Annotated in this window: 49 protein-coding genes and 2 tRNA genes (2 of these 51 running past the window's edge); 18 read left to right on the forward strand and 33 right to left on the reverse strand. The window is 65.5% G+C overall.

Features of this window, described 5'->3' with window-relative positions:
• On the forward strand, window positions 1-675 hold the 3' portion of the coding sequence (locus FMM79_RS15270) for a bifunctional (p)ppGpp synthetase/guanosine-3',5'-bis(diphosphate) 3'-pyrophosphohydrolase (RefSeq protein WP_148628315.1). It extends 1,419 nt beyond the left edge of the window; only the last 675 of its 2,094 coding nucleotides appear in the window; the start codon falls outside the window, past its left edge; the stop codon is at window positions 673-675.
• Between the two features lie 7 nt (window positions 676-682).
• On the opposite strand, the gene FMM79_RS15275 is transcribed toward FMM79_RS15270, so the two are convergent.
• Window positions 683-1,000 carry a DUF1905 domain-containing protein gene (locus FMM79_RS15275; RefSeq protein ID WP_148628316.1) on the reverse strand — a complete coding sequence of 106 codons (318 nt, stop codon included), beginning with the start codon at window positions 998-1,000 and terminating at the stop codon, window positions 683-685.
• Complete coding sequence (locus FMM79_RS15280) at window positions 997-2,076, reverse strand: peptidylprolyl isomerase (protein WP_148628317.1); 1,080 nt, start codon at window positions 2,074-2,076, stop codon at window positions 997-999. Before FMM79_RS15280 ends, FMM79_RS15275 begins: the two co-directional genes overlap by 4 nt.
• Before the next feature lie 74 nt (window positions 2,077-2,150).
• Here FMM79_RS15280 and FMM79_RS15285 point away from each other — a divergent pair.
• A tRNA-Ser gene (locus tag FMM79_RS15285) sits at window positions 2,151-2,241 on the forward strand.
• A 118-nt stretch (window positions 2,242-2,359) separates the two neighbouring features.
• Here the strand turns inward: FMM79_RS15285 and FMM79_RS15290 are convergent.
• From FMM79_RS15290 to FMM79_RS15310, 5 genes are all read right to left on the reverse strand, one after another.
• Window positions 2,360-3,358 (reverse strand): copper resistance protein B, encoded by a 999-nt coding sequence (locus FMM79_RS15290; RefSeq protein ID WP_148628318.1) that lies wholly within the window; start codon window positions 3,356-3,358, stop codon window positions 2,360-2,362.
• On the reverse strand, window positions 3,355-5,142 hold the full coding sequence (locus FMM79_RS15295) for a copper resistance system multicopper oxidase (protein WP_148628319.1): 1,788 nt from the start codon (window positions 5,140-5,142) through the stop codon (window positions 3,355-3,357). The genes FMM79_RS15290 and FMM79_RS15295 overlap by 4 nt, the downstream gene beginning before the upstream one ends.
• Window positions 5,143-5,225: 83 nt before the next feature.
• Window positions 5,226-5,618: a hypothetical protein gene (locus FMM79_RS15300; protein ID WP_148628320.1), complete on the reverse strand. Its 393-nt coding sequence runs from the start codon at window positions 5,616-5,618 to the stop codon at window positions 5,226-5,228.
• A gap of 184 nt (window positions 5,619-5,802) precedes the next feature.
• A complete protein-coding gene (locus FMM79_RS15305) occupies window positions 5,803-7,116 on the reverse strand; it encodes an amidohydrolase family protein (RefSeq protein WP_148628321.1) in 1,314 nt (437 codons plus the stop codon).
• Window positions 7,117-7,201: 85 nt separating this feature from the next.
• Entirely contained in the window at window positions 7,202-9,508 is a 2,307-nt protein-coding gene (locus FMM79_RS15310) for a TonB-dependent receptor (RefSeq protein ID WP_240339236.1), read from the reverse strand.
• 545 nt (window positions 9,509-10,053) lie between these two features.
• On the opposite strand from FMM79_RS15310, the gene FMM79_RS15315 reads away from it, so the two are divergent.
• A complete protein-coding gene (locus tag FMM79_RS15315) occupies window positions 10,054-12,885 on the forward strand; it encodes a M14 family zinc carboxypeptidase (RefSeq protein ID WP_148628323.1) in 2,832 nt (943 codons plus the stop codon).
• A gap of 69 nt (window positions 12,886-12,954) precedes the next feature.
• Here FMM79_RS15315 and FMM79_RS15320 read toward each other — a convergent pair whose 3' ends face one another.
• Both FMM79_RS15320 and FMM79_RS15325 read right to left on the reverse strand, forming a co-directional pair.
• Window positions 12,955-13,938, reverse strand: a complete 984-nt coding sequence (locus FMM79_RS15320; RefSeq protein ID WP_148628324.1) for a ketopantoate reductase family protein — start codon at window positions 13,936-13,938, stop codon at window positions 12,955-12,957.
• On the reverse strand, window positions 13,935-15,152 hold the full coding sequence (locus FMM79_RS15325) for an aromatic amino acid transaminase (protein WP_148628325.1): 1,218 nt from the start codon (window positions 15,150-15,152) through the stop codon (window positions 13,935-13,937). The genes FMM79_RS15320 and FMM79_RS15325 overlap by 4 nt, the downstream gene beginning before the upstream one ends.
• Window positions 15,153-15,359: 207 nt before the next feature.
• Between FMM79_RS15325 and FMM79_RS15330 the strand changes: the two genes are divergently transcribed.
• Complete coding sequence (locus FMM79_RS15330) at window positions 15,360-15,836, forward strand: Lrp/AsnC family transcriptional regulator (protein WP_148628326.1); 477 nt, start codon at window positions 15,360-15,362, stop codon at window positions 15,834-15,836.
• 18 nt (window positions 15,837-15,854) lie between these two features.
• On the opposite strand, the gene FMM79_RS21415 is transcribed toward FMM79_RS15330, so the two are convergent.
• From FMM79_RS21415 to FMM79_RS15385, 12 genes are all read right to left on the reverse strand, one after another.
• Window positions 15,855-16,586, reverse strand: coding sequence for an ROK family protein (locus FMM79_RS21415; RefSeq protein WP_256376810.1), 732 nt, complete (start codon window positions 16,584-16,586; stop codon window positions 15,855-15,857).
• A complete protein-coding gene (locus tag FMM79_RS15340) occupies window positions 16,508-17,713 on the reverse strand; it encodes a serine hydrolase (RefSeq protein WP_148628328.1) in 1,206 nt (401 codons plus the stop codon). Before FMM79_RS15340 ends, FMM79_RS21415 begins: the two co-directional genes overlap by 79 nt.
• A 161-nt stretch (window positions 17,714-17,874) precedes the next feature.
• Complete coding sequence (locus FMM79_RS15345; protein ID WP_240339237.1) at window positions 17,875-18,831, reverse strand: amidohydrolase family protein; 957 nt, start codon at window positions 18,829-18,831, stop codon at window positions 17,875-17,877.
• Window positions 18,832-18,858: 27 nt separating this feature from the next.
• Window positions 18,859-19,047, reverse strand: coding sequence for a hypothetical protein (locus FMM79_RS21940; protein ID WP_240339238.1), 189 nt, complete (start codon window positions 19,045-19,047; stop codon window positions 18,859-18,861).
• A 222-nt stretch (window positions 19,048-19,269) separates the two neighbouring features.
• Window positions 19,270-19,500 (reverse strand): hypothetical protein, encoded by a 231-nt coding sequence (locus FMM79_RS15350; RefSeq protein WP_148628329.1) that lies wholly within the window; start codon window positions 19,498-19,500, stop codon window positions 19,270-19,272.
• Window positions 19,501-19,624: 124 nt separating this feature from the next.
• Entirely contained in the window at window positions 19,625-19,888 is a 264-nt protein-coding gene (locus FMM79_RS15355) for a DksA/TraR family C4-type zinc finger protein (protein ID WP_148628371.1), read from the reverse strand.
• A 108-nt stretch (window positions 19,889-19,996) separates the two neighbouring features.
• The gene (locus tag FMM79_RS15360) at window positions 19,997-22,324 is read right to left on the reverse strand and encodes a TonB-dependent receptor (RefSeq protein WP_148628330.1); all 2,328 of its coding nucleotides are present in this window, start codon (window positions 22,322-22,324) and stop codon (window positions 19,997-19,999) included.
• Between the two features lie 146 nt (window positions 22,325-22,470).
• Window positions 22,471-23,340 (reverse strand): acyl-CoA thioesterase II, encoded by an 870-nt coding sequence (locus tag FMM79_RS15365; RefSeq protein ID WP_148628331.1) that lies wholly within the window; start codon window positions 23,338-23,340, stop codon window positions 22,471-22,473.
• Window positions 23,330-23,725 carry a MerR family DNA-binding transcriptional regulator gene (locus FMM79_RS15370; protein ID WP_148628372.1) on the reverse strand — a complete coding sequence of 132 codons (396 nt, stop codon included), beginning with the start codon at window positions 23,723-23,725 and terminating at the stop codon, window positions 23,330-23,332. Before FMM79_RS15370 ends, FMM79_RS15365 begins: the two co-directional genes overlap by 11 nt.
• A 41-nt stretch (window positions 23,726-23,766) precedes the next feature.
• Window positions 23,767-25,476, reverse strand: a complete 1,710-nt coding sequence (locus FMM79_RS15375; RefSeq protein ID WP_148628332.1) for a long-chain fatty acid--CoA ligase — start codon at window positions 25,474-25,476, stop codon at window positions 23,767-23,769.
• Window positions 25,476-26,774, reverse strand: coding sequence for an OmpP1/FadL family transporter (locus FMM79_RS15380; protein WP_148628333.1), 1,299 nt, complete (start codon window positions 26,772-26,774; stop codon window positions 25,476-25,478). The genes FMM79_RS15375 and FMM79_RS15380 overlap by 1 nt, the downstream gene beginning before the upstream one ends.
• A gap of 59 nt (window positions 26,775-26,833) precedes the next feature.
• A complete protein-coding gene (locus FMM79_RS15385; RefSeq protein ID WP_148628334.1) occupies window positions 26,834-27,268 on the reverse strand; it encodes a DUF2147 domain-containing protein in 435 nt (144 codons plus the stop codon).
• A 224-nt stretch (window positions 27,269-27,492) separates the two neighbouring features.
• Here FMM79_RS15385 and FMM79_RS15390 point away from each other — a divergent pair, with 224 nt between their 5' ends.
• Genes FMM79_RS15390 through FMM79_RS15400 form a run of 3 tightly spaced genes read left to right on the forward strand, consistent with a single transcriptional unit; the run spans window position 27,493 to window position 32,793 of the window.
• Window positions 27,493-28,629, forward strand: a complete 1,137-nt coding sequence (locus tag FMM79_RS15390) for a thiolase family protein (RefSeq protein WP_148628335.1) — start codon at window positions 27,493-27,495, stop codon at window positions 28,627-28,629.
• Window positions 28,626-30,950, forward strand: coding sequence for a 3-hydroxyacyl-CoA dehydrogenase/enoyl-CoA hydratase family protein (locus tag FMM79_RS15395; RefSeq protein ID WP_148628336.1), 2,325 nt, complete (start codon window positions 28,626-28,628; stop codon window positions 30,948-30,950). Before FMM79_RS15390 ends, FMM79_RS15395 begins: the two co-directional genes overlap by 4 nt.
• A 52-nt stretch (window positions 30,951-31,002) precedes the next feature.
• A complete protein-coding gene (locus FMM79_RS15400) occupies window positions 31,003-32,793 on the forward strand; it encodes an acyl-CoA dehydrogenase C-terminal domain-containing protein (RefSeq protein WP_148628337.1) in 1,791 nt (596 codons plus the stop codon).
• A gap of 121 nt (window positions 32,794-32,914) precedes the next feature.
• Here FMM79_RS15400 and mdoH read toward each other — a convergent pair whose 3' ends face one another.
• The 4 genes from mdoH to FMM79_RS15420 are packed head-to-tail and all read right to left on the reverse strand — an operon-like array spanning window position 32,915 to window position 38,987.
• Complete coding sequence (gene mdoH, locus FMM79_RS15405; RefSeq protein ID WP_148628338.1) at window positions 32,915-34,759, reverse strand: glucans biosynthesis glucosyltransferase MdoH; 1,845 nt, start codon at window positions 34,757-34,759, stop codon at window positions 32,915-32,917.
• A complete protein-coding gene (locus tag FMM79_RS15410) occupies window positions 34,756-36,330 on the reverse strand; it encodes a glucan biosynthesis protein (protein ID WP_148628339.1) in 1,575 nt (524 codons plus the stop codon). Before FMM79_RS15410 ends, mdoH begins: the two co-directional genes overlap by 4 nt.
• 46 nt (window positions 36,331-36,376) lie before the next feature.
• Window positions 36,377-37,585 (reverse strand): efflux RND transporter periplasmic adaptor subunit, encoded by a 1,209-nt coding sequence (locus FMM79_RS15415; RefSeq protein ID WP_148628340.1) that lies wholly within the window; start codon window positions 37,583-37,585, stop codon window positions 36,377-36,379.
• Entirely contained in the window at window positions 37,578-38,987 is a 1,410-nt protein-coding gene (locus FMM79_RS15420; protein WP_162528526.1) for a TolC family protein, read from the reverse strand. The genes FMM79_RS15415 and FMM79_RS15420 overlap by 8 nt, the downstream gene beginning before the upstream one ends.
• Window positions 38,988-39,106: 119 nt before the next feature.
• Here FMM79_RS15420 and FMM79_RS15425 point away from each other — a divergent pair, with 119 nt between their 5' ends.
• From FMM79_RS15425 to FMM79_RS15440, 4 genes are all read left to right on the forward strand, one after another.
• A complete protein-coding gene (locus FMM79_RS15425; RefSeq protein ID WP_148628342.1) occupies window positions 39,107-39,523 on the forward strand; it encodes a secondary thiamine-phosphate synthase enzyme YjbQ in 417 nt (138 codons plus the stop codon).
• 21 nt (window positions 39,524-39,544) lie between these two features.
• Entirely contained in the window at window positions 39,545-40,393 is an 849-nt protein-coding gene (locus FMM79_RS15430; RefSeq protein WP_148628343.1) for a cytochrome b/b6 domain-containing protein, read from the forward strand.
• The gene (locus FMM79_RS15435) at window positions 40,390-41,175 is read left to right on the forward strand and encodes a molybdopterin-dependent oxidoreductase (RefSeq protein WP_240339239.1); all 786 of its coding nucleotides are present in this window, start codon (window positions 40,390-40,392) and stop codon (window positions 41,173-41,175) included. The genes FMM79_RS15430 and FMM79_RS15435 overlap by 4 nt, the downstream gene beginning before the upstream one ends.
• Window positions 41,176-41,435: 260 nt before the next feature.
• The gene (locus tag FMM79_RS15440; RefSeq protein WP_148628344.1) at window positions 41,436-42,950 is read left to right on the forward strand and encodes a sodium:alanine symporter family protein; all 1,515 of its coding nucleotides are present in this window, start codon (window positions 41,436-41,438) and stop codon (window positions 42,948-42,950) included.
• A 113-nt stretch (window positions 42,951-43,063) separates the two neighbouring features.
• Here the strand turns inward: FMM79_RS15440 and FMM79_RS15445 are convergent, their stop codons facing one another.
• From FMM79_RS15445 to FMM79_RS15460, 4 genes are all read right to left on the reverse strand, one after another.
• On the reverse strand, window positions 43,064-43,264 hold the full coding sequence (locus tag FMM79_RS15445; RefSeq protein WP_148628345.1) for a hypothetical protein: 201 nt from the start codon (window positions 43,262-43,264) through the stop codon (window positions 43,064-43,066).
• Window positions 43,265-43,399: 135 nt separating this feature from the next.
• Complete coding sequence (gene wecC / locus FMM79_RS15450) at window positions 43,400-44,719, reverse strand: UDP-N-acetyl-D-mannosamine dehydrogenase (protein ID WP_148628346.1); 1,320 nt, start codon at window positions 44,717-44,719, stop codon at window positions 43,400-43,402.
• Window positions 44,703-45,836 (reverse strand): non-hydrolyzing UDP-N-acetylglucosamine 2-epimerase, encoded by a 1,134-nt coding sequence (wecB, locus tag FMM79_RS15455; RefSeq protein WP_148628347.1) that lies wholly within the window; start codon window positions 45,834-45,836, stop codon window positions 44,703-44,705. The genes wecC and wecB overlap by 17 nt, the downstream gene beginning before the upstream one ends.
• Window positions 45,837-46,085: 249 nt before the next feature.
• A complete protein-coding gene (locus FMM79_RS15460) occupies window positions 46,086-46,712 on the reverse strand; it encodes a spermidine synthase (protein WP_148628374.1) in 627 nt (208 codons plus the stop codon).
• Window positions 46,713-47,028: 316 nt separating this feature from the next.
• Here FMM79_RS15460 and dcd point away from each other — a divergent pair, with 316 nt between their 5' ends.
• Complete coding sequence (gene dcd / locus FMM79_RS15465) at window positions 47,029-47,583, forward strand: dCTP deaminase (RefSeq protein ID WP_148628348.1); 555 nt, start codon at window positions 47,029-47,031, stop codon at window positions 47,581-47,583.
• Here the strand turns inward: dcd and FMM79_RS15470 are convergent.
• From FMM79_RS15470 to hisC, 3 genes are all read right to left on the reverse strand, one after another.
• On the reverse strand, window positions 47,564-48,355 hold the full coding sequence (locus tag FMM79_RS15470) for a transglutaminase family protein (protein ID WP_148628349.1): 792 nt from the start codon (window positions 48,353-48,355) through the stop codon (window positions 47,564-47,566). The two genes, dcd and FMM79_RS15470, sit on opposite strands and share 20 nt — an antisense overlap.
• A gap of 69 nt (window positions 48,356-48,424) precedes the next feature.
• Entirely contained in the window at window positions 48,425-49,351 is a 927-nt protein-coding gene (locus FMM79_RS15475) for a prephenate/arogenate dehydrogenase family protein (protein ID WP_148628350.1), read from the reverse strand.
• Window positions 49,348-50,466 carry a histidinol-phosphate transaminase gene (gene hisC / locus FMM79_RS15480; RefSeq protein WP_148628351.1) on the reverse strand — a complete coding sequence of 373 codons (1,119 nt, stop codon included), beginning with the start codon at window positions 50,464-50,466 and terminating at the stop codon, window positions 49,348-49,350. The genes FMM79_RS15475 and hisC overlap by 4 nt, the downstream gene beginning before the upstream one ends.
• A 255-nt stretch (window positions 50,467-50,721) precedes the next feature.
• On the opposite strand from hisC, the gene FMM79_RS15485 reads away from it, so the two are divergent.
• From FMM79_RS15485 to FMM79_RS15500, 4 genes are all read left to right on the forward strand, one after another.
• Window positions 50,722-51,828, forward strand: coding sequence for a homoserine O-acetyltransferase (locus FMM79_RS15485; protein ID WP_148628352.1), 1,107 nt, complete (start codon window positions 50,722-50,724; stop codon window positions 51,826-51,828).
• Complete coding sequence (locus FMM79_RS15490) at window positions 51,825-52,262, forward strand: GNAT family N-acetyltransferase (protein ID WP_148628353.1); 438 nt, start codon at window positions 51,825-51,827, stop codon at window positions 52,260-52,262. The genes FMM79_RS15485 and FMM79_RS15490 overlap by 4 nt, the downstream gene beginning before the upstream one ends.
• Window positions 52,259-52,855 (forward strand): methionine biosynthesis protein MetW, encoded by a 597-nt coding sequence (metW, locus tag FMM79_RS15495; protein ID WP_148628354.1) that lies wholly within the window; start codon window positions 52,259-52,261, stop codon window positions 52,853-52,855. The genes FMM79_RS15490 and metW overlap by 4 nt, the downstream gene beginning before the upstream one ends.
• An 80-nt stretch (window positions 52,856-52,935) precedes the next feature.
• Window positions 52,936-53,607: a glutathione S-transferase family protein gene (locus FMM79_RS15500; RefSeq protein WP_148628355.1), complete on the forward strand. Its 672-nt coding sequence runs from the start codon at window positions 52,936-52,938 to the stop codon at window positions 53,605-53,607.
• A 186-nt stretch (window positions 53,608-53,793) separates the two neighbouring features.
• Here FMM79_RS15500 and FMM79_RS15505 read toward each other — a convergent pair whose 3' ends face one another.
• Entirely contained in the window at window positions 53,794-54,750 is a 957-nt protein-coding gene (locus tag FMM79_RS15505) for a complex I NDUFA9 subunit family protein (RefSeq protein ID WP_148628356.1), read from the reverse strand.
• Window positions 54,751-55,047: 297 nt separating this feature from the next.
• Here FMM79_RS15505 and FMM79_RS15510 point away from each other — a divergent pair.
• Both FMM79_RS15510 and FMM79_RS15515 read left to right on the forward strand, forming a co-directional pair.
• A tRNA-Leu gene (locus tag FMM79_RS15510) sits at window positions 55,048-55,134 on the forward strand.
• 162 nt (window positions 55,135-55,296) lie between these two features.
• Window positions 55,297-56,283 carry the 5' portion of an integrase arm-type DNA-binding domain-containing protein gene (locus FMM79_RS15515; protein WP_148628357.1) on the forward strand. Its footprint extends 237 nt past the window's final position, so 987 of the gene's 1,224 nt are visible here — the first part of the coding sequence; it begins with the start codon at window positions 55,297-55,299; its stop codon lies beyond the right edge, outside the window.

Genomic DNA, 56,283 nt, shown 5'->3' on the forward strand with positions numbered 1-56,283 from the left:
AAGGAACGCGCCGAGGTCGCCGAGATCGGCTCCAAGCTCTACGACGAGATCGTCACCCGCCTGCCGCAGCGCATCGGCAAGAAGGCGCTTCACGCGGCGATGGAACGCCTGGGAATGCGCGACGAGGAAGACCTCATGTTCGCGATCGGCTCGGCCCACGTGACCGACCGCGAGGTGATGGAGGCGCTGGTCCCGGGCAGCACCGAGACCATGCCCGACGATCCGGAATGGACCCGGAGCGAGAAGGCTATCTCGATCAAGGGGTTGACCGCAGGGATGGGCTTCGAGCTCGCCAAGTGCTGCCACCCGGTGCCGGGCGACCGCATTGTCGGCCTGCGCCGGCCCGATCACAAGGTCGAGGTTCATACGATCGACTGCCTGACGCTGGCGAACGGCGTCGATGCGGACTGGCTCGACCTGTCCTGGGGCTCGCGCACGACCGGCGCGACCGGACGCCTGCGCCTCGTGCTCTACAACCGGCCTGGCACGCTCGCCGAAGTCACGCAGATCTTCGCCAACGCGCACGCCAACGTCGCCAGCCTCAACATGGTCCAGCGCGACGATCCTTTCGGCACCTACGAGGCGGATCTCGAAGTTGCGGACCTCGCCCACCTCACGCGCATCATCGCGGCGCTACGGGCAAGTGCGGCGGTGACCGACGCAGAACGTATCTAGGCGCGCGCTAGAAGGTCAGCTCGACCTCGACCGGCCCATCTTCGGCAAGGTCCTCCGCCTTGCGCACGGCAGCCTTGACGGGGAGCAGCCAGGCGCCGTCGCCCTTGCTGGGAAAGGCCGAGGTTGCAAAGCGCGTCGCTCCGATGCGCGCCTGGACCTTGATGGAGCCGAAGCCGCGTCCCAGACCCTCCAACTTGCGCATCAGCGCGGTTGCGCTCAGCGTCTCGGCATTAGCGCCGGTGATGCTGAGGAAGTACCAGGTCCCCCCGTTGGCGCCGCCTGTCCAGCGCCAGAGCGGGGCGGTGTGGGTCAGGGTCTGGGTCATTTGGCGGCCTGGCGGATGGGCACGGGGATATTGCAGATATCGATGCCGGCTGCAGGCTGGACGTAGAAGGTGTCCTTGCGGTTCGCGCGCGAGGCCACGTACACCTCGAAGCTCCTGCTGTCGGTGGCAAGGTATTCAAAGCCGGGAAGGTCCGCGACCTCGTCGCCCAACCGCACCGAAATGATCGGTGTACGCTCCTGCGGCGTCTTGTAGAAGCTGAGTTCGCCCGTGCCGCGCGGCAGGGAGGAGAGGTATTCCATCCCCTCGATCACCCGGCCGACGACGGCGATGTTGCGATCAAGCTGGCGGGGGGCCTGTCCGATCACCGCATAGAGCTCCGCGCCGGTGCCGGTGTCGGGCGAATAATTGCGGCCCACGCCCACCGTGCCGTAGCAGTGGAGGGGCCAGTACTGCGGGTTGGTCTCGTCGGGATCTTCCGGCGCATCCCTGGCGACCGGCCAGCCTTGGTAGAACTCCACCCAGGGCGCGTAGCTGTCGCGCATGTGCCATCCCATGTCGGCGTGCGTGGTGGTCGTGGCGGAGATCGATGCGGAAGGTGCTTGCTCCTCGATCAACAACGATTGCGGATCGAGGTCGGCCATGTGCACCGAGCCAGGCCTTTCAGCTGCGCACTCGACGTCGGCGTCCTCGGCGAACGAGGCGGTGTAGTCCTCCTCGCCAGGTCTGCAAAGGCCGTCCGGCAGGGGCTTCGCCTGTGCCGGGTTTTCACCGTCCGGATCTCCCCATTGCACCACGTAGTTGTCCTGGACCCGGACAATGGCGATGCCGTCGTACCAGCGCGCGGCGACGAGCGCGCGCATGTTGTGCGTCCAGGGCACAGAGAAGGGTGGCGGCATGAGCTGTATCACTACCCGGCGCGGCGTGCCATCTGTGGCAGGGGCGAGGTCCATGACCATGAGGTCGGACGGCGCGATCTTGCGCCATTCCCTGGCCATGGACGCCTTGACGATGCTGTCGGGTGTGACGCCTGGCGCGGCCTCCAGCGCCGCAATGGGAGCTGCAAGAGCGGACGTGGCGGCGAGCAAGGGCAGGAGATGCCGAAGGAAAATGCGCATGAAATGACGATGCCACGCGCTCTGTACTTGCGAAAGCCAAAAAGTGGCGCTAGTGGCACGCCCTCCAGCGATGCGGAGCGGTGGCCGAGTGGTCGAAGGCGCACGCCTGGAAAGTGTGTATACGGTAACCCCGTATCGAGGGTTCGAATCCCTCCCGCTCCGCCATTTACCCTGTTTTACAGGGTTCCAATTTTCCCAAAATTTCCCCGATTTCTGCTGCTTTCGACGGATTTCGTGATGCCAGCAAGGGGCCGATGTGCTTGGACCGGCCCCTCGGGTCGCCTCAGAACCAGGCCCTGAGGCCCGCGACCGCAACCACCCGGTCGGGATCATCTCCCACAACTCGGGCATAGTCGGCGGTGGAGCCGAACTTCTTCTGCCATTCGATGCCCACGTAAGGGGCGAACTGGCGCGCGAACTCGTAGCGCAGGCGGACCCCCGCCTCGAGCGAGGTAAGCCCGCGTCCGGTGCCGCGCTCGGCGATCCGCTGGGCTGAGAACAGCGCTTCGGCGCGCGGTTGCAGGATCAGCCGCTGGGTCAGGCGCTGGTCGGTCTCGGCCTCGAGGCGCGCGGTCAGTTCCCCCTTGGTCGACAGGAAGGCCTGCGCGGAAATGTCGAACATGTATGGCGCGAGCCCCTCCACGCCCAGGCTTACCTGCGTGCGGTCAGGATCCGGGCCCAGTTCCTGTCGCACGCCGGCCTGAAGGTCGAACCAGGCGCCGATGGCGTGGCCCCACAGGACTTCGACTTCGGCGTCTTCGATGCCCTCACCAAAGGCCGCTTGGCCCTCGCTCTTGATCCAGATGCGGTCAATATCGCCGCCGGTGCGCAGGGCGCCTTCCCATGAGAGGCCGTCACTGCCCTTGCCGAGTTTCGCCTCAAGCCGGTCGAGCATGACGATGGTGGTGCCCATGCCGCCCATTTCGTGCCGCACCATGTGGCGGGCGTGAGCCATGTCCTTGTCGGGGAAGAATAGGTCGGCGGCGTGGTCCGGGCCGGAGAACGCATCGGGCGGGGGCGGCCCCTGGGGGATGTCCTGCGCCATCGACGGCGCGCCCGGGGCCATGGGCATGGCGTGCCCACCCTGGTGCGGGTCGTGCGCGTCACGCGCGTCATGCGCCTCGTGGGAAGGCATCGCCATGCCCTCGTCGTGCTGCGCATGGTTCATGGCGCGTCTTGTGTGACCGGACATGTCATGACCGGAATGGTCCTGGGCAAGCAAAGGAGCCGGGATCAGCAGAGCGCCGGTGAGGACGCCGGTCAGGAAACGGGACTTTCTCATGCCGCACCTCCTTCCAGCGGGCGCACGGTGACGACGTTGAACATGCCGGACATCATGTGCAGCAGGAGGTGACAATGAAACGCCCAGTCGCCAGGCGCATCGGCGGTCACGTCGAAGGAGACCTTGCCCGCGGGCAGTACGTTTACCGTGTGCTTGCGCGGGCGGCGCTGGCCCTTGCCGTTGACGAGGTCGAAGAAGAAACCGTGCAGGTGGATCGGGTGCGTCATCATCGTCTCGTTGACGAGGGTGAAGCGCACGCGCTCGTTGTGGGCAAGACGGATCGGCTCGACCATCTCGGAAAAACGCCGACCATCGAAGGACCACATGTACCTTTCCATGTTGCCGGTGAGGTGGACGACGATCTCGCGCGTGGGCGGGGCCAGATCGTCACGGTCCTCGGGCGTTTGCAGGTCCGTGTAAACCAGCACGCGGTGGTCCACGTCATCGAGGCCCAGGCCGCGCTCGCCGGTGCGGTCGGTAGGCATGGGGGCAAGCATGTCGACGCCGGGGGTCAACTCCACGCCGGGCGCGGTTGCGGGATCACGCATCGAATGGTTCATTTCCATGCCGCTGTCGGCGTGGTCCATGCCTTCCATGCTGCCCATGTCGTGGCCGGAATGGTCCATCGGTGCCCCGCCGCTACCCATGCTCATCCCCATGTCCTTCATGGTGAGACGTGGCGGTTTACGTAAGGGCGGGACGGGGGCGACCATTCCGGCGCGCGGCGCCAGCGTGGCGCGGGCAAAGCCCGAACGGTCGCTGGACTCCGCGATCACGGAATAGGCGCGCTCGCTCGGCGTCACGACGAGGTCGTAGGTTTCGGCCACGCCGATCTGGATCTCGTCGGTCTCGACCGGTGCGACGTCGCAGCCATCCGCCGCGATCACGGTGAAGGGGAGGCCGGGGATGCGCAGGTTGAAGATGGTCATGGCCGAGGCGTTGATGACGCGCAGGCGCACGCGTTCGCCGGGGCGGAAGAGGCCGGTCCAGTTTGCCTCGGGGCCCTGTCCGTTGATGAGGTAGGTGTAGGTCGCGCCGGTCACGTCGGCGATGTCCATGGGCGACATGCGCATGCGGCCCCAGGCCAGCTTCTGCTCCTGCGTCCATGGCTTGCCCGACGGGTTCTCGAACAGGGCTTGCTGCTGGAAGTTGTAATAATCCGGTCGGGCCTTGAGCTTGCGCCAGATCTCCATGGGGGGCGTGAAGCTCCAGTCCGAGAGCATCAGGATCATCTCGCGCTCGGTGTCCACGCGCTCGCCGTGGGCGGGATCGATCACGAGCGGGCCGAACAGGCCGGAGCCCTCCTGTCCGCTCGAATGGCTGTGGTACCAGTAGGTGCCCGCCTGGCGCACGGGAAAGCGGTAGGTGAAGGTCTCGTGCGGGGCGATGCCGGGGAAGGTGACACCGGGCACGCCGTCCATCTGGAAGGGCAGCAGGATGCCGTGCCAGTGGATCGAGCTGTCGACATCGAGGTGGTTGGTCACGGAAAGCTCCACGTCCTGCCCTTCGCGCAAACGGATGAGCGGGCCGGGCAAGGTGCCGTTGACGGTGGTCGCGCTGGCGGTGCGCCCGCCCAGCGTGAAGGATGTGCGTGCGATGTTAAGCGCGATGCGCTCGCCGCTCAGCGCGCCCTCGGTCGCGGCGCTCGTCGCGGTATGGGCGCCGTGATGATGATGCGTCTGGGCGCGCGCCCAGTGGGGGAATAGCAGCGAGGCTGCCGCGCCGCCGCCTGCGGTCAGCGCGCCAGCGAGCAGCGCCCGCCGGTCATGGGGTGTCTGGAACATGGGGTATCCTTCCGGCGGAGCCGGATCTGAAATTCAAAATACAGGCAAGGTCCGGGCGTGCAGATGCAGCCAGACTTCGAAAATCAGACAGCCCGCGGAGGCGGGGGATCGAGCGGCGATGCGTGCGATGCGAGCGCGGCCATGGCGCGCGGCTGCGGACGTTCGCGGTGGAGCGGACGCAGCGCCGGGGGCGCGGGAAGGTCGGGCAGGGCAAGCCCGGTCGCGGCCAGGCACGAGGCCATGCAGTGGAGGTTGGCGAGCGGGGCCTTTCCATGGCCGGTGCCGTGACCCGAATTCTCGCAGCCGGTATGGGCCATGCTCATCGCATGCGAAGGTGCAGGGCTGGCCTCACCCGTGCCCGCAAGTACGGGCGACAGCGCAAGCCCAAGCGCGACCAGCGCAAACACCGCGATCCGGTGCGCAGAGGCGAGGCCTCCACGGGTGCCGGACAGGAGAAGGGTGAGGGCGCGGTGCATGATCTGCCCATCATATCCGCGAACGTGCTCGCGGCGCAATGCAGAGAGGGAGAAGGAAACGAAGATTTCCCAGGGCCATCGCCCTCGGGCTCCTCATGCCGTCTACCTCACCTTCAGCGCGCTAGGTGAGGTAGACGATTTTGGGGGCAAGGGGTGATGCCCTCTTGAATCATTGGGCCCTGAATTACTTGGCCTCGCCGTTTGCCTTCACGACGTCGCCGCCCTTCATGACGAAGTCGACGTTCTCAAGCAGGGCAATGTCGGCGAAGGGATCGCCCTTCACCGCGACGAGGTCGGCGTAGTGGCCAGGGGTGACGGAGCCGACTACATCGCTTGCGCCCAGAAGATCCGCGGCGTTGACGGTAGCCGCGCGGATCGCATCGCGCGGGGTCATCCCGGCGCGCACGAGGAGAGCGAACTCCTTGGCGTTGGTGCCGTGCGGGGCGAGGCTCTGATCGGTGCCGAAGGCGATCTTGACGCCCGCCTTGTAGGCCCGGCCCAGGTTGCTCATCACGATCGGCCCGACTTCCAGTGCCTTGGCTGCGGCCGATGGATTGAGTGTCTCGGGGTGGGTCCTGGCGATCTGCACCACCGTCTCGGCGACGAGCAGTGTGGGCACGAGATAGGTGCCGTTGGCCTTCATCGCCTTGTCGGTTTCGGCATCGCCGAAGGAGCCGTGCTCGATGGAATCGACGCCCAGCTCGGATGCGTGGAGGATCGCGGTCTTGCCGTGGGCGTGCGCGGCGACCTTGATGCCGAGGCTATGGGCGGTGTCGACCACGGCCTTGATCTCGTCGTCGGTCATGGTCTGGTGGTTGGGATCATCGCCGATCGAGAGGACACCGCCGCTGGGCATGATCTTGATGAGGTTGACTCCGTCGCGGTGCATCCCGCGCACGATCTTGCGCGCCTCGATCGGCCCGTCGATGACCCGGCCCTCGGAGTGGAAGTCGAGCTCGGGGCTCATCCCGTTCTGCGGGTCGCCGTGGCCGCCGGTGGGGCCGAGTGGATAGCCCGAGACCCACATCCGCGGCCCCTTGATTTCACCGGCCGCGATAGCCTTTTTAAGGCCGACGACGATGGACGTCTCGCCGCCTACGTCGCGGATGCTGGTGAAGCCGCCAAGCAGTGTCGCGCGCGCGTAGGCAACTGATTCCAGCGCGGTGTCGATGTCGGTCTTTTGCGCGCGTTCGGCAACCGGGTTCTTGCCGCTGTAGCCCATCGTGACGTGGTCGTGGGTATCGATGAAGCCGGGCAGCACGGTCTCGCCCGAAAGGTCGATGACTTCGGCGCCCTCGCGGGTGACGAAGCCGTCCTCGACCGCGACGATGCGGTCATCGGCAATCACGATGGAGACGTTGGAGCGGGTTGCCTCGCCATCGAACAGGGTTCCGGCGTGGACAACGGCGTCGCGGGCCAGTGCGCTCTGGCCAAGCGGGGTCAGGGCCAGGGCGACGAAGGGCAGGGTGCCAAGAAGAGAGGTGCGCGTGGGTCGCATGGGGTGTGAAAACTCCGGTTGGTCGCAAGGTGACGGCGACGGGGAGAGGGGGCTCTCCCCGCCACGTCGGTCCAGAAGTCTGGGATCAGAACTTCTGGCGTACGTTGACGCCGATGGTGCGCGGGGTGGCGCTGCTCACCAGCGTGCGCCCCTGCGCGATCGCGCTTGAGCTGGCGCGGGTGATCGCGGTCGCGTCGAGCAGGTTGGTCACGTAGAGGTAGGCGCCCCAGGCCTGGCCCGGGCCTTCCACGCCCAGGCGTGCGTTGACAAGCGTATAGTCCTCGACCTCGCGCGCGAAGGTATAGTTGCGTCGGAAGTCTGACCACGAACCGCCCACGTAGTTGACATCGACGCGGGCCATGCCGCCAAGGCTATCGGTCAGTGACCAGTCGTACTGCGCCGAGGCGCCGCCCATCCATTTGGGCACGTAGGGGATGCGGTCACCCTTGAGGCCCGAGGTCGCCGTCGCGCCGGTGTTCTGGTCTTCCGAGAGCGTTGCGTCGGTGTAGGTCACGTTGCCTTGAAGCGAGAGGCCGTCGAACAGCATCGCGTTCACTTCGGCTTCCACACCCTTGACGGTCGCCTTGCCCGCGTTGCCGAGGTAGGAAAAGGCGCCGTTGGGCGTGCGCTGGGTGACTTGCATGTCGCTCCAGTCGATCCAGTAGGTATCAATGTTGAAAAGCATCGCGCGGTTGAACCAGCTGGTCTTGAGGCCGACCTCGTAGTTCCACAAGCTGTCCGAATTGTAGCCGGTGAGCGCGGCGTCAAGGCCGAGCACCTGGTTCGCGCCGCCCGGACGGTAGCCCTGCGAGGCTTCGGCGTAGAGCATCACGTCGGGCGTGAACTCGTACGAGCCGTTGAAGCGGAACACCCAGCCGTTCTCAGTCGAATTGACCTCGGTGGGCGGAGTGATGCGCGCGCCGACGAGGATCGAGGGGACGTCGGTATAGCCCACGATGTCCTTGTCGTAGTGGAAGTAGCGCGCACCGCCGGTCAGCTGCGCGCCCTCGAAGGGGTGCAGCGTGACTTCGCCGTAGCCGGCCAGCTGGGTGAGCGAATCGTCGATATGGCGCCCGGTCACCACTTGCAGCGGACGCAGGATCTCACCCGAGACAGGATCGGTGTTCACCTGAGGATTCCAGACCGCGATGTTGCGGTCCGACCAGAAACCGCCGATGGTCCAGTCGAGGAACCCGGTGGAGTTGGAGCTGAGGCGCAGCTCGCCGGTCCAGGCGTCCATCTCCTGCTGGGGGTAGAGCACCGAGTAGGACTGCCAGTCGACAAGGTCGTAGTAGTCGGTCAGCTGGCTGTCGCTGCACGGGCTGCCCCCGCCTACGAGGGCAGCGCAGCGCCCTTCGCTGCGCTGGGCCTGCATGAAGCGCGAGACGTCGCTTGCCGATGACAGTTCGCGGTGCATGTAGGAACCCGAGGCGACGAACGTCGCGAAGTCGAACTCGTAGGTCGACGCGATCGAGTAGAGCTCGGTGTCATCGACGATCGGCTGGCGGGTGTAGGCGTCGGAATTGAACTTGCCCGCTTCCTTGGTCCACAGCGGCGTGTCGGTGCGCGTGCGGTTGAGGAAGGTGGTGACATCGAACGTCCAGCGATCCGAAGGCTGCATGCGCAGCATCAGACGCCCGCCATAGCTCTTGAGGACGTTGATGTCCTCGATGCCGAGTGCGGTGTTGTCGATGTAGCCGTCCTGGCGCTTGTAGAAACCCACCATGCGCACGCCGACCTTGTCGGTGGCGAGCGGCACGTTGAGCATGGCGCTGGCATCGTAGTTCCAGCCGCCGTAGCGGGTGTTCGAAAGGCTTGCGTCGACAGCGCTGCCAAGGCCGGTAAGGTCAGGCTTGTTGTAGATGATACGCAGCGTGCCGCCCATGGAACCTGCGCCGTAGAGCGTGCCCTGGGGCCCGCGCAGAACCTCGACGCGCTCGACGTCGAAGAGCTTGAGTTCGGGGGTCGAACCGCCCGCGTCATTGCCTGCGCCGATCATGCCGGTCACCGGCGTCTCATCGTAGTAGGTGCCGATCATCGGCTCGCCCGAACCCTGGATGCCGCGAATGACGACGCGGCGCTGCGAGGGGCCGCCGTCCACGAAGCTGAGGCCCGGCGCGCTTGCGGCCAGGTCGGCGATGTCCTGCACGCCCGAGTTGGCCATGGTTTCGCCGGTGACGGCCGAGATCGAGATCGGCGTTTCCTGGATCGACGTGGAGCGCTTGAGGGCGGTCACCACGATATCGGCGCCGACGACGGTGTCCGCGTTCGTTGAGGCCTGCTGCTGGGCGCTTGCATGTGGTGCCCAGGCCAGCGCGGTCAGGCTGGCCGCGGTGAAAAGGCTTCGGCCGATGGTCCGGGCCGACAGCGTCGTCGTAGTAGTCGTGAACACAGTATTCCCCCTGAATCTTCGGCGCGTGCCCATCTTGTCGCACGCGCGAAATCTATCGACCGCACAGCGCTGTGCGATCGCCCTCATCCGGCGTTTTCGCTCTCCCTGCGTATCTCTGTTGTCCTTTGTTGTTCTTTGATGCGGTTTTGCCCCCCCCGCGATCACGATGACAGGACGTTCATCTCCCGATCCGATTGCACGGCTGACGCCGGAATGGAAGAGGGGAGGGCGCAACAAAATACGGGCGTGATCGCGTGCCGACTTGTTCAGGGGCGCTTCAATGCCAGCAGTTCGCGCAACAAACATGCAGAATGTCGCAAAATTGCTCATGCCGTGTCCACGTTAGGCGAGGACATGCGCTATTTGACGCTATCTCAGCCTCCAGAACGCGGATAAGTTTCCGTAAACGGGGTGAAAACCGGTTGCATCGAGGGCGATCCGGCTCAAGGGTGCGCGCAGGGGTTGCAGACAGATCGCAGGGCATCACTCGGCTGCTTCGCGGCAGCCTGCCCACCGTCTGCACGACAGGGACAACAGGAGGCTTCATGTTCCGCAAAAGTCACGTGGGCGCGCTCAGCGCCCTGCTGCTGTGCAGTGCAGCGCAAATTCAGGCGCAGGCGCAGAGCCCGCAGCCGGGCGTTGAGGCGCAAGGCATGGACGGGGACTATGCGGAGGCGGTGAAGTCCTGGACAACCAAGCCCGAATTCATGAGCCCGCTGGTCGATCACCTGCCTACGTCCTCGACCATTCCCTCGCCCAAGCAAGTGCTGGGCGATCACATCGGCGCACCCAACAAGCTGCACTATTACCAGCAGATCGTGGGTTATTACCGTGCGCTGGCACAGGCCGCGCCCGATCGGGTCAAGATCGTCGAGATCGGCAAGACCGAAGAGGGCCGTGAGAACATCATCGTGATGATCTCTTCGGCTGGGAACATGGCCGACATCGAGAACACGCGCCTGGGCCTTGCCAAGCTGGCCGACCCGCGCGGTGTGCCCGAGGAGGAGGCCAGGGCGGTCATCGCCGAGACACCGCCGATCTACCACATCTCCGCAGGCCTCCACAGCGCCGAGACCGGCCCGCCCGAAATGCTGATGGAGCTGGCCTATCGCCTGCTGGCCGACGACAGCGAGACGTTCCAGCGCATCCGCGACAACGTCATCGTCTCGCTCAGCCCCGTGCTGGAGGCGGATGGGCGCGACCGCTATGTCGACTGGTACTACCGCAACCTCATCGACGAGCGCGACGACCGCAACAAGCCGGGCGGCCCGCCGTACTGGGGCAAGTACATCTACCACGACAACAACCGCGACATTAACCTCTCGGACAAGAGCGCCAAGGAGCTGATGAAGTGGTACCTGGAATGGCACCCCCCGATCATGCACGAGCTGCATGAATCGGTGCCCTTCCTCTACATCTATTCCGGCATGGCGCCGCAGAACCCGGATCTTGATCCGCTGCTCTTCGCCGAGCTTCCCTGGTTTTCCAACTACGAGATGGCGCAGCTTACCAAGTACGGCATGCCGGGTGTGTGGACGCATGGCTATGTCGATGCGTGGACGCCGGGCTACCTCGCCTTCATGTCGTCCAACCATAACGGGATGCTGCGCATGTACGAGACGTTCGGGAATGGCGGGGCGACGACGATGTACCGCCACGTTGCGCCCGATCCGGCCTCGGGCCTTGGCCGCGATCAGACCACGCGCAAGTGGTACCGCCCCAATCCTCCCTACAAGGAGGTCATGTGGTCGTTGCGCAACAACACCAATTTCATGGAAACGGGCGTCCTCACCGCGCTCGATATGACCTCGCGCTTTCCCAGGGAAATCCTGGAAAACTTCTACAAGAAGAGCCGGGATGCCATCAAGGTCGGCGCCGGTGAAGCGCCCTATGGTTTCATCATTCCGGCAGGTCAGGCCGATCCCACGCGGGTCAAGTTCGTGACCGACATCCTGCAGCTTCAGGGCATCGAGATCGCCCAGGCCGAGCGCGAAGTGAAGCTGAAGGAGGGCACCTACCCGGCGGGCTCGCTGATCGTGAAGCTTGACCAGCCTTACGGCCGTCTCGCCAAGATCCTGTTGCGCGTTCAGGACAACTACCCCGACGAGAACGTGGGCACGTACGACGACGCGGCCTGGACAATGGGCCTGATGGCGCACGCCAGGATCGTGGAGAGCGCGGACGAGGACATCCTCTCGGTGCCCACGCGCTCCGTCGAAAGCTACAGCCCGCGTGGCTCGATCACCGGATCGGGCGCGAAGACCTATGCCGTGCTCGATAAAGGCGCGGTGGGCATGGCGACGCTGCGCTACAAGCTGGCGGACGTGGACGGTGTCGAGATCGTGGAGGACGCCTTCACCTCGGGCGGCACCACCATTCCGGCCGGCTCCTTCCTCGTGCCGGGCAGTGCCTATGAAACCTTGAAGCCGCTGGTCGAAACCCTTGCCCTCGACGCGGTGGGCATCGGCAGCGCGGCGGACAAGGCGCAGGCCCACGTGAGCGAACTGCCGCGTCTTGGCGTCTTCAGCACCTGGGGTTCGACGCAGGATGTAGGCTGGCTGCGCTACGGGCTGGACCAGCAGGAGGTCGATTACGACCTCTTGTTCAAGGAGCGTATACGCGAGGGCAACCTGCGGGCTGACTACGACGTCATCATCCTGCCCCAGCAGGGCCGCTCGACCAAGGATATCGTCTTCGACATCCCGATGACCGGCAAGCCGCTGCCCTACACCAAGACCGACCAGTACCGCTTCTCGGGCGATTACGGCTCTTCGCCAGATATCCGTGGCGGCATGGGGCTGGAGGGCCTCGCCGAACTCAAGAAGTTCGTGGACGCAGGCGGCACGCTCATCACCACGGGGCGCGCCAGCGAGGTGCCGATCGAGTATGGCTTTGTCAGCGAGATTGCGACCAAGGCTCCGCCAGCGAACTTCTACGCGCCCGGCCCGATTGTGAAGGGCAAGGTGGTAAAGCCGGAAAGTCCGATCTTCTACGGCTATGCCGGGGAACTGAAGGGCGGCAAGGTGCAGGGCGGGGAACTGGCCGAAGGCGAACTGCCGCTGCGCTGGGCCCAGAGCACCACCTACTATGTGCCCGAGCGTCTGAAGGGCGATGTCCTGATGACCTACCCTGGCGGCAAGGACAGCATCCTCAGCGGCTTTATCCGCGACGGGGACAAGCTCAAGGACAACGCGGCGATAATCAACGTGCCTTCGGGCGAGGGACGTATCCTGATGTTCGCGACCAACCCGGTCTGGCGCTGGCAGAACTGGGGCGAATTCCGCATGCTCTACAACGCGGTGCTCAACTGGAAGCAGCTGGGCGTGACCGACGAGATGCCGCCGCCGCCGCCCGCGGTCCCCGCCGTGCAGCAGTGAGCCTGGGGGTGATCTGATATGAAAAATACCCGCAGGAGGCGCTCTTCCTGCGGGTATTTTTATGTCGGCTCAGGCGCGCGCCAGTTCGCGCTCGGAGAGAAAGCCGCAGATATGGGCAACGGTCCGCGTGGTATCCATCGCCACGCCTTCCTCGGCCGCGAGTTCCAGGGCGGAGTGGGCGATCGCGCCCATTTCCAGTTCCGCCCCGCGCGCATAGTCCTGCGCCATCGAGGTGTGATAGCCACCCATCCGCCGCCCGATGGCGACCATCTCTTCGAGCGTCAGGCTGGGTTCAACGCCGAGCGCTCGGGCAAGCGTGATGCACTCCTTCAGCATCGGGAACGTAATGCGGGCCAGATGGGGCGAGGTGAACTGTTCGCCCACGGTTGCGTTGGCCACAACCGAAAGCGGGTTGCTGGCGAGGTTGAGCGCGACCTTGGACCAGACCTCGCGGCGGATATCGCGGGTTGGCTGGATGGCGATTGTACAGCCCTCGAACAGGGCGACCAGAAGCGCCTCGGTCTCCACGTGCGCATTCGCGATGCTGCCGAGCACCAGGCGCTCACGGCCGTTCGAGGTCAGATCGCCGCGCGCGCTGTCGAGCGCACAGCCTACGTAGACGACCGCACCGATGATGCGCGCGGGATCGAAGGCGTCCACCAGCGTGCCTGTCGGATCGACACTGCGCACGGCGCGGGCGGTCTCAGGCTGGAAGTACCACCAGGGTACACCGTTCACGAGCGGAACGATGCGCGTGGCCGGGCCGATCAGCGGGCGGATATCCTCCAGCGAGGCAGCAATGGCCTGCGCCTTGAGCGCGAGGAACACGACATCCCAGCCTCCCTCCATCGCGGCCATCTGTGCATCGAGCGCGGTTACGGGGATGGGCGGCAAGGCGGGATCGGCAAAGGTGATGCCCTGGCGTTCAAGCTGCTCAAGACGGCGCCCCCGCGCGATCACGGTCGGGGCCTTGTCCGCGCTCTGGAGACGTCCGGCAACCAGCGAGCCGACCGCGCCGCTACCGAAGATGCAGGTGCGCAGCGGGCGGCTCACTGCGCCATTTCCGGTTGTGGTGCGCGGTAGGCGGAGGAGAGCTTCGCGACGAAATCGTCAACACGTGAAAGCGGCAGTCCGGCAAGGTTCACGCGGCCATCGGGCGCAACGTAGATCGCGCTCTCGTCCTTGAGGCGTTGTACCACGCGCAGACCGGCGCCGAGCAGGCAGAACATGCCCTTCTGATCGGCAAGCTCGGAAAGGCCAAGGTCTGCGGCCAGAGGATGTGCGGCGATGGCCGCGCGTGTCTGCACGAGGCGCGCGCGCATGGCATCCAGTTCGCGCGTCCACAGGGCGGTCAGTTCCGCGCTCTCCAGAATCGTGCGCACAACGGCCGCGCCGTGGTCGGGCGGCATCGAGTATTCGCCGCGCGCCAGCCCCTTGGCGTTGGCCATCGCTTTTGCGAGCGGGGCGGCCTGCGTGCCAGTCATCAGTAGCGCGCCAACCCGGTCGCGGTAGAGTCCGAAGGTCTTGTTACACGAGACCGCGATCAGCGTCTCGGGTACGCGTTCGACAAGCGCGCGCACCCCGGTGGCGTCCTCCTCCAGACCAAGCCCAAAACCCTGATAGGCAAGGTCGACGAGGGGAAAAAGGCCCTTGTCGGCGATGCGTGTGGCGAGCGTTGCCCACTGGGCAGACGTGAAGTCGATCCCCGTGGGATTGTGGCCGCAGCCCTGGAGCAGGATGGCATCGCCCGGCTCTGCGCGTTCCACGATCTCCAGCCACGCTGAGAAGTCGAGCGCACCGCCCTTGGCGTCGGTGTGGGCGAACGTGCGGATGCGCAGGCCAGCTCCTTCGAAGACGGGTACGTGGTTGCCCCAGGTCGGCGTCGCCAGCCAGATCGTTGCCGGGCCGGCTCCGTGGGGGCGCGGATTGACCGCCAGCAGACGCGCGGCAAGGCGAAGCGCGCCGGTTCCGCCCACGCTCTGCATGCCTGCGGTGTGGCGGCTGGTGCACGCGCCCAGTACGAGATTGGCGATGCGCGCGCAGAAGTCCGCATCTCCTGCGGGGCCGAGATAGGCCTTGCTGGCGTGGCCTGCGACAAGCTGCGCTTCGGCGGCCTTCACAGCCCGCATGACGGGCGTCTGCCCCTTTTCGTCGCGGTAAACTCCGACCGAGAGGTCGAGACGGTGGCGGCGCGGGTCGGCGCGCACTTCACCGATGAGGGCGAGCAGGGGATCGTCGGGTTGCAGGTCGAAGCGGTCGAAGAGCACGTCACATTCCGGTTGTTGGTGAAGCTGGCTGGAGAACGTGCTTCTATCGGGAGGCGCGTGCGCTGGGTTTGCCTATTGCGCGCGTTTTTCTGGAAATCTGCATCAGATCGCCGCAATATTCGATCTTGATGCACGTTATACGCAATCCAAGCTTTCGTACTACACGTCTTGTGGTCCGATTGTCGTGATCTGGAAGGGAAGGTAACCATGGCCAAGGACCGGATCGATTCCTTTGATCGGCGTATCCTGGAAATCCTGCAGTTGAACGGGGAACTAGGCCCCAGCGAACTGAGTACCCGTATCCACCTCTCACCCTCGCAGTGCTCGCGCCGCCTCCAGCGCCTGCGCGAGGAAGGGTACATTCAGCGCACCGCGGCCATCCTCGATCCCGAGAAGCTGAACCTGGGTATCTCGGCCTATGTCTCGGTCCGGCTGCGTTCACAGTCGACCGAGATCGTCAGCGCCTTTCGCGAACGGGTGGAGGCGCTGCCCGAAGTGGTCTCGTGCGACTACACGACCGGCGAGATCGACTTCATGCTCAAGGTCCACACTCGCGATCTGGCGTCCTACAGCGAGTTCGTAAACGCCAAGCTCTTCGACGGCGATCTCATCGACAACATGCGCACCTTCGTCATCATGCAGCAGCTCAAGCGCACGACCAGCCTGACGCTCGACTACTGCTGAGTTGCCGAGGAAGGGCGTTCAGTTCCAGTCGGGCAAAGGCTCGTCCTGGAACAGGCGTTCGGCCACCAGCGAGATGGCGCCGAGGCCATGGGTCGAGCGATCATCCTGGCACAGGGTGGGCGCCTTGTTTTCCCAGGCGCGTGCCCGCTTGGCGATCTCGGGAAAATGAGCCGCGAGTGCATGGACCTTGTCGTGGGAGGGGGCGGCCATGGCCGCATCGCGAAGTGCGATGCCGCCAACCGAGGCTACCATACCCAGGCAGCCGCTGCCCCCGTACCAGCACGGGAGCCCTTCGGCCAGGCTGGTCTTCACGTGGCCGAATTCCGGGTTCACCCCGCGCCCGCCCATGAGCACGGCCCCGTCGCGCGTGGTCGCGAGGCTGAGGTCGAGGCCGACCTGGAGGAAGTGGCGAAGACCGATGCCCTCTTCCGGGATGCGCCAGCATTCCGCGCGGGCGATCACGTTGGCCTGATTGTCGATGAAGACGGTGATGCCGAGGCGGCGCTCCAGCATGTCCTGAATGGGCACGGCTTGTGGGATCGCAGGGAGCAGCCAGTGCTGGATACCCGCGGCAGCCTGGACTGTTCCGAAGAAGCCAACCCCGGCGGCATGAGGCAAGTCCCAGCGCAGGTTCGCCACCGTGCTGCGCAGGCACTCGGCGAGAGTGTCGGTCAGCGCGCTTCCGGCCAGCGCGGCGGGCAGGGCGTGCCAGGGCCAAGAATCGCATTGGGCAGGGCCGCATCGTCCCAGTTCACGTACATCCCGCCGGTGCGCACGATGACCGTATTCGTCTCGCGCGAAATGTAGACGCGCTGGCCACCAAATCCGTCGAGATAGATCATGTCGCTGGCGACAAAGGGCGCTGAATGGTGTGCTTGGAATGCGACATAGGGGCCATAGGAACGCCCCTCGCTGTCTGGAGAGCGAAGCCAGGTCAGCCAGCCATAGTTGGGGTTGCGTGGGCTTGCCTTGGTCATCGCGTCGATCCAGCGGGCGGGAACGAGGCGCTTGCCTTGCCATATTCCGCGCTCCTTGATGAGGAGGCCAAGGCGCATCCAGTCGCGGGCCCGGGCATAGATGGAGGGGCTCGCGTGCCCGCTGGCATCGCCCGCGATCAGCGCGTCGGCCGCGCCGAGCGGTTGCCACAGGCGGGTGGAGACGAAGCGGGCAAAGGGCTCATCACTCGCCCGGTGGATTGCCTCGATCAGCAAAGTGACGTTGACGGTATGGTAGTCGAAGGTGGAGCCCGGCGCGTTGACCACCGGCAGCGCGAGCGCAGCGCGCACCGCGTCCTCGCCGCCGAAAAGGGCGCTTGCTCCCACGCTTTCCGGCGCGGGATGTTCCAGTCCGCTCGTCATTTCGAGCAGGTGTCGATAGGTGATCGCAACGTGGGCCGCATCGTCCCACTCGGTCAGGACTTCGGATACCGGAGTGTCGACAGAGGCGATCGCACCTTCCTCGATGGCGATGCCAAGAGCCACGGTGGTGAGCGTCTTGGCCATCGAGGCGGACCAACTGCGCGCGTTCGCCGTGTGCGGGGCAAAATCGTGGGCGAGTTCGAGCTGCCCGTCCCGCCAGACCAGCAGGGCATCGGAATCGGTGCGCGCGGCGTAGGCGATGGCCGCGCAATAGCGCGTGGCGGCCGCGGTGCGGGTGGCGGCATCTGCCAGGGGAAGCCCTGTCCGCTCCTTGGCACCGGCAATCCCGTAGAGCGCAGGATACCCTGTGATCTGGCGCGCCGGGTTGACAGAGGCGGGCGCCTCTTCGGGCGCACTCGCGGCCGGGGTCATGGGGGCTATTGTCAGTGCCGCCGCAAGAGCGAGCGAAATGGGCCGTTGGGCGATCGGGCGCTGGGATGCGCGGCGCGCAGTTGGCATGCTGGTTCGACCCTCGCGAAATTCACCCCGCAAAAGGCACGGGGCAGGCCCAGCATAGGCGCAAACCCACCCCTAGAAAGAGCTGGCGCGGCCTGCTTTCATGCAGTGAACAGAAGGAAGGGGGCCACACCGAAGAGAAGGGGGCTGCTCGCGAACCCGGGTCAGTGATGCGTGTAGGCCGGAGGCATCGGCGTAGCCCGCCAGCTCTTGGTATCCACGCCTTCGAACCAAAGGCGCGTCACCGGGCCGGACCGCGGCCATATCTTCTGCAGGTTCGCCGTATCATAGAGGAAGCCGCCCCGCATGACCGAGGCGATGTCGCGCGCCTTGGCAATGTCCGAGCGCGGATCAGCGTCGAGCACGAGAAGATCGGCCAACTTGCCCGGCTCGATCATGCCCAGATCGGAAAGACGCCCGATGGTTTCCGCCGAACCCGCCGTCGCCGCGTGCAGCACCGCCTGCGGGCTCATCCCGCCCAGCGCATGGGCTTCCATTTTCCAGTGATAGCCGATCCCGGGCATTTCTCCGTGCGAGCCGATGCCGACCAATACGCCGGCCTTTGCGAGGCGGGCCAGGTCTTGCGCGATCACCGGGCAGCGCTCTTGTGAAAGGGGCTGGAACGTCCGGCTCAGGGTCAGCCTCTGGCGGATTGCGTTGCAGGGCCAGTGATGGCGGATCCTGGCATCGATCACCGGGTCCTCCTGGGCGACGAACCAGTCCGCCCCCGACCCGGCAGGTGCCCGGGCCGGACTGTCCTTCGCCGTGACGTCGACCTCGAAATAGTTCTGTTGGCGCTGGTCGGTCGCGGAGCGCAGGACCAGAATCCGGCTGCCATCGGGCGTGAAGAGCGGGTCCCGGTAATAGGCTGGGACCACATCGAGCTTGCGCGCGCCCGAGCCGTCGGCGAACGATCTCCAGACCGCCTCACCTTCGGCTTCGGACCAAGTCACGAAGACGAGGCGCGTGCCATCCGGGCTCCAGGCCGGCTCGCTCGGCAGGTCGAGGTCGATGGGCAGGCGCCGTGCCTTCCCGTCACCAAGTTCCTGAACCCAGAGCCCGCCCACCCGGCGCTCGTAGTAAAGCCAGCGCCGGTCCGGCGACGCGGAAGCATCGAGCATCGAGCATCGAGCATCGAGCGTCGAGTGTCAGGTGCCGCGCGGAGCGTCGGGGGAGGGCTTGATCGGCGCCAGACGTTCCGCCTTGCCGTTCAGGGCAAAGCGCCCGAGCTCGTAGTTGTTGAGATCGGGCCGGAAGCGGCTGGCGAAGACTTCGTCCCCGCTGGCGCTCCAGGTGGGGGAGACCATCACGGTCTCGTTGTCGAAATCCGAGATCACGCGGGCCTCCGAACCATCGGGATGCGCGATCCAGATGTTCTCCGAGCCGTTGCGTTCGCACGACCGTCGCTGGTGAAAGTGATCCAGTGGCCATCGGCGGAGAAGCGCGGCTGGCTGTCGAAAGCAAGCCCTTCGCTTACCTGGGTCGCCGCGCCGCCTCTCGCGGGCATGGTGTACAGATTACCCATGACATCGAAGACGAGAGCGAAGCCTGTGCGGCGTTTAGCCAGCTTCCACGAAGGCACATTCAAGCCGCACTTCGTCGAGCAGGCTTTCGATGGCGGCGCGTTGGGCATCGGTGCCTCCAGGCCTGACGTCCCAGTTGCAATGTGGGTGTGTCTTCGTGTCGCGAACGATGACCTTGCCAACGGCTCGGCGCCAGGTCTGGGTGGTGCCGCCATTTTGCCGGACGAGGCGCGTTATCAGCAGGTGTTCGAGATCGGATGCCGTCATGCCCACCGCATAGCTGTTCGTGTCGGCTATTCCAACACGGGTGCGGGTAGGCGCTCGAGCTGTCAATGGGAGGTGTGGAGGGCCAACCTTCGCGTGGCGAAGGTCGGTCCCATCGGCGCTGGCGTCAGCGCAATTGGCTGTCCTTGCTGCCGCGCCGGTTGATGTGGGAATGGGCGATCGTCTTGTCGCGTTGCCCCTGGCAGGCGACGCAGGTTCGCACGCCCGGCAGGGCTTCGCGCCGGCGAGGGGGAATAGGTTCGCCGCATTCCTCGCAATATTCGAGCCCCTCGCCAGCGGGGATCCGGGCGCGGGCGCCGCGCACCGCGTCGCTTACCGTGTCATCAATCTGATCCTGCACCGCGCCATCGCGCGACCATCCACCGGCCATATCCGTTCCCATTCGTATTGTGGGTAACGACGTGGGGACCCGAAGCGGGCGATTCAATGTTGTCTCCCCCAGACACCGCGTTCATGCGCTGGGGAGAGAGGGGCATCGTCAGAAGCGGGCGCGCAGGCCCAGGGTCCAGCGGCGGGGGGCACCCGGGCCATAGGCGCGCGGGTCGGACGCATCCGGGGCTTCGGCAAGGTCGACCTCGTCGACTTCGCTGAACGTGCCGAACGTGGCGTATTCGCGGTCAAGCAGGTTGCGCACGTTGGCAAAGAGCGAGAGGCCCGGGACCAGTTCCAGGCTGGCGCGCAGGTGGATCAGGATATAGCCGGGGACACGCGGGGTGAGGTTGGCCTCGTCGCCCACCAGTCCCTGACCCGAGCGGGCGAGGACATCGCCGCCCACGGAAAAGGTCCGGTTGCGCCATACGCCTTCGTAGTCGGTGCTGAGCGTGGCGCCGTGACGCGCGATGCCAGGCAGGCGATCTCCGGTACGGACCTGGATCTGGCCGTCCGCGTCGGCGAAGGGATGCGAGGGGCTAGATACGGTGAGCGCCTGGCGGAAGGTGGCGTCGGTAAAGGCATACCCGGCCGCGATGCGCCAACCGCCGTTTCGCGCCTTCAGGGTCAGTTCCAGGCCCTGGCGGCGGGTCGAGCCCATGTTGCGGAAGTAGGCCCGGCCTCGCACCTCGGAGGCGACGTACTGGATGTCGTCGGTGTTGGTGGTGCGCCAGCCGCTGGCCAGCCAGTCGAGGGTCCATCCGCCCTGTGCGATCTGGCCCGCCGCGCCCAGTTCGAAGGTCTTGGCGATGACCTGCTTCAAGGGCGGGTCGGCCACGAAGAAGTTGGTGAGGCTGCACGGCGCGTTCTCGTCCGCGCAGGAGAGTTCGGCCGGGGTGGGCGTGCGGTTGGTTTCGGTATAGCCGGTGCGCAGGGTGAGGGCCGGGGCCACGCGCCAGTCGAATTCGATTCCCGGATTGAGGCGCACAAAATGGTGGTTGCCGTTGAGCGCGGTGCCGATGCCGTCGATCAGTTCGATGCGCGCGCGGTTGTAGCGCAGGCCAATTTCGGTGCGCAGACTGTCGGTCAGGGGCAGGCTGTCGGCAAGGAACAGGCCCCAGTAGCGGGTGGTCGCGGTGAGGCGCACGGGCGCAATGGCGCCCTCCTCCTGCACGATCCGGAGGCCGAGTCCCTCGACGCTGCGATCCTCGGTCAGGAGACCGAGCGTGGTGTCTGCGCCAAACGTGCTGGTGCTGAGATCGTAGCTGACGCCCAGCGCGAGGTGGTTTTCTCCGGTCCACAAGGCGCGCTCGTCGATGATCTGGGCCAGCATGCCCATTGAGCGGGTATGGACATTGCCCATGTTGAGGACGCCGTAGCCATCAATGCCCGGGACGGCGGGGATCGGCTGGCCGTACGGGTCGGTCAGGACCCAGCTTTCCTCGCCATCATCATCGCCTGCCGCTTCGAGGCAGAGCAGGGCTTCATCGTCCTCGCACGGCTCGATGTCGGCGACATCGCCGTTGAGGGTCGAGACCCTGAGGCGCTGGCGGTAGGCGGTGGCCTCGATCCGGGTGTCCGAGCCAAGCGCGACCCAGGGGTGAATGCTGATCCGGCCATAGCGACTTTGCGAATTGTCCGGCCAGCTGAAGACCGAGCGGCGGCGCACGGCGAGCAGTTCGACAGGCGCTACGCCATTGCCGGTCAGGTTGGTGTCGGCCGCGATGAATTTTACATGGACCCCTGCATCCGTGCCATCAAGGCCAAGGTCCGCGTAGCCGTTGACGAGATTGGAGGGGCTGAAATCACGCCAGCCGCGCTCACGCCGGGACTGGAAGGCCCCGAAATAGCTGAAGCCCCCGGTGCTGCCCCCCGCCGAAAGGCTGATCGTCTGTTCACCATAGCGGCCGGTGGCAAGGGCGGCGTCCATGCCCGGATCGGTGCGTCCGGTTGCGGTCTGCAGCACCATTGTCCCCCCCAGCGCGTTGAGGCCAAAGGCGGGGCTGGGGTCGGCAAGTGTGACGCTGCGAATCGCGGCGTCCGGGATGAGGTCGAAGCCAACCGTATCGCCGAAGGGCTGGTTGAAGCGGGCGCCGTCGAGATAGACCGCGATGCCCTGCGCCTGGCCCTGGAGCGGGGAAGCGACGAAGCCGCGGTATACGAGATTGGGCTGCCAGGGATTGCCTTGTGCGTCCTGCAGGCTGGCGCCGGGCAGCGAGCGGGTCAGCGCGCCCAGAAGGTCCGGCGTGCCCGTGCGGGTTATGTCGGCGGCGTCGAGCTGGATGGCATCGTCGAGATCGAAGCGCCCGCCGGGCGCGGTGACGACGATGGTCGGGGCCTCGTCGCCATCCGTCCGGGGGACGGCTGTCTGGGCGGAGGCCCGGGCGGCGAGGCTCGCGCACCACAGGCCTGCCGCGATCGCGGAGCATCTGCGCATGATCCTTGATCTCTCCCTGGATCGAATTCGTCGGGAGAGCCTAGGAAGTGGGCAGCGATCCTCGCAATTGGACCTAGGACCAATCTGGAGCGACAGGTGGGGGCGGTGGTGGCCTGGCGCAGATTAGTCTCAACGTTGCAAGGACTTCAGCCCTCGATCGGGCGGATGAGACCTTCCTGCGTGGCGCTGGCGACGAGCGTGCCCTTGCGGTCGAAGAGGGCGCCGCGCGCATAGCCGCGGGCGTGCCCGGCCCAGGGGCTGTCCATGGTGTAGAGCAGCCAGTCATCGACATCGGGATCGGTGTGGAACCACATGGCGTGATCGAGGCTCGCGGCCTGGAGGCCGGGCGAGAAGAACTGCGTGGGGTGCGGCAGCGAGGTCGTGCGCAGCAGCGCGAAGTCGCTGATGTAGGCCAGCAGCACGCGCTGCAGCGCATGGTCAGCCTGCATAGGGCTGGCCATGCGCACCCAGTAGTGCTGTGCGGGAAGGGCATCGCTCTCACCAGTGCCGCTTTCCTCGGGCGCGACACGCACTTCGAAGGCGGCAAGCTTGACCAGCGAGCCGGACGAGATTGCCTGTCCGCTGGCGGCGAGGGCCGTCACCAGATCGGGGCAGTCCTCGGGCGCGGGCAGTTCAGGCATGGTCTGGGCATGCGCGAAGCCCGGCTCGGCGCGGTGGAAGGAACTGGCAAGGTTCAGGATCGGGCGCCCGTCCTGGATTGCGACAACGCGCCGGTGGGTGAAGCTGCCGCCGTCATAGTCACGCAAGGTGCGGTAGATGATGGGCTTGCGCACGTCGCCTGCGCGCAGGAAGTAGGCGTGGAGCGAATGGCACTGGCGGCCGTCTTCCACGCTGTGGGCGGCCGCGCGCAGGGCCTGGGCCACTACCTGTCCGCCGAAGACCCGGCCGGGCCCCGTGTCGCTGGCCGGGGCCCTGTAGAGATCGGTGTCGAGCCGCTCGATGGTGAGGAGTTCACGCAGGGCTGCGACGGGCGGGGCAGGCGGATTATCCAGCATCGCTGGCATCCTTATCAGGACGGGACTTGGCAATCCAGAAGTTCGCTTCGGCCTCGATCGCGACGAGTTCGTCCAAGGTCTGTTCGATCGCTTTCTTCTGCTTGCGTAGATCCTTGATGCGTTCCTGCACTTTTTGGCGCAGGTTGCGCATCTGCTCGACATGTTCGGGATCGACTTCGTAGAGGTCGAGGAAATCCTTGATCTCGCGGATGGTGAAGCCCAGCCGCTTGCCGCGCAGGATCAGTTGCATGCGGCCGATCTCGCGGCGCGAATAGATGCGCATGGTGCCCGCGCGCTGGGGCGAGATCAGGCCCTTGTCCTCGTAGAAGCGCAAGGTGCGCATGGTGACGCCCAGCTGGCTCGCCGCCTCCTGGATGCCGAGCATGTCGGGGGGCGGATCGCCGTCGGGTTCCGGCTCCAGCGCGTTCACGCCGCTTCCCCGGTTTCGCCCCGGCGCGCGTTTTCCTCGGCGACGAGTTCCTTCTTGGAAAGCTTGCCGACAAGGGTCTTGGGCAGCGAGTCTCGAAATTCGATCGCGGAGGGCATCTCGATCTTGTTAAGGCGTTCGCGCAGGAATTCCAACAGTTCCTCATCCGAAAGCGTGTCGCCTGGGTGGAGTGCGACGAAGGCCTTGGGGGCCTGCCCGCGATAGGGATGGGGAATACCGATCACTGCGGCCTCGTTCACCATCGGGTGCTCGTAGATCGCCTCCTCGATGATGCGCGGGTAGACGTTGTAGCCTCCGCACAGGATCACGTCCTTGATGCGGTCGACGAGGAAGAGATAGCCGTCTTCGTCGATGTAACCGATGTCGCCCGTGCGCAGCGCGCCGTGGGTGAAGGTCTTTTTGCTTTCCTCCGGGCGGTTCCAATAACCTGACATGACCTGGGGACCACGCGCGCAGACCTCGCCCTTCTCTCCGACCGCGCACAGGCGTTCCAGGTTGTCGGGATCGCGGATTTCGATGGTCGTGCCGGGGAAGGCGGGCCCGCACGAGTTGTCCTTCACCTCACCCTCCAGCGGGTTGCAGGTTATGATCGGGCTGGCCTCCGACAGGCCGTAGCCTTCCACCACGCGCACGCCGGTTCGCTCCTCGAAGGTGTGGCGCACTTCCAGCGGCAGCGGGGCACCGCCCGAAATGCACACCCGCACGCTGGAGAAGGCGCCGTGCGTCTCCTCGCCGTTGAGCGCGGTGTAGAGCGTGGGCACCCCGAAGAACTGGGTCGGCTTGGTGCGCAGCGCGGTCTTGAGGAAGGACTTCATCTCGAAGCGCGGCAAGAGGATCATTTCGGCCGCGGTGTCGATCGAGTAGTTGAGGACGGTCGTCAGTGCAAAGACGTGGAAAAGCGGGAGGACGCCCAGCGTGCGCTCCTGCGTCTCGGGCATATGGCCGACATGGGCGAGCATCTGCGCCGAATTGGCGGTGAGGTTTGCGTGAGTGAGCATCGCGCCCTTGGGGACGCCGGTGGTACCGCCGGTGTACTGCAGAACGGCGAGGTCATGCGGATCGCGGGCGACGGGATCGGGCGCGAAGCGGCGCGCGACAAGATCGTCGTAGGCGATGAAGCGCAGGTCATGCTCGGGGAAGGGTACGATGTCGCGGCGCTTGAAGAGCAGGAACGCGCCGCGCTTGAGTGAAGGGAGGGCGTCAGCAAAGGAGCACACGACGACGCGCTTCAACTGGTGCTTACCAAGCAGGTCCGTGACCTTGGGCATGGAGACCTGCAGGTCGGCGGTGACGAGGATTTCACAGCCGGAATCTTCCACGAGGTGGGCCATCTCGCGCTCGGTGTAGAGCGGGTTGAAGTTCACCACGACGCCGCCCACGCGTAGGATCGCGAAATAGAGGATCACGTAATAGGGTGTGTTGGGCAGGCACAGGCCGACCCGCGTGCCCTTGACCACGCCGAGGTCCTGAAACCCCCGCGCCGCGCGTTGAGCAAGCTCACCGATCTCCTGGTAGGTCCACTTGCGGCCCATGAAGTCCACGGCGTGCCAGTCCCCGTGGGCCTCGACGGCATGGTCGAGCAGGTCGGTCAGCAAGCGCGGCGCGATGGGGGGCATCTCGTCCGCCGTGGGGAGGGAGGAAGTCTGTGCCAGGCGGTCGTTGCCGCCCATCTGCGCCGCGCTCATCATCAGAAGGTCATCCTTGCGCCAAGAGAGAAGACGAGGGCGGAGGCATCAGTCAAGGTGCCGTCCACCAGGATCGGGGTCTGCACGGGTGTTCCTGCATAGGAGGCGGTGGTGCGGTCGATCGGCGCGTCCTCGAAGCTGATGTACGAGGCTGCAAAGTCCACCGTCAGGTTGCGAGTGGCCGCGTAGCTGGCACCGGCCGAGAAATTCAGGCGGTCGCTGTCGGGCACGCGCGCGTCGCGGTGACCATCGCGCGTGGGCGTCTGTCCGTATTGGATGCCGCCGCGCACGGTGAACTTGGGATCGATGGCGTAGTCAAAGCCGCCGGCCACAGTCCAGATGTCGCGGTAGCCTTCGGGGATCGAGGTGTTGATCGGGGCGCCCAGATCGATCGAATCGAATTCGCTCCAGCCCACGCGCACCGCCTGGAAGTTGAGAGTGAGCTCAGGCGTCGCGCGGTAACGGACCGAACCGATCGCCTGCCAAGGCGTGGAGAAGGTCGCGCTGGTAGCCACTTCCATGTTCTGCCCGGCCAGCGGCCCCAGCAATCCAGAATTGGTGAGCGTACCGTCGAGCTTGTGCTTGATCGCCGACTTGTAGGAGAGCCCGAGCGAGACCGGGCTGCGGTGCATCTGCGCGCCAACCGACCAGCCGGTGTTCCAGCCATCGCCCTTGAGGCGCTGGTGCCCGTCGGGAAGGGCGGCGGACAGGTTGGGCAGGTAGTTCGACAGTTCGGCCTTGGCGTGCTGGATGTTGAGGCCAGCGCCCAGATGAAGGCCCGGCGCCAGTTCGACCGCGACGGTGGGCTGGATGTCGATGGTGCGCAGCTCGGTCTTGTCGGCGGTATAGCGCGCCCAGCTGTCTTCCGAATAGTCGGTTGTGAAGTTGTAGGGGGCGCTGACCGCAAGGCCGACGGCGAGCTTGCCAAAGCCATAGGCAATTGCGCCGGATGGCAGGACGCCGGTGTTGATCGGGTCCTTGGCCACCGGATCGCCGCCAACAGGGGTCGGCGCGGTCCCGGGGCGCACGATCAGCGTGTTCTCATCGCGGACTTTGCCGCGCGGCAGGATGGCGCTTGCGTGAAGGGAGGCTTCGCCCCCTTCCATCCCGGCAATGGAGGCCGGATTCCACCAGATCGATTCCACGCCCGTGTCGGCGGCTTCGCCCGAAAACGCGCGGCCCTGTCCGCGCACCGACTGCTCCTGAAGATAGAAACCTTGCGCATGGGCCGTGCTCGCCGCGCCCAATGCGCAGAACGATACCGCCGTGCAAAGGGCGACCCGCCCTGTCATTCGTGTCATGTGTCTTCTCTCCCAAGAAGGATATTTTGTTGTCGTAAGACGTTAACGCGCGAAGGGGGCTAGTCGATCCGCGTCCAGGTCTGGGTCTTGCACAAGGGCCACACGATGCAGCCCTTCAGCTTGAGCGTGTCGGGGCCCTCAAGCGAGATCGTGGCCTTGTAGGTGCCCCCGTCTTCGGGGTTGTAGATCGAGCCTTTTTCCCACTTGTCGCCGTTTTTCTCGAAGCCGCCGATGATCTGCAGGCCCTGCAGCTTGCGGTCCCGCTTGGCTTCGTCGTTATTGTTGACGTCGCGCAGGTTCGGGTTCTTCTTCAGGTTGTCCGAGCTGACGAGGCGGCCGCAGATCGAGGCGCCGCAGCGCGAAATCTCGATGGTGCCGTTCTTCGATGGAGTGCGCCAGGTGCCGAGCGCCGAATCGGCGCTGGCCGCCTGCGCAGGTGCGGCCAGGCCAAGCCCGGCAGCAAGCGCAAGAAGCGCGGGTTTGCTGGTGTGCATGCGCAATCTTTCATCCTCTCTCTTCCCACGGTCTCGACCGTGACCCGGGTTGGGAACCGGGCCACGGCCTGCCGTGTTGAGGATTCGATAGCGCAAATTTTGCTTGACGTATAGGGAAAGAATTGCACCCTTAGGGAAGACATCGAGAAGATTCAGATCCGGACGTTGACGGAATCGCCGCCAGAGGGATTCGAACGAACCGGGTGCGCCTGTGGAGAGAATGCATGGATAGCGTCGTCATTGTGGGTTACGCCCGCTCCCCCTTTCACCTGGCCAACAAGGGCGCGCTGGCCCGCGTCCGTCCCGATGACCTGGCGGCGCAGGTCGTGCGCGGCTTGATCGCCAGGACCGGCGTGGAAGCCGCCGACATCGAGGACCTCATAGTGGGCTGCGCGTTTCCCGAGGGCGAGCAGGGCCTCAACGTGGCGCGCCTGATCGGCCTCCTTTCGGACCTGCCGCTCTCGGTGGGCGGCATGACCGTCAACCGCTTCTGCGGCTCGTCGATGAGCGCGATCCACATCGCCATGGGTCAGATCGCCGTGGGTGCGGGCGAGGCTTTCATCTGCGCGGGCATCGAATCGATGAGCCGGGTGCCGATGATGGGCTTCAATCCGATGCCCAACCGCGCGCTCGCCGAAACGTCGGCCGCCTACATGGCTATGGGCGAGACCGCCGAGAACGTCGCCACCAAGTACCAGATTTCGCGCAGCGACCAGGAAGCGCTCGCCGTAGAGAGCCAGAAGCGCGCCAGCGCCGCACGCGATGCGGGCAAGTTTGTTGATGAGATCGTGCCCATCGAGACCAAGGCTGGCCTGGTCGAACAGGACGGCACCATCCGTGGAGGGACCACGGCGGAAGACCTCGCCGGGCTAAAGCCCGCGTTCGACGCCAAGGGTTCGGTGACGGCGGGCACCTCCTCGCCGCTGACCGATGGCGCGAGCGCCGTGCTGGTCACCACGGAAAGCTACGCGAAGGCGCATGGCTTGCCGATCCTGGCCCGCATCAAGTCGGTCGCGATTTCGGGTTGCGCGCCCGAGACGATGGGCCTCGGGCCTATCCTCTCCAGCCAGAAGGCGATGGAGCGCGCCGGGATCTCGGCGGCGGACCTTGATGTCGTCGAACTGAACGAGGCTTTCGCCTCGCAGGCCATCGCCTGCATCAAGGACCTGGGTCTCGATACCGCGAAGACCAACATCGACGGGGGCGCCATTGCCATTGGTCACCCGCTCGGCGCAACCGGCGCGCGCATTGTCGGCAAGGCGGCCTCGCTCCTGAAGCGCGAGGGCGGCAAGTACGCGCTCGCCAGCCAGTGCATTGGCGGTGGGCAGGGCATCGCGACGGTTCTGGAGGCAGTGGAATGACCCAGCCCATCCAGAAAGTCTGTGTGATCGGTGCGGGCACCATGGGCGCGGGCATTGCGGCGCAGGTCGCTAACGCCGGTGTCCCCGTACTCCTGCTGGACATCGTCCCCAAGGACGGGGCCAACCGCAACGCCATCGCGCAAGGCGCGGTCGCCAAGATGCTCAAGACCGAGCCTGCGCCCTTCATGAGCAAGTCGGCGGCCAAGCTGGTCGAGACCGGCAATATCGAGGACCATCTTGAGAAGGTCGCAACGTGCGACTGGATCATCGAGGCGGTGATCGAGCGTCTCGACATCAAGCAGGGCCTCTATGAAAAGCTCGAGGCGCTCAAGAAGCCCGGCACGGCGGTCTCATCGAACACTTCGACGATCCCGCTCGCAAACCTTGTCGAAGGGCGCTCGGACGCCTTCAAGGCCGACTTCCTCATCACCCACTTCTTCAATCCGCCGCGTTACATGCGTCTGATGGAGATCGTGACCGGTCCGGCGACGGCAACGGATGTGGCGGCGAAGGTCGAGCAGTTCGCCGACGTGAAGCTGGGCAAGACGGTCGTGGCGGCCAAGGACACGCCCGGTTTCATTGCGAATCGCATCGGCACCTTGTGGATCCAACTTGGCCTCAACGCTGCGTTCGACATGGGGATTTCGGTGGAAGTGGCCGATGTTGTGGCGGGCAAGCCCATGGGCGTTCCCAAGACCGGCATCTTCGGCCTTGTCGACCTTGTCGGCATCGACCTCATGCCGCACCTTCAGGCGAGCCTCACCTCGACGCTGGCCAAGGATGACCCCTACCAGGCCATCGCGCGCGACATTCCGCTCATCCAGAGGATGATCGCGGACGGCTACACCGGTCGCAAGGGCAAAGGGGGATTCTACCGCCTCAACAAGGAGAAGGGCCGCCAGAAGGAGGTCATCGACCTTGCCACGGGCGAGTATCGCGCGGTTACCCGTCCGGCAGGCCCGCGCGGCGCTGCGGCCAAGGGCAACCTGCGCAAGCTGGTCGAGACCAAGGGCGAGATCGGCGAATACGCCTGGGCGATCCTGGGCGGCACGCTGGCCTACGCGGCGAGCCTGGTGCCCGAGGCGGCGGACGACGTGGTCGCCATCGATGATGCGATGAAGCTGGGCTACAACTGGAAGCAGGGCCCCTTCGAGATGATCGACGTTCTGGGCGCGGCCTATCTCGCCAAGCGCCTGGAGGACGAGGGCCAGCCGGTTCCCGAGATCCTCAAGGTGGCGGGTGAGCGCAGCTTCTACCGTGTCGAGAACGGCGCGCGCGAGTATCTGGGGCTTGATGGCGAATACCACGCCATCGTGCGTCCTGAAGGCGTGCTGCGTCTTGCCGATTTCAAGCTGGCCTCGCAGCCGCTTCTCAAGAACGCGTCGGCGGCACTCTGGGACATCGGCGAGGGCGTGGTCGCGCTGGAATTCACCGGCAAGATGAACGCATTGGACGGCGAGGTGATGAAGCTCATCACCAAGGCGCTGCCGCTTGTCCAGGAGAAGTACAAGGCGCTGGTGGTCTATACCGACGCCGACAATTTCTCGGCCGGGGCGAACCTGGGGCTGGCCATGTTCGCGGTCAACATCGCGGCCTATTCCGAGATCGAGAAACTCGTGGCGGGTGGACAGATGGCCTACAAGGGCCTGAAGTACGCTCCGTTCCCGGTCGTCGGCGCTCCTGCGGGCATGGCGCTGGGCGGCGGCTGCGAGATCCTGCTCCACTGCGATGCGGTGCAGGCCCACGCAGAGCTTTACACCGGCCTCGTCGAATGCGGCGTCGGGTTGGTGCCCGGCTGGGGCGGCAATGGCGAGATGCTCCTGCGCGCGCGCAACGCGGCAAAGATGCCCAAGGGCCCGATGCCGCCCGTTGCCAAGGTGTTCGAGACCGTATCGACTGCAACCGTCTCCAAGTCGGCTGCGCAGGCCAAGGAAATGCTGTTCCTGCGTCCCGATGACGGGATCACCATGAACCGCGACCGCCTGCTTTACGATGCCAAGCAGAAGGCGCTCTCGCTGGTGGAGGGGTACTCCCCGCCCGAGGTGCCCGAGTTCCGGCTCCCCGGCGACAGCGGCCGCGTCGGCCTCTCGATGGCGGCAGAAAGCTTCCGCAAGCGCGGGCTTGCGACCGAGTACGACCTCGTCGTCTCGGACGCCCTGGCCGAGGTCCTGACCGGCGGCGAGGCCGATCTGGTCGACACCGTAAGCGAGCAGGAACTGCTGAAACTGGAGCGCGACGCGTTCATGAAGCTGGTGCGCGAGCCGCGCTCGATTGCCCGCGTCGAGCATATGCTCGAGACCGGCAAGCCGCTGCGCAACTGATAGAACATAATCGGGGGACGCGCCCGGCGTATCCCCCGCGAGGAGAGTTGAGATGCAGGTATACGAGGCCCCCTTGCGCGACATGGCGTTCGTGCTGAACGAGCTTCACGCCGACGACGGGTTCGGCGATCTGGAGGCGCTGTCCGAATTCACGCCGGACCTCACCGGCGCGATCCTGGAAGAGGCGGCCAAGGTCGCGCAGGAAGTGCTCCTGCCCCTGAACCGCAGCGGCGACATCGAGGGCTGCACGCTGGAAAACGGCGTCGTGCGCACGCCCAAGGGCTTCAAGGAAGCCTACGATGTGTTCCGCGAAGGCGGCTGGTGCGCGCTGGCCTCCGACCCGGAATGGGGCGGGCAGGGCCTGCCCGAGGCCGTCAACAAGCTGACCGAGGAGATGATCTGCTCGGCCAACCTGTCCTTCAGCCTCTACCCCGGCCTGACCCACGGCGCGACCACCGCGATCGAGGGCTACGCCAGCGATGAATTGAAGCAGGCCTACCTGCCGAAGATGGTTTCCGGGGAATGGTCGGGCACCATGTGCCTGACCGAACCCCACTGCGGCACGGACCTTGGGATGTTGCGCACCAAGGCCGTGCCGCAGGATGACGGTTCCTACAAGCTGACTGGCGCCAAGATATTCATCTCGGCGGGTGAGCATGACCTGACCGAGAATATCGTGCACCTTGTCCTCGCGCGCATGCCCGATGCGCCTCCCGGCGTGAAGGGGATCAGCTTGTTCCTGGTGCCCAAGTACCTGCCCAAGGACGACGGCACGCCGGGCCCGGCAAACGGCGTTTCGGTCCAGGCGATCGAGCACAAGATGGGTCTCAAGGCGTCGGCCACCTGCCAGCTCAACTTCGAGGACAGCGTGGGCTGGCTCGTGGGCAAGCCGCACAAGGGCATGGAAGCGATGTTCACGATGATGAACACCGAGCGCGTCTCGGTCGGCATCCAGGGCCTTGGCGTGGGCGAGGCCGCCTACCAGTCGGCGGTGTGGTATGCCAAGGACCGCATCCAGGGGCGCTCACTTTCGGGCGTGAAGAACCCTGACGCTGCGGCCGATCCGATCATCGTCCACCCCGACGTGCGCCGCATGTTGATGACGATGCGCGCCTACAACGAAGGCAGCCGCGCTATCGGCGCGTGGGTCGCCCGCGCGCTCGATGCCGAGCGCTATTCGACCGATCCCGAGGTCAAGGCGCGGGCGCAGGACTTCATCGCGCTGATGACGCCGGTCGTGAAGGCGCTCTTCACCGACCTTGGCCACGAGGCCGCGCATCTCGCCGTCCAGGTCTATGGCGGCCACGGCTATATCGCGGAGAGCGGCGTTGAGCAGTTCGCCCGCGATGCGCGCATCGCGATGATCTACGAAGGCACCAACGGCATCCAGGCGCTCGACCTTGTCGGGCGCAAGATGCCCGCGCACATGGGCCGTTATCTGCGATCGTTCTTCCATCCGGTCGCCGCTTTTGTCGAGGCGAACAAGGAGGATGCGGACTTCGGAAAGATGATCGAGGGGCTGGAAAAGGCCTTCGGCGCGCTCCAGCTCTCGACCGGCACGATTGCCCAGAAGGGCATGAAGGACCCCGAGGAAGCTGCCGCCGCCGCCACCGACTACCTGCGCCTGATCGGCCTTGTCGCGATGGGCTATACCTTCGCCAAGGCCGCGCAGATCGCGCGGGCCAAGCTGGCCGAGGGCGCCGAGGATGCGGCCTTCTACAAGGCCAAGATCACGACCGCGCGGTTCTTCTTCGACCGCCTGCTGCCCCAGGCAACGGCGGCCTTTCTCGCCATCAAGTCGGGCAAGGGCTCGATGATGGAATTGGAGGCAGACGCCTTTTGACACTCCAGCCGGTTCCCGCCGCAGTCCGGCGCGGCGGGATAAGGAGGGGCCAACCGGTCGGGTCGCGCCAACCGAAAGGAGAACACCCGGGATTGCCTGCAAGGGCGGTCCCGGGTGTTCGTCATGGTGCGTGGCTGGTTTCCGGGCTGGTGTGCGCAGCGGCGGGCACGGGATGCGCGCGCTTCTCGGCCTGGTCGTCGATGGTGGGATCGGGGACCTTGAAGAGCCGGGTGGGCTTTTCCAGCGCACCTTGAGAGGAATGCGACGTCAGGCTGATGAACCAGGGCGAGGCGAGCAGGCCCAGTGTCAGCGGCGAGAGCCAAATCGCGGTGACCGGATCGAGGAAGGCTGTCGCGCCGAACAGCAGGCCAAGCGCGATGTGCTCGCGAAGATCGGGGATGATCTCGCGCACCGAGATGCGCCGCGCCTCGCGCGCCTGCGTCGACCAGCCTGCCGAGATACCGAAGAGCAGGCCCATCAGCGCTTTGGTCTGCGTGACCATGGTGATCGGCGCGAACAGGACGGCGAGCGGGACCTCGGCGGCCACCGACCGCAGGATTGTGCCGGGGCCGCCAAAGGCCGCGCGGCGCTTGGCATCCGAAAGCATCCAGACAAGACCCATCGCCTTGGGCCCGAACAGCAGCACGACCGTCAGCCACAGCACGCTGGGCGGCGCGGTGCCGACGAATCCGGCGCCCATCTGGCCTGCCGTCTGCGCGATGGTGACAATGAGCAGCAGCAGCCAGCCCGGCGAGGTCAGGTAGGCCGAAGCGCCCACCAGCAGGTGCAGGCGATGCGTCCAGGTGAGGCCCGAACTGGCGAGAAGCTGGAGGTGCTGCAGATTGCCCTGCATCCAGCGCCGATCGCGGATCGCCATGTCGACGACGGTGGGAGGGAACTCCTCGTAGGAGCCGCCGATCATGACCATGTGAACCGCCCAGCCACGGCGGCGCAGCAGCGCGGATTCCAGCATGTCGTGGCTGAGGATGTGCCCGCCGAAGGGGCCCTCGCCGGCCAGTTCAGGGAGCCCGCAGCTTTCGGCAAAGGCGCGCGTGCGCACGATGGCGTTGTGGCCCCAGAAGTTCGATTCCGAACCCGACCACCACAAGAGGCCCGCAGACGCGATGGGGCCGTAAGCCTCGCTCGCGAACTGCATCCAGCGCTGGAACAGGGTGCGCGCGTTGATGATCATGGGCACGGTCTGGAGCAGGCCGATGGAAGGGCGCTCCTCCATGATCGAGGCCATGCCCACGATCGAATCCCCGCTCATCATCGAATCCGCGTCGAGCACCAGCATGCATTCGTAGGCTCCGCCGAAGCGGCGCACCCATTCGGCGATGTTGCCGGGCTTGCGAGCGATGTTCTTCTCGCGGCGGCGGTAGTAGACGTTGATCGGCGCCTCGGCGGCGACCTCAAGCCACTCAGCGTATTCGCGCTTTCCGGACAGCTCGTTGGAATCGGAGAGCACGAAGAAATCGATCCACGGCGCGCCGCCCGCCTTATCGATGGAGCGGGCCATGGCGCGCACGCGGGCGAAGACCTCCTCCACGCTCTCGTTGTAAACTGGCATCAGCACCGCAGTGCGCTTGGAGAGCGACTGAGCGGGGCTGGGAATCGCGGTGAAGCCGGGATGCTCGCCCGAAATGAGCTTCAGGAAGCCGACCGTTGAGCTCACGAACCCGAAGGCGATCCAGGTGAAGAGCGGAATGAAGAAGACAAGGAGTGCGACCTCGAAGGCATCAAGCCCGTCGCGCGAGAATGCAAAGCGCAGTTCGCTCGACGCGGCAAGGCCGATCACGGCGGTCAGCGTGATCAGGAGGAGGCGCTTCATAGCCATGCCCGGCGGCTGCGTCTTCACCTCGATGGAGCCCGGAGGCGGGCCATCAAGGCGCTGTATCGGCATCTCCAGCGGCGCTTCGTCGGGAAGCGGACGCGGGGGCTGCGCGGGCGGCGGGGCCATGGTCATACGTTCAGGGTCTTTATCACGGTTTCGGAGAGGGCGTTGTCGCCCTGCTTCAGGAACAGGCGCAGGTCCATCGGGTTCCCCCGGCCTTGCGGGTCGCCCATGCGCACGTCGAGCTTGACGCGCCAGGTGTTCTCCTGGCCGACCACCGGGTGGACCTCGCGCGCAAGGATTGCCTCGTGCGGCGCTTCGGCGACGACTTCGACACCGCTCCCACGGTCAAGCCCGGCGAGCGCGGGCCCTGCAAAGTCGAACACGAACTTGCGCGCGCCGGGGATGGTGGGGCCATCGGCAAGCCCGGCCTTGCCCTGCCAGTCGTTGATGCACCGGGCGATGGCGCTCTGGCTCGGATCCTGGGAGGTCCAGGTGAGGCGATAGCCGAAGGCCATTTCATCGCCCGCGCGCACGGGCTCGGCCGGGGTCCAGAAGGCCGCGACGTTGTCCTGGTTCTCGTTGTCGGTCGGCATCTCGTAGAGCCGGACCGCGCCCTTGCCCCAGTCCGAAGTCGGCTCGATCCAGAGCGAGGGGCGCCGGTCGTACCAGGAGCCATCGTCCTGGTAGTGGTCGAAGGTCTGATCGCGCTGGAGCAGGCCAAAGGCGGACGGATCATCGGCGGTGAAGCTGAAGGTAATCGGGTGGAGTGCGTTTTCCAGCGGGCGCCAGACCTGCTCGCCGTTGCCCGCGCGGATCAACAGGCCGTCGCTGTCGTGGACCTCCGGGCGCCAGTCGGGCCCGCGCGGCGGGCGCGGATAGGAACGGCTGGCCTGGTCGAACCAGAACATGCTCGACATGGGCGCAATGCCCAGCTGCTGGACATCCTTGCGGAAGAACAGCTTGGCCTTCACGTCCTGGACCACGCCGGCATCGCCGCCCCCGCGCGTGTCGATGCGGTAGGCGCCTGCGACCGAGGGGCTGTCGAGAAGGGCATGGATGACGAAGTGGTCGGCGCCCGCCTGCTCGATCCAGAAGTGGGTGAAGCGGGGAAATTCCTCGCCCGAGGCCAGGCCGGTGTCGATGGCGAGGCCGCGCGCGGAGATGCCAAACTGGTCGCGCGAACCGGACGTGCGGAAATAGCTGGCGCCCATGAACGAGAGCCAGTCCGCGTGGCCATCGGCGGCCATCACCCGAAAGCCTGCGATATCCGCCTCTTCCTCGCCCACGAAGAGGCTGGAATTGTCGACCACGGGCCGGGCCATGCCCTCGCTCACGATGTCGATGCCAACCGCATAGGGGGAGACGGCGGTAGCGGTCGGGAAGAAGCGCACGACGTTGGCCACCGCATGGGCATCGCCATAGGTGAGGCGCGCCAGCGTGTCGAAATCCTGCGCCGTGCGGGGAGAGACTTCGGGCGTTTGATAGGCGGCCTTGGCAAGCGAGCGGGCACGCTTCACGAGGATATCCCACGAGAACGGCTCGGCATCGCCCAGCATGGCGGCGGGCTCGGCTGCGGCCAGCGCGGCGCGCGGAAAGGCGCCGCCGGCAAGGACCGTGGCCAGTCCCAGTAGCAGGCCGCCTGCCTCGCGGCGATTGAGCGGGAGGTGGGCAGGGGTCTTGGAAGAGGATTTGGTCAGCATAACGTCCGTGAACTCCGGTCTGATGCCCCCGGTTTCATGGCTTGCGTCAGGTCCCTGTTGTGGCGGGCGCCCGGGGCGCCTCACGCCAGCCGATGATGACATCGTCACCGGCCTGCAGTTGGGACGAGAACACCTCGGTGCGCCCGCCGTCGCTGCCCCCCGCGGTCACGAAAACGCGGCGCGGATTGCCATCCTCTCCCACGAGGTAGATCGAATCGCGACCGTCCATCGCCTCGCCCGCGGTGTCCGGGCGGAACTCCAGCGCTGCGTCGGGAACGAGCAGGACATTGCTGCGCGGCGCTAGCGCCACCTCGACGCGGGCGGCCATCCCTGGCTCGATGGCCTCGGTCGTGCCGGTAAGGCGGAAGTGGGCCACGCGCTTGCCGCTTGCTTCCTCGATCCGGTCTAGGACAGCGGTATGGGCGATGTCGGGCTGGGCTTCGAGCCGCACGCTGGCCTCGGCGCCTGGCTCCAGCGCCATCGCCGCCTTGCTGGCAAGCGGCACGCGTAAGGTCAGCCGGCTGCCGGGATGGACCAGCGTGAAGAGCAGCATGTCCTGCAACACGCCCTGGCCCTGGCTGAGATCGTGGACCACGACCACGCCGGCGAACGGCGCCCGGATCACGCGGCCGCGGGCGCGCTCTTTCTCGGCCTCGACGTCGCTTTGCGCGGCATCGCGGCGCCCTTGCGCGGCAGCCAGGCCGTCGCGGGCGCGGCGGGCATCGGCGCGGGCGCCTTCCATCTCGTTGGTGGAGGGCACGCGGTGGTTGGATTCGCGCCAGACCCTTTCGAAGCGGGCCAGGCGCGTCGATGTCTCCGAGACAGAGACCTCGGCAGCCTCGACATCGGCCTGCGCCGAGGTCAGGCGCGCCGCGTGCGCGGCCAGCGTCTCGTCGCCGCCGGGGGCCTCGATCCGCGCGATGACCTGTCCGTATTTTACTGTATCGCCTGATTTTACCGGCAGATCGGCGAGGCGTCCGTCGAGGCGTGCGCGGATCGGCAGTTCCTCGGCGCCATGGACCATGCCCGCTTGGGAGAGGCGCGGCACGAAGTCGCCGCTTGTGATGCTGGCGACGTAGTAGGGATCATCGTTGCCCGCGACGAAGCGCACGAAGAGCGTGGCAATAGCGATGATGGCAAGGACGAGGACGACAAAGCTGATGAGCTGGCGGCGGCCTCGGCGGGGCGCTGCGCCCAGGAACGTGTCGAGCGAGCTGTCCGTGGACTGTGGGGCGGGCGTTTCGGCATTACTCACAGACCAGTACCTCCGGGCCGTCGGCGGGCGGGGCCGGGGGGGCGAGGTCGGCCTCGGACCAGCCTAACCCTTGTGCATCCCAGCTGCCGATAGTTGCCTGCGCGCGGGCCGAGCGCGCGGAAATGCGCGCGTCGCCCAGCTTGCGCAGGGCGTCCTCGGCGACATAAAGCGTGGCCATCGTGCCCGTGCCGGTGCGATAGGCCAGGCGCGCGTCCTCGACTGTTTCGCGGGCCCGGGTCATGGCTGTTTCCAGCTTGGTCTGCCGCTCGGCCGAGAGAGCCATGCGGTCGCGGCTGGACGCCAGTTCGTCGAGCGCGGCGTCGCGCGCCTCGCGCCACTGGCGGACCACGGCGCGCGCAGGTGTCGCGGTGTCGGTTTGGGAGGGCGCGGCAGGGTCCTTCAGATCGGCCAGCGCGGCGGCGAGGTCCTCGTCGCCCACCTTGCTGGTTATCAGGTGCGCGATGAGGCGGCGTTCGAGCGCGAGGAGGTCAGCGCGCCGGGCAATGTCTTCAGGTGCGCTCTCTTCGGGCGGGAGCGCGCCAATGTCGGGCACCTGTCCGGTTTCGCCGAGTTTGGCTTCCAGCGCCGCGTCGCTGAGGCCGACCAGCTGCGCGAGCGCATGGCGGCTGTCCTCGTAGCGGCTCTGGAGAGTGCCGATATCATCGGTGCTCGCGGCGAGCGCGGTCCCGGCAAGACCTGTATCGACGCCCGAGACAAGGCCTGCTTCCTCGCGGAAGGCCGCGATTTCGGCGTTGTCGCGGGTGGTCGCAAGGGCGCTGCGGCGCGCTTCCAGCATCTCTTGCAGCTCGCGCGTTGCGATGTAGCGGCGTGCGATCCGAGCGGCAAGGTCGGCGCGCCTGTCGGCATAGGTGAAGGCGCGCGCGGCTTCCTCGGCGGCGTCCACATCGGTGCCGCGCGTGTCGAACAGGCGTCCGATACGCGTGTCGATGCGCCGCGCGTGTGAGCGTGCGCGTTCGTTGGCGCGGCGCAGTGCGAGCGCCTGGCAAGTTAGGTCGCGGTTTTGCGCAAGGCCCGTCTCGACCAGTTCGGCGAGCAGCGGATCGCCCGCGCTGCGCCACCAGTAGGGTTCTGCCGGTTCGCGCGCGGCGGCGGGCGCTGGGGCCAGGGTGGAGGCAGGCGTGGTGCGCGCGGTCGTTCCGGTACAGGCCGACAGGGCCATAGCGCAGGTCAGCGCAAGAGCAAAGGTAGGGCGCGGGGAGGAAGATTTGCAGGCGTAGGGCACGATGCTGCGATAGCGAAATTGCTTTCCAAGGCAATCGCCCTTGCGGAAAAACCCCGCGATGCGCGAGGTCTGTTCGACCGACCGTGTCGGGCGTGAGGCCCGATTGCCCTTCGTCACCTTGAATACCCCCCACGCTTGCGCGAAATCCTCAAGGACCAAGCGGTCCCGTCTCCTGTGACTAGACACATGGAGACTGCAAATGTTTCCGCCGACTGTACAAGAATGTACGAAGCGGGGTGCTTGCAGGCGCGCATGGGCGCAGGCACACAGGAAAGATCATGAAACAGGCAAGCGATATTCTGACTTTTGCAACCACAGGGTGCGGTCTTGTCGAGATCACCCGCGAGGTGGCGGATTGGGCGCGCGGCGCGCAGGTGGAGCAGGGCTTGCTTACTCTGCTGTGCCGCCATACCTCGGCCTCACTTCTGATCCAGGAAAACGCGGCGCCCGAAGTACGCCGGGACATTGTCGATTGGCTTGATCGCCTCGCGCCCGAAGGCCATCATTACCGTCATGACGACGAGGGGCCCGACGACATGCCCGCGCACTTGCGCGCCATTCTGACAGGCGTGAACCTGCAGATCCCGATCATCGGGGGGCGCCTTGCGCTGGGCACCTGGCAGGGCATTTATCTGGCCGAGCACCGCCTCCGCCCGCACCATCGGCAAGTCGCGGTTCATCTGATCGGGGCATAACAGGGGTACGAAGGAGCGAACGTGGCAGGCACCAAGGTACAGGAGAGCGAGCAAGGTGGTAGCAGGGTGATCCTGCGCCATCGCCTCTCGACGCGCCTGTGGCACGCGCTCAACGCGTTGACCCTGCTCGTTCTCCTGATGAGCGGCCTGATGATCTTCAACGCGCATCCGCGCCTCTACTGGGGGGAGTATGGCGCGAACTACGACGCGTCCTGGCTGAAGGTCTCCTCGGCGCGGATTGGCGCGCGTGAATTCGGGTTCGTGCAGGTCGCCAATTTTCGCGTGGAGACAACCGGGGCGCTGGGATTGTGGGAGGACCAGGACGGGCGCCTGCAGCGCCGCGCCTTTCCGTACTGGATGACGCTGCCCTCGCGTTACAGCCTGGCGCTCGCGCGGATCTGGCACCTGGCTTTCGCCTGGGGCCTGGCGCTGGGGCTGCTCGGCTATCTTCTCTGGTCGCTGTTGAACGGCCATCTGAGGCGCGATATCCATATCGCGCGCAAAGAATGGCACCCGCGCGCGATATGGCGGGACGTGACGGCCCACGCGCGGCTGCGCTTTCCCCGGGGAGAGGCCGCGCGGCATTACTCGGTTCTGCAGAAGCTCGCCTATGCCAGCGTGCTCTTCATCCTGCTGCCGGGCATGATCGCAACGGGGCTTGCCATGTCGCCGGGCACGGACGCCTGGGCGCCGCTCCTGACCCAAGCCGTAGGCGGGCGTCAGACTGCGCGGTCGCTACATTTCGTCTTCGCCTTCGGCCTTGTGCTCTTCTTTGGTGTTCACATGGCCATGGTGGTGCTGGCAGGCCCGATCAAGCATCTGCGGGCCATCGTGACCGGACGGATGCGAATTGAAAAGGAGCCATCGTGAGCCGGATCCTGCGCCCCCGTGGCGGTCTTGCCGTCTCGCGTCGGGGGCTTCTTCGTGGCGGCGCCGTGGCGGTAGGCGGCTTTGCCCTGTCCGGGTGCGACGACCTGTGGCGCGCGGATGCGGCCAAGGGTGTTCTCACCCGCGCCGAAGGCCTGCACCGCTGGAGCCAGCGCGCGCTTGGTGGCGAGGCGCTGGCGCGGGAATACACCCGGGCCGATCTTTCGCCGCGCTTTCGCGCCAACGGCAGCCGGGGCGTGGCCGATGCCGCCTACCGCCGCCAGTTGGGTGAGGGCTTCGCGGGCTGGACTTTGCGCGTCGAAGGCCTGGTGGCCCGTCCACTCGACCTCTCGCTCGCCGCGCTCAAGGACCTGCCCCAGCGCAGCCAGATCACTCGGCACGACTGTGTCGAGGGGTGGAGCGCGATTGGCCAGTGGCGGGGGCCTCAACTGAGGGGGGTGCTCAGGCTTGCCGGTCTGTCCGAGCAGGCGCGTTACATCGTCTTCCACTGCGCGGACCTATACCACGGGCGGCCCTACTACGAATCGATCGATCTGGCCGATGCCTTCCACCCCCAGACGATCCTCGCCTGGCAGATGAACGGCGCCCCGCTCGAAGAGGCGCACGGGGCGCCGTTGCGCCTGCGGGTCGAGCGCCAGCTGGGCTACAAGCACGCCAAGTTCGTGACCCGTATCGTCGCCGTGGACAGCCTCCAGGACGTCTACGGGGGCAAGGGCGGCTATTGGGAAGACGTGGGCGACTACGCCTGGTACGCGGGAATCTGAGGGAGAGGAGCGGTCCAGTCTGCTCGCCTGCGACGGAAAATTCGGTTTGCGCGCACCGGGCATGGGTAATCGTGCGCGGGTGCGTCCTCAAACCTTCATAAACTTTCGAAAGTCATGCAAATTGCCGCTTTGCGCTCCTGGGCGGTTGCGCAAGCGAGGATGTCCTTGCACATTCGGCCGGTTCTCGCTCGATATCCGGCGGGGGTGCGCAGGCGCATGGGCGCTGCGCGCAGGGGGTTGCAGACTGGAGACTAGCACGAATGGATTCGTTGACCGTTCTGGCCGCGGCAGGGCAGGCGCCCGGTGAGCCGAGCCTGATCGACCGCATCACCAACATCTCGGATTTCATCTGGGGTGGTACCTGGAACGGGGAGGAAGTGCTTCCGTTCCCGCCCATGGTGATCGTGCTCCTGGGCATTGGTCTCTACATGATGATCGGCCTGCGCTTCTATCCGCTGCGCAAGCTTGGGAGCGCCTTTGCCGGGCTCTTTGCCAAGAGCCAGAAGGGCGAAACCGGCGAGATCAGCCCGTTTGCCGCGCTGTCCACCGCGCTTTCGGGCCAGGTCGGCACGGGCAACATGGCCGGTGTCGCCACAGCGCTCGCCCTGGGTGGCCCCGGCGCAATCTTCTGGATGTGGGTGACTGCGCTCATCGGCATGGCGCTTGCTTTTGCCGAAGGCTCGCTCGCCATCCGCTACCGTGAACGTGGCCCGGATGGCAGCTGGCGCGGCGGCCCGATGACCTATATCGTGCGTGGCCTCGGGCCTGGCTGGACCTGGCTGGCGGTGATTTTCTGTATTGGCGCGCTGTGCTCCACCATCATCACCGGCAACGTCATCCAATCTAATGCACTGGCCGATTCGATGAACGAGCTGTTCGGCATCGAGGAGTGGCTGGGCGGCCTGATCGCGGCCGTGCTGGTGTTCGTGGTCATCGTCGGCGGCATCAAGTCGATCGGCGCGGTGGCCGAAAAGGTCGTGCCGTTCATGGGCCTTGCCTATTTCGTGATGGCGCTGATCGCGCTCATTCTCGATGCGCAGGACATTCCCGAATCCTTTGCCCGCATCTTCAACGGCGCCTTCTCTCCGCAGTCGGCCATGGGTGGCTTTGCCGGGGCTGGCGTCCTCATCGCGCTGCGCGCAGGTGTTGCGCGTGGCCTCTTCTCGAACGAGGCCGGGCAGGGCACCACCCCGATGGCGCATGCCGTTGCGCAGACCCGCGACCCGGAAGTCCAGGGCCGCATGGCGATGATGGGCACCTTCCTCGACACCATCGTGATCTGCACCATGACCGCCCTGGTGATCCTGACTGTGGAGGGCGACTTCACCGCTGGCGGACAGGCCGTGGCGCACGCCTGGCAGTCGGATCTTACGGGCTTTGCCATGACCTCGGGCGCCTTTGCGGCCGCGTTCCCGACCCTCATTGCCGGTGTCCCGCTGGGTTCGGTGGTCGCCTCGATCGCGCTGATCATGTTCGTGTTCTCGACCATGCTGACCTTCAGCTATTACGGCGAGCGTACGATCACGTTTCTTTACGATCTGGTTCCGGGCTCGAACGCACGCGGCGAGAAGATCCTGCACATGCTCTGGCGCGTGATCTACTGTGTGGGCGTGGTGATCGGCGCGGCGCAGCCGCTCGAACTGGTCTGGCGCATGGGCGACATCTCGAACGCCTCGATGGCGCTGCCCAACCTTCTGGCCGTGGCGCTGCTTTCAGGCACGGTGTTCCGTATCGCCAAGGGCAAGGAAAAGCCTTCCGGCATCGATCCGTCCTGATCAAAGGAGTGCGGTGTGGGCCTACCCGCGCCGCACATTTCCTTGCTTGCAAAGAAGAAGGCGCGCCGCGGACAGTTCCGGACGCGCCTTTTCTTTAAGGTCGGTGCGGCGTGTCAGCGCCCGGGCAGGCGCTCGACCGTGCCTTCGGGGGAGATGGCGAGATCGGGGTGCAGGGCGGTAATCGTCTCGCTCATGCGGTCGAGCGCGGATTGGACGAACGCGGCCTCAACGAGGAATTCCCGTTCGTCCAGCAAGACGAGAGCTTCGCGAAGCAAGCCATGTGCGCGAGCAATCTTGTCATTTGCCTGGTCCATGCAGCGCCCCGATTAAATTTATGCAAGGTTGCCAGTGACTAGGGCTTTTACCTTAGTTCTGCAAATATAAATCTAACCCATTTTGGAGAAATTTTGCAGTAACAAGTTGACGGGAGTGCGAACTGATAGAAAATTCTAAAGCGCAAGCTTGAGCCTCGCGGCGTACTCGCGGACTGCGCGGGGCTGGTCCGGCCAGATTCCACGTGTGTCGTAGACGAGCTTCTCGGCCCGTTCGGCCAAGGGAACGACCTTGAACACGTCGTGGTCGACCAGGACCACGAATATGTCGCAGGTCTCCAGGGCCTCGTCGATGTCGATCTGCGCGACGCCCGTGTCGGTGAACTCGATCGGGAGTTCCTCGGCGTAGGGCTCGACCACGTGGATGCGCGGGCCGAACTTGCGGACAAGGCGGCTGGTGATGAAGCGCGCCGGGCTCTCACGAAAATCGTCGATGTTGGCCTTGAAGGCAAGGCCCAGGCACGCGACCTTCGCGTTAGGGTGGGCCTCGATCAGCCCCTCGGCCTTGGCGATGACATGGTGCATCTTGTGGTCGTTGACCCCGCGGGCGGTGCGGATGAGAGGAGTGTCCTCGGGCGCGCCATGGACGATGAACCAGGGGTCGACCGCGATGCAGTGTCCGCCCACGCCCGGCCCCGGCGTTAGGATGTTGACGCGCGGGTGGCGGTTGGCCAGCCGGATCACTTCCCAGACATCCAGCCCCATTGCATCCGAGACGATCGAAAGCTCGTTGGCAAAGGCGATGTTGACGTCGCGGTAGGCGTTCTCGACAAGCTTGGTCATCTCGGCCGAGCGCGCGTCGGTGGTGACGCATTCGCCGCGCACGAAGCGCTTGTAGAAGGCAAGCGCCTTGCGCGCGCAGCGCGGGGTGATGCCGCCGATCGAGCGGTCGTTGTTGGTCAGTTCTTCCAGGATGCGCCCGGGCAGCACGCGCTCGGGGCAATAGGCGATGGAGATGTCGGGAGTCTCGTGCGTGAGGCCCGGGATCTTGAGATCGGGACGGGCCCTGGCAATGAGATCGCGCAGGTGCTCGGTCGTCCCCACAGGAGAGGTTGATTCCAGTATGACCGTGTCGCCGTGCTTGAGGACAGGCGCGATGGTCCGCCCCGCTTCCAGGACATAGGAGACATCGGGCGCATGCTTGCTCTTGCCTGTGCCGTCCTTGTGGAAGGGGGTGGGTACCGCGATCACGAAGACATCGGCGGGCGCAACCTGGCTCGAGGCGGACAGGAGCCCGCGCGCCACCACGCCCTGGACAAGGCCGTCGAGATCGACTTCCTCGATGTGGATTTCACCCCGGTTGATTGTGTCGACCACGTTCTGGGAGACATCGAGGCCGAGCACCTTGCAGCCCGCCCGCGCGATCACCGCAGCGGTGGGAAGGCCAATGTAGCCAAGGCCGACGACGCAGACGCTGGGCTTAGTTTCCGACTTCATGTGCAATGCGCTCCAGGATTTGGCGTGCGGCGGTCCCATCCCCGAACGGATTGTGCGCGCGTGCCATGGCCTCGTACGATTTCCTATCGTCGAGCAGAGTTGAGATTTCGGAAACGATGCGCGCGGGCGCGGTTCCCACCAGTTTGGCCGTCCCCGCCGCGACGCCCTCGGGCCGCTCGGTCGTCTCGCGCATGACGAGGACCGGTTTGCCCAGGGCGGGGGCTTCCTCCTGCACGCCTCCCGAATCCGTGAGCATGATCTCGGCCAGGCTGAGCAGGCGTGCAAAGTGCGGATAGTCGAGCGGCTCGATCAGCGCGACGTTGGCCAGGCCCGCGAGCCGGGCGTTCATCACCGCGCGCACGTTGGGGTTGAGGTGCACGGGAAAGATCACGGCAGTGTCGGGCCTTGCGGCAATCTTGCGGATGGCGGTGGCGATCCCCTCCATACCCTCGCCGAAATTCTCGCGCCGGTGGCTGGTTACGCCGATGATCCGCTTTCCGGCAAAGCGCTCTTCCAGTTGGGCGAGGCCCTGGGCCAGTTCGGGGCGCGCGGCGATCTGGCCGGTGACCCAGTGCAGCGCGTCGATCACGGTGTTGCCGGTCACGTGGACGCGCGTGGGATCGACGTTCTCTTTCACCAGCGCGCCTTGCGCTGTGCTGGTGGGTGCGAAGTGCAGGCTGGCCAGCGAACCGATGATCTTGCGGTTCACCTCTTCGGGCCAAGGGTGGTAGATGTTGTAGGAGCGCAGGCCCGCCTCGACATGGTCGACAGGGATCTGGCGGTAGTAGGCCGCAAGGCCGCCGGCCATCGCGGTCGCCGTATCGCCCTGCACGATCACCCGGGCAGGCCGTACCGTATCCATGACTGTGCCAAGCCCGATTAGGAGCCGGGCGGTCAGTGCATCGAGGCTCTGGTCGGGCTGCATCACGTCGAGATCATGGTCGGGCACGATCCCGGCGATTTCCAGGACCTGGTCGAGCATCTGGCGATGCTGGGCCGAGACACAGACGACGCATTCGAAGCGCGGGTCTGCCTTCAGCGCGTGGATGACGGGGAACAGCTTGATCGCCTCGGGGCGCGTACCGAAGACGATGAGAATGCGGGCGGGCTGCGTCATGAGACCGGCTGTATCAGCGGAGTGTTAAGCAGGGAATAAGCATTCGCCGATCGGGGCGAATGGATTGGTCAAGCCTGAAAGTCAAAAGGATGACGTCGGAAGAAAAGTGATCGAGGGACAATCGCCCCTTGACCCCGAAACAGGATACCTCGCGAGTGTCAGCCGAGGTGGCGCAAGGAAGCTGAGGTGGCAGGTTCGACGAGCCCGAGGGCGATGGCCCTCGGACTTATTTGCTGTTGCTCTGATGACTTATGCCGCAGGCTTGCGCGCGAACCACAGGGTATGAGGGTAGGACGTGCCGCTCGGGCGCGAGCCGACGGTGCGGGCGGTCACGGCAAAGCCGGCCTCCTCAAGGCGCGTGGTGAATGCGGGATCGAACCAGGCCGACCAGACAGCGAGGATGCCGCCAGGGCGCAGTGCGCGCAGGGAGCCGGCGAGGCCCTTGGGCGAATAGAGCCCGTCGTTTTGCCAGCGGGTGAGCCCCTCGGGTCCATTGTCGACGTCGAGCAGGATGGCATCGTAGCCCTCGCGCGCGGCGCCGATGAGCATGGCGACGTCATCTTCCACGATCATCACGCGCGGATCGTCGAGGCAGCCGTCGGTGAGTTTGTGCATGGGGCCACGCGCCCAGGCGAGGATCTCGGGCACGATTTCGGCCACGCATACGCCTGCATCTGCGGGAAGGGCCGACAGCGCGGCGCGCAGGGTAAAGCCCATGCCATAGCCGCCGATCAGCATCTGCACGTCCGGGCGGCCCGAGAGCATGTCGCAGGTCATGACGGCCAGCGCCTCTTCCGAAGCATTGGCCTCGGTGCTCATCAGCTCGGTATCTTCAAGCAGGATGGTGAAGGCATCGCCGTGCTGGACAAGGCGCATCTCCACGCCCTCGGGCACAAAGGCCGTGCCAAGCAGCACGTCACCGCTGGTGTCGATGGGACTGGTGTCGATCAGAGCCGCGGCGGTAGATTGGGAAAGGGCCATGCGCAATTGAGGTCCTGCCGTGTAAGCAAGAGCGCGGCGCGTCTCTCAGCCGGGACATGCCTACACGATGATGGCCCCGATCCCCCTCGGCATGGGCGAGGCGAGGGAGGATGGCAATACGTGGCCGCTCAAAGGTGAAATCGGCTGTGGATGGGGAGCTGTGCATCGGTTCTGCTTGCTCCTTGCCGCGGCCTTGGGCATGCACGCGCGCATGGCAATTCTGAGCGACAAGTGGATTCGGCAGCAGGCCCGCGAAAACGGCATGATCGAGCCGTTCGTGGAGGCCCAGCGCCGCGATGGCTGCATCTCCTACGGGCTTTCGTCCTATGGCTACGACGCGCGCGTAGCGCCCGAGTTCAAGATCTTCACCAACGTCGATTCCGCGATCGTCGACCCCAAGGATTTCGCCAGCAACTCCTTCGTCGACCGTGAGACTGATGTCTGCGTGATCCCGCCCAACTCCTTTGCGCTCGCGCGCACGGTCGAGTACTTCCGCGTGCCCAAGGACGTGCTGGTCATCTGCCTTGGCAAGAGCACCTATGCGCGCTGTGGGATCATCGTGAACGTCACCCCGCTGGAACCGGGCTGGGAAGGGCACGTCACGCTCGAATTCTCGAACACGACGCCGCTGCCCGCGCGCATCTACGCGAACGAGGGCGCCTGCCAGTTCCTGTTCCTGAAGGGCAACGAGCCGTGCGAGATTAGCTATGCGGACCGCGCGGGCAAGTACATGGGCCAGCGCGGGGTTACACTCCCGCGTCTGTGATCCGGCGCACGGCCACGCTCTGGCGAACTAGCTCGAGCTGGCCGTAACTGGTGAGAAACGAAGCATCGGCGGCATCGCGCCCGATGCCGATCTTGGCCATTTCGCTGGCCCTGGCCATCCCCGTGCAGTCGACCAGATGCCAGCACCCGTCGAGGAAGACTTCGGCAACCGCATGGAAGTCGGGCGGATCGACGTCCGGCCCGTAGACGCTGGCAAAGCGCGCGGGGATCGCGCTCGCCCGGGTGAGCGCGATCATGAGGTGCGCATAGTCGCGGCACACGCCCTTGCCTGCGTGAAAGGTGTCCGCAGCCGTCGTCTGGGCATCGCTCGCGCCCGGTTCGTAGGACAGCGTGGCGGCGATCCAGTCGCGAATGGCGGCGACCCGCGCGCCGCCTTGCGTGCCCGGAAAGGTATCTTCGACAAAATCCTGGAAGGTGTCGGCTGGACAAAAGCGCGAGGCCATGAGGTAGTCGACCGTCTCGCCCGGTAGCATATGCGGTGGCGTTGCGGGCAGGGGCTCGATCTCGGTGACAAGGCGGTGAACCTCGACCTCGGCGGTGTAGCGCACGTGGAGTGGCTGGTCGGTGCGCAGCCAGATCCGCTCGCCAATGCTGGCCTGGCCCGGCACTCGGGCGAAATGGTCGCTGGGAGGAAGCTCGATATGTGGTGCGCGCACCAGCTGCTCGGGGATCATCGCCGCCTCGATCTGGAGGAGGATGTCGGCCGTGCCGGACAGCGCGTAGTGAAGCTCGGTCTCAATCGCAATTGCCATGGGGCCCCTCGCGCCGCAGCGGATATCTTACCGCTTAATGCGCGAGGGGCGCGAAGGCTCCGCAGCCGGTCAGCTTTTCTTTGTTTTCTTCACATGGTCGCTACGTCCGAAGTCGGGGCGCGAATCGTCCTGGCCTTCCTCGATGATCGAGCGGCGGATGGCGCGGGTGCGGGTGAACTGGTCGAACAGGGCCTCGCCATCGCCCACCCGGATCGCGCGCTGGAGCGCGGTCAGGTCCTCGGTAAAGCGCTGGAGCATGGTCAGCACCGCCTCCTTGTTGGACAGGAAGACATCGCGCCACATCGTCGGGTCCGAGGCGGCAATGCGCGTGAAGTCTCGGAAGCCACCCGCCGAGTACTTGATGACTTCGCTCTGGGTCACGTCCTCCAGGTCCGAGGCCGTACCCACGATGGTGTAGGCTATGAGGTGGGGCAGGTGGCTGGTGACCGCGAGCACGAGATCGTGGTGCTCGGGCGACATCAGCTCGACGTTGGCGCCCAGCGTCTCCCAGAATTCGACCAGCGTGGTGAGCTTGAGGAGATCGGTGTGCTCGGGCGGGGTGACGATGCACCAGCGGCCCTGGAACAGCGAGGCAAAACCGGCGTCGGGACCGGAATTCTCGGTGCCTGCAACGGGGTGCGCGGGGATCACGATATGATCGGGCAGAGCCTGCGCCAAATCGGCGGCAATGCGCTTCTTGGATGAGCCCACGTCGCTGACGAGGCATTCAGGCGGGATTGCATTGCGCAAGGGCTTGGCCGCCTTGCCGATAGCGCCCGGCGGCACGCAGAAGATGACAAGTTCGGCCTCGGCCACGGCTTCCTCTGCCGTGTCGCATACCGTGTGGCACAGGCTGCGCTCGGCCGCGCGGGCGCGCGTGCCGGGATCGAGGTCGTAGCCAGTGACGCGCGCTTCGGGCAGGTATTCCTGGATGGCGAGGCCGATCGAGCCGCCCTGAAGGCCAAGCCCGATAATGGCGATCTGCGAAAAGGTCATCCGGCCGCCTCCGCCATTTCGGCCAGTGCGTCGGCCATGGCATCCATGTCCACGCGCTTGCCGATGGTGAACCGCAGCGCCTGGGGCAGGCCCTGTCCAGGCAGCCAGCGCACGATGTAGCCGCGTTCGGCAAGGCCGTTGTAGGCCGCCTCGGCGGTGAGCGCGCCTTCGAACAGGACGAGGACGAAGTTGGCCTGGCTCGGCAGCGGGCGCAGGCCGTGATTGCCCAGAGCCTCCAGCTTGTCCACGAAACGCGCGCGCTCTTCCAGGTTGTGCGTGAAGCTGCGTTCGATAAAGGCAGTGTCGCCCAAGGCGGCGAGCGCGCTCGCCTGCGCGGTGACCGAGACGTTGAAGGGCCCGCGGATGCGGTTCAGCGTGTCGATGATCGCAGGCGCCCCGGTGCCCCAGCCCACGCGCTCGCCGGCAAGGCCGAAGATCTTGGAGAAGGTGCGCGTGACAAGAACGTTCTCGTGCGTGGCGGCAAGCGTAAAAGCGCCGTCCTCGTCCTCGGCGGGCACGTATTCGCCATAGGCCTGGTCGATCACCAGCAGCACGTCGGAGGGGAGGGCGGCGTGCAGGCGCGCGATCTCGCCCTTGGGCAGGTACGAACCGGTCGGGTTGTTCGGATTGGCGAGGAAGACCACGCGGGTTTTCTCGGTGACGAGGCTGAGCAGCGCATCGACATCGGTGCCGTAATCCGCATCGGGCGCGACGACGGGCACTGCGCCGCAGCGCCTGGCCGCGATGTCGTAAACCGCAAAACCATAGCGGACGTAGATGACTTCATCGCCCGGCCCGGCATAGCCTTGCGCGGCAAGGTTCAGGATCTCGTCCGAGCCGGTGCCCATGACCACGCGCGCGGCCTCAAGGCCATGGCGCGCGGCAATAGCTTCGCGCAGCGTGCGGCTGTCGGGATCGGGATAGAGCGAGGGCGGCACCGTTTCCTGGCGAGCGGCGAGGGCGGCCTCGCTCGTGCCCAGCGGGTTCTCGTTCGCCGAGAGCTTTATCAGCGGCTTGCCATCGGCTCCGGCCGACTTGCCCGGGACATAGGCATGGATCGCCTTGATCCACGGCTTGGGGGCAGGGGCGGGCTTGGACGTCGTGGTTTCGCTCATAGTGGGCGCGCCTTTACCCCAGCCATGGCGCGATTGCACCTGTCATTTCGAGAAGCCCTGCGCTGTTCGCAGTGCAGGTGCGAAAAAGATGAGAGAAGTTTAAACTCTGTTCGCAGTCTGAACCTTGTCTCGGCTTAAAAGACCGTATGTTTTCGCAGAAAATCAACCCCTGCAAGGGCTTCGCAGATGCGGCACGCAGAGTTTGACAGCGGGTGTCTAATCCGGGAAGCTGTAGCCCTGTCAATCAAAGTTTCCATGGCTACAGCACACATCATCGATCCCACCCAGGTGCTCACACTCGATGAGCCACTCACGCTCGACAGCGGCCAGACGCTGCCCGGCGTGGAAATCGCTTACGAAACTCACGGCCGCCTCAACGCGGCCAAGGACAACGCGATCCTGATCTGCCACGCGCTGACCGGCGATCACCACGTTGTCTCGGACCACCCGCTTACCGGCAAGCCGGGCTGGTGGGTGCGCATGGTGGGTCCCGGCAAGCCGATCAACACCGACCGCTATTTTATCATCTGCGCCAACGTCATCGGCTCGTGCATGGGTTCAACCGGCCCGGCCAGCCTTGCCCCCGATGGCGAACCCTGGGCGATGCGCTTTCCGGTCATCACCATCCGCGACATGGTACGTGGGCACGTCGCGCTTCTCGATTCGCTTGAGATCGACACACTTCACGCGGTCGTCGGAGGCTCGATGGGGGGCATGCAGACGCTCTCGCTAGCCGCCAACTTTCCGGAGCGTGCCCGCGCGGTGCTCGTCCTGGCCTCGACCGCGCGCCACTCGGCCCAGAACATCGGCTTCCACGAGCTGGGGCGCCAGGCCATCATGGCCGACAATTCCTGGCGCGAGGGCGACTACTACGGCTTCGAGGACAGCCCGGAGAAAGGCCTGGCCGTCGCCCGCATGGCCGCGCACATCACCTATCTGTCCGAGGAAGGGCTGACCAAGAAGTTCGGCCGTCGCCTCCAGGATCGCTCGGAAAAAACCTTCGGCTTCGATGCGGATTTCCAAATCGAATCGTACCTGCGCTACCAGGGGATCTCGTTCTCCAACCGCTTTGATGCGAATTCCTACCTCTACATCACCCGCGCGATGGATTATTTCGATCTGGCCGAAGAACACGGCGGCCGTCTTGCCAACGCGTTCCGTCGGTCCAAGGCGCGCTTCTGCCTTGTCAGCTTCGACACCGACTGGCTCTATCCCACGTCCGCCTCGCGCACCGTGGTCCAGGCCCTGAACGCGGCGGGCAAGCCGGTTAGTTTCGTTGAACTTTCCGCGCCCTATGGGCACGATTCCTTCCTGCTCGATGTCCCCGCTCTGGACCGCGTGGTGGCCGGGTTCCTGGGATGATCGAACTGAGCGATGACCCATCGCGCCTCGACGTGGCGCGCATTCACGGCTGGCTGGCCTCCAGCTACTGGTCGGCCGGCATCGCGCGCGAAAAGGTCGAACGCCAGATCGCCGGATCGCATTGCCTCGGGGCCTATCGCGCCGAGGACGGGCAGCAGGTCGGCTTTGCCCGAGCCATCAGCGACCGTGCCAGCTTCGCCTGGCTGGCCGATGTCTGGGTGGTCGAGGAGGCGCGCGGACAAGGCCTGGGCCGTTCGCTCGTGAGCTGGTTTCTCGATCATCCCGACTACGCCGATGTGCGCCGCTTCGCGCTCGCCACCTGGGATGCGCACGATGTGTACGCCCCGCTGGGCTTCGCCGCGCCGAGCCGCCCCGATCGCCTGATGGAGCGGCTCTCACCCACCTTGAAGCAGATGCTGGAAGATACGCCATGACCGCGCTTCGTCCCGACCTTGCCGTCATCGCCGAAAACGTCGCGGCCGGATCGAGCGTGCTCGACGTGGGTTGCGGAGACGGCACGCTGCTTGCCGCGCTGCGCGATGAAAAGCACTGCGATACGCGCGGCATGGAACTCGTGCCCGCGAATGTGGGCGCCTGCGTCGCGCGGGGGCTCTCGGTGATCCAGGGCGATGCCGACCGTGATACCGTGTTCTACCCTGACAAGTCGGTCGATTATGCGATCCTCTCGCAGACCCTGCAGACGACCATGCGCCCCGACCTCGTGCTCGACGAACTGCTGCGCATTGGCGAGAAAGCCTTCGTCAGCTTTCCCAATTTCGCCTTCTGGCGCGTGCGTTTTTCGCTCCTGCTGCGTGGACGCATGCCGATTACCCGCATGCTGCCGGTCGTGTGGTACCAGACGCCCAATATCCACCACGTCACCATCCAGGATTTCCGCAGGTTGCTGAAGGACAGGGGCATCACCATCGAGGGCAACTGGTTCCTCTCGGGCGATACCTCCTGCCGGACGGCTGCGGCCAACTTCCTGGCCGAGCACGCAATCTTCCTTCTTTCGCGCGCGGCCTGAGTTATCCACTCCATTCCCGGCGCGTCGCGCCCCCTTCCGGCTGGACGCCCCGGGGTGCGACGGGCAAGGATTGCATCATCATGTGGCACATCTTCCAGTTTCCCCTCTGCCCCTTCAGCCGCAAGGTTCGCCTGCTCATGGCCGAGAAGGGCATCGCCTACGAACTCCAGACCACGCGCCCCTGGGAGGGCGAGGATCGCCTGTTCCAGATGAACCCTGCCGGGCGCACGCCGGTGGTGCAGGAGACGAGCAAGAATATTGTTCTCGCCGACAGCCGTGCGATCTGTGAATACTTCGAAGAAACGGTGGAGCGCGGCGCGCTCATCAGCGGCACCAGCCAGCAGCGCGCCGAGATCCGCCGTCTGATCGCGATGTTCGACGAAAATTTCTTCCTCGACGTGACAGCCCCCCTGCTGCACGAGAAGATGAAAAAGCGTTTGGTCCTGCGCCAGTCGCCAGATGCACGTCTGCTGCGCGATGCCATGCGTCTGGCGCACGACTATCTCGACTACATAGATTACCTGATCGACAACCGCCCCTGGCTGGCGGGCTCTACCATGACCCTGGCGGACCTTGCTGCGGCCGCGCAGATCTCGGTCGCGGATTACCTCGGCGGCCTCGACTGGTCGAGCCACGAACAGGCGCGGGGCTGGTATCTCGTAATGAAGTCGCGCCCGAGCTTCCGGCCCCTACTGAGTGAGCGCATGGAAGTGATCCAGCCGCCCAGCCATTACGGTGAAGTCGATATCTGAGACGCGGCGCGCGTTCAGAATAAAGGCCGCAGGCAAAAGTCACTTGCCAAGAGGCCATCGCACCTTGACCCCAAAGCGAACGATCTCTCCTCCCGCACCCCCACCATAGCTGAGAAACGTGAGGTCGCCCGTTTTGGGGAGCCCGAGGGCGATGGTCCTCGGAACTATTCTTTTAAATTATAGCTTTCAGGCCGCGCTGGGGTGCTTGGCACCGAAGCGACCGTGCTTGCGGAACTGGGTCACCCAGCGCTCGAGGAAGAGGCCCAACGGGCGGGGCGTGACGCCCAGGTCTTCAAGGCCCGGCGCGGCGCCGCTGGCCACGCTTCCTGCCTTGAGCAGCTTGTACTGATCGGTGCTGATCGGGGTGAAGGGCAGGGCCGCGATGAGGCCTCCAAGGCTATCGGAAAGCTCGATAAAGCCGGGCTCGCGGTTCTCGGCGCGGGCGATGCGGGCGTTAAGGCCACGCATGGTTACGACTTCGGGGCCGGCCAGCTCGAAAGTCTTGCCGCCAAACGCGAACGGGTCGCCGGCCGCATTGGCAATGGCGGCCGCGACGTCGTCGACGAAGACCGGCTGGAGCTTGGCTTCAGGGGCGAAGATCGGCAGCACCGGCAGCGCGCTCATCATGCGGCCGAACATCATCACGAACTGGTCGTCGGGGGCGAAGATCACTGCGGGGCGCACGATGGTTGCCTCGGGGAAGGCGGCGAGGGCCGCCGCTTCGCCGTCGGCCTTGGTGCGCGCATAGGCAACGTCTGAACCCGCGTCGGCGCCAATCGCCGAGACGTGGACGAAGGACGCCGCGCCCGAGGCCTTCGCGGCCGCGGCGATCGCCCCCACGCCTTCACCCTGGATGTCGTCGAGCTTGCCCTTGAAGGCGCCGACCAGGTTTACCACGGCATCCGAGCCGGTGAGTACGGCGGCAAGCGAGTCCGGCTTGGTGACGTCGCAGCGTGCGAACTGGACCGTGCCCAGATCACCCAGCGCCTTGATCGAGAAGGCCTTTTCGGGGTGCCGGCTGGCGATGCGCACGCGTGCGCCGCGCTCCAGCAGTTCCTGCGCGAGATGCTTGCCGACAAAGCCGCTGCCACCAAGGATGGTGACGATCTTGCCGTAAAGCGTATCGGTGGGGCTCATGCTCATCTGCGTTCTGTCCTCAAGGCCTTGGTGCCGGGCGGAGCGACGAGTCCCGCTTTGCAGCACATCGCCAAAGCCCCTGCCACAAGCGCGGGAACTCGGCAACCGGCCAGTTGTTTCCGTGGCTTGTAGGAAAGTGTACGTCGTAAAGGACCTGCAAAGCCGCACAAATCCGGCAGGGGCGGAGCGGGAGGATACAAAAAATGCATTTTCCTTTCAGACCCATGTTGACACGAATCGCACCACCCCTTAGAGGCGCCCTCCTACCCGGCGAGGACGGCAACTTGGTCCCCTCGCCTCCGTGCCCAGATGGCGGAATTGGTAGACGCACCGTCTTCAGGTGGCGGCGCTGGAAACGGCGTGGAGGTTCGAGTCCTCTTCTGGGCACCATTTGTTCTTCCGGCGGCGTCCGGGAGTGTCCCGAAAATGGCTGATTTCAGCCGTTTTTTGTGCTAAGACCGTCCGGTCAAATCCGGGCTGATCCGGCACCAATCGGGAACAAACATGGTATCCTGCATGGTATCGAAGGCCCCTTATGGACGGGCCGATACCATGGGAAAACTCTTCGCGACGACCGTCACGAGCGCCAAGCCGAGGGAGCGGGAATACAAGCTCACCGACGGTGCCGGGCTCTATCTCCTCGTCAAGCCGAACGGCCGGAAGCTCTGGCGGCTCAATTACGCCTATCTCGGCAAGCAGCGCACGCTCTCCTTCGGCGCTTGGCCCGACGTCGGCCTCGCCGATGCACGCGAACGGCGCGACGAAGCCCGCAAGCTGATCGCCGCCGGGCTCGATCCCTCGCACGAGGCCAAGCTCGCCGAAGCCCGCGCGATGCTGTCCGAGGAGAACAGCTTCAAGCTGGTCGCCGAGGAATGGGTCGCCAAGCAGGAACGCGAGGGCATGTCCGAGGTCACGCTCAGCAAGATTCGCTGGCTGCTCGCCAAGGCCTATCCCAGGATCGGCAGCCGTCCGGTAGCCAAGATCACCCCGCAGGAAGCGCTGGCCGTGCTCCGCTCGATCGAGGCCACCGGCCGTTACGAAAGCGCGCGCCGGATGCGCAGCGTCCTCGGTCGCGTGTTCCGCTACGCCATCGCCACCACGCGCGCCGAAATGGATCCATCCCGCGATTTGCGCGGCGCGCTGACCGTTCCCAAGGCCAAGCATCTCGCCGCCATCACCACGCCCAAGGGCGCGGGCGAACTGATGCGCGCCATCGAGGGGTACACCGGCCACGCCATCACCCTGTTCGGGCTCAGACTGTCGGCCCATCTTTTCGTCCGACCGGGCGAACTGCGCCAGGCCGAGTGGAGCGAATTCGACTTCGACCGCTCGGTCTGGAACATCCCCGAGCAGAAGATGAAGATGCGTCGGCCGCACCGCGTGCCGCTGTCCACGCAGGTCATCGCGCTCTTCGAACAGCTCTGGGAACTGACGGGCACGGGACGATACTGCTTCCCTTCCTTCCGCTCGCCGCTTCGCCCGATGTCCGAAAACACGGTCAACGCGGCCCTTCGAGCGCTCGGTTTCAGCCAGGAGGAG

This window comes from Novosphingobium sp. BW1 (assembly GCF_008107685.1).
GTDB lineage: Bacteria > Pseudomonadota > Alphaproteobacteria > Sphingomonadales > Sphingomonadaceae > Novosphingobium.

What these genes read in the sequence shown, in the direction of transcription:
- FMM79_RS15315 (WP_148628323.1), top strand. Translation starts at nt 10,054, where the DNA reads ATGTTCCGCAAAAGTCACGTGGGCGCGCTCAGCGCCCTGCTGCTGTGC.
- FMM79_RS15460 (WP_148628374.1), bottom strand. Translation starts at nt 46,712, where the DNA reads ATGCGCCTTGTCCAGCACGGCGATGCCTTCACCATCCTGCTTGAAGAT.
- FMM79_RS15275 (WP_148628316.1), bottom strand. Translation starts at nt 1,000, where the DNA reads ATGACCCAGACCCTGACCCACACCGCCCCGCTCTGGCGCTGGACAGGC.
- FMM79_RS15490 (WP_148628353.1), top strand. Translation starts at nt 51,825, where the DNA reads ATGATCGAACTGAGCGATGACCCATCGCGCCTCGACGTGGCGCGCATT.
- FMM79_RS15440 (WP_148628344.1), top strand. Translation starts at nt 41,436, where the DNA reads ATGGATTCGTTGACCGTTCTGGCCGCGGCAGGGCAGGCGCCCGGTGAG.
- FMM79_RS15350 (WP_148628329.1), bottom strand. Translation starts at nt 19,500, where the DNA reads ATGACGGCATCCGATCTCGAACACCTGCTGATAACGCGCCTCGTCCGG.
- FMM79_RS15445 (WP_148628345.1), bottom strand. Translation starts at nt 43,264, where the DNA reads ATGGACCAGGCAAATGACAAGATTGCTCGCGCACATGGCTTGCTTCGC.
- FMM79_RS15475 (WP_148628350.1), bottom strand. Translation starts at nt 49,351, where the DNA reads ATGACCTTTTCGCAGATCGCCATTATCGGGCTTGGCCTTCAGGGCGGC.
- wecC (WP_148628346.1), bottom strand. Translation starts at nt 44,719, where the DNA reads ATGAAGTCGGAAACTAAGCCCAGCGTCTGCGTCGTCGGCCTTGGCTAC.
- FMM79_RS15295 (WP_148628319.1), bottom strand. Translation starts at nt 5,142, where the DNA reads ATGTTCCAGACACCCCATGACCGGCGGGCGCTGCTCGCTGGCGCGCTG.
- FMM79_RS15340 (WP_148628328.1), bottom strand. Translation starts at nt 17,713, where the DNA reads ATGCCAACTGCGCGCCGCGCATCCCAGCGCCCGATCGCCCAACGGCCC.
- FMM79_RS15410 (WP_148628339.1), bottom strand. Translation starts at nt 36,330, where the DNA reads ATGCTGACCAAATCCTCTTCCAAGACCCCTGCCCACCTCCCGCTCAAT.
- FMM79_RS15380 (WP_148628333.1), bottom strand. Translation starts at nt 26,774, where the DNA reads ATGACACGAATGACAGGGCGGGTCGCCCTTTGCACGGCGGTATCGTTC.
- FMM79_RS15390 (WP_148628335.1), top strand. Translation starts at nt 27,493, where the DNA reads ATGGATAGCGTCGTCATTGTGGGTTACGCCCGCTCCCCCTTTCACCTG.
- FMM79_RS15355 (WP_148628371.1), bottom strand. Translation starts at nt 19,888, where the DNA reads ATGGCCGGTGGATGGTCGCGCGATGGCGCGGTGCAGGATCAGATTGAT.
- FMM79_RS15485 (WP_148628352.1), top strand. Translation starts at nt 50,722, where the DNA reads ATGGCTACAGCACACATCATCGATCCCACCCAGGTGCTCACACTCGAT.
- hisC (WP_148628351.1), bottom strand. Translation starts at nt 50,466, where the DNA reads ATGAGCGAAACCACGACGTCCAAGCCCGCCCCTGCCCCCAAGCCGTGG.
- FMM79_RS15360 (WP_148628330.1), bottom strand. Translation starts at nt 22,324, where the DNA reads ATGCGCAGATGCTCCGCGATCGCGGCAGGCCTGTGGTGCGCGAGCCTC.
- FMM79_RS15280 (WP_148628317.1), bottom strand. Translation starts at nt 2,076, where the DNA reads ATGCGCATTTTCCTTCGGCATCTCCTGCCCTTGCTCGCCGCCACGTCC.
- mdoH (WP_148628338.1), bottom strand. Translation starts at nt 34,759, where the DNA reads ATGACCATGGCCCCGCCGCCCGCGCAGCCCCCGCGTCCGCTTCCCGAC.
- FMM79_RS15400 (WP_148628337.1), top strand. Translation starts at nt 31,003, where the DNA reads ATGCAGGTATACGAGGCCCCCTTGCGCGACATGGCGTTCGTGCTGAAC.
- FMM79_RS15370 (WP_148628372.1), bottom strand. Translation starts at nt 23,725, where the DNA reads ATGCTCGGCATCCAGGAGGCGGCGAGCCAGCTGGGCGTCACCATGCGC.
- FMM79_RS15425 (WP_148628342.1), top strand. Translation starts at nt 39,107, where the DNA reads ATGAAACAGGCAAGCGATATTCTGACTTTTGCAACCACAGGGTGCGGT.
- FMM79_RS15395 (WP_148628336.1), top strand. Translation starts at nt 28,626, where the DNA reads ATGACCCAGCCCATCCAGAAAGTCTGTGTGATCGGTGCGGGCACCATG.
- FMM79_RS15345 (WP_240339237.1), bottom strand. Translation starts at nt 18,831, where the DNA reads ATGCTCGATGCTTCCGCGTCGCCGGACCGGCGCTGGCTTTACTACGAG.
- FMM79_RS15300 (WP_148628320.1), bottom strand. Translation starts at nt 5,618, where the DNA reads ATGCACCGCGCCCTCACCCTTCTCCTGTCCGGCACCCGTGGAGGCCTC.
- FMM79_RS15500 (WP_148628355.1), top strand. Translation starts at nt 52,936, where the DNA reads ATGTGGCACATCTTCCAGTTTCCCCTCTGCCCCTTCAGCCGCAAGGTT.
- FMM79_RS15375 (WP_148628332.1), bottom strand. Translation starts at nt 25,476, where the DNA reads ATGATGAGCGCGGCGCAGATGGGCGGCAACGACCGCCTGGCACAGACT.
- FMM79_RS15305 (WP_148628321.1), bottom strand. Translation starts at nt 7,116, where the DNA reads ATGCGACCCACGCGCACCTCTCTTCTTGGCACCCTGCCCTTCGTCGCC.
- FMM79_RS15290 (WP_148628318.1), bottom strand. Translation starts at nt 3,358, where the DNA reads ATGAGAAAGTCCCGTTTCCTGACCGGCGTCCTCACCGGCGCTCTGCTG.
- dcd (WP_148628348.1), top strand. Translation starts at nt 47,029, where the DNA reads ATGGCAATTCTGAGCGACAAGTGGATTCGGCAGCAGGCCCGCGAAAAC.
- FMM79_RS15330 (WP_148628326.1), top strand. Translation starts at nt 15,360, where the DNA reads ATGGCCAAGGACCGGATCGATTCCTTTGATCGGCGTATCCTGGAAATC.
- FMM79_RS15505 (WP_148628356.1), bottom strand. Translation starts at nt 54,750, where the DNA reads ATGAGCATGAGCCCCACCGATACGCTTTACGGCAAGATCGTCACCATC.
- wecB (WP_148628347.1), bottom strand. Translation starts at nt 45,836, where the DNA reads ATGACGCAGCCCGCCCGCATTCTCATCGTCTTCGGTACGCGCCCCGAG.
- FMM79_RS15470 (WP_148628349.1), bottom strand. Translation starts at nt 48,355, where the DNA reads ATGGCAATTGCGATTGAGACCGAGCTTCACTACGCGCTGTCCGGCACG.
- metW (WP_148628354.1), top strand. Translation starts at nt 52,259, where the DNA reads ATGACCGCGCTTCGTCCCGACCTTGCCGTCATCGCCGAAAACGTCGCG.
- FMM79_RS15385 (WP_148628334.1), bottom strand. Translation starts at nt 27,268, where the DNA reads ATGCACACCAGCAAACCCGCGCTTCTTGCGCTTGCTGCCGGGCTTGGC.
- FMM79_RS15365 (WP_148628331.1), bottom strand. Translation starts at nt 23,340, where the DNA reads ATGCTGGATAATCCGCCTGCCCCGCCCGTCGCAGCCCTGCGTGAACTC.